We start from the raw sequence: 56,733 nt of genomic DNA, 5'->3' as shown, positions 1-56,733 counted from the left end.
CCTCGCCTTCTCCTATGACGAGGAGGTGGGATGCCGCGGCGTGCCGCATTTGATCGCCCGCCTTCCCGAGCTTTGCGCCAAGCCGCTCGGCGTGATCGTCGGCGAGCCGAGCGGCCTGCGCGCCGTGCGCGGCCACAAGGGCAAGGCAGCCGCCCGCGTGATCATCAACGGGCGCTCCGGCCATTCCTCGAGGCCCGATCTCGGGCTCAACGCCATCCATGCCATGGTCGCGGCGCTGAGCGCGGCAGTGAACGAGGCCGAACGGCTGACGCACGGTCCGTTCGACGCCGCCTTCGAGCCGCCCTACTCCTCGCTGCAAGCGGGCGTCGTGGCCGGCGGACATCAGGTCAACATCATCCCCGACACCTGCACGCTGGACCTGGAGGCGCGCGCCATACCCGGCGTCGACCCGGCCAGCCTGCTGGCGCCGGTCAAGGCGCGGGCCGAGGCTCTCGCGGCCGATGGCTTTCGCATCGAGTGGACACCGATAAGCGCCTATCCGGCGATGTCGCTGCCGCCAGACGCACCGCTAGCGGGACTGCTGCATGCCTTGACCGGCGAGGTGCCGCTTGCCGCCGTCAGCTACGGTACGGAGGCCGGGCTTTACCAGGCCGCCGGGCTCGATGCGATCATCTGCGGCCCTGGCGACATCGACCGCGCCCACAAGCCGGACGAGTACATCCTTGCCAGCGAGCTCACGGCCTGCCAGCGATTGATCGAGGCCTTGGGCGCCCGCTGCGCGGCTTGACGAGGAACCGGAATGACATTTCTGTTCAACTCCGATGCGCGCCGCGGGGCGGTCTTCGCCGATGCCTTCGCGAGAGAGCTGCCGGACGTCCCCTTCACGATGGATGCCGCAACGGCCGATCCCGACACCGTGCGTTACCTGATCAGCTGGACCGTGCCGGATAATCTCGGCCGCTACAGGAACCTGGAAATCCTGTTTTCCATCGGCGCCGGCGTCGACCAGTTTCGCCTCGATACGGTGCCTGCGAACGTGAAGATCGTGCGCATGATCGAGGACGGCATCGTGCGCATGATGCAGGAATATGTGACGCTTGCCGTGCTCGCGCTCCACCGCAACCTGCCTGGATATCTGGCGCAGCAGCGCGCCGGCGAATGGGCAGATATCGCGCAGCCGCAGGCCCGGTCGCGCCGGGTCGGCGTGCTCGGCCTGGGGCAGCTTGGCCAAGCGGTCCTCGACCGCCTGAAGCCCTTCGGCTTCCCGCTTGCCGGATGGAGCCGCTCGCCGCGGCTGATCGAGGGCGTGACCTGTCATCATGGCGAGCCCGGGCTGAACGAGATGCTCGCGGCCAGCGACATTTTGATCTGCCTGCTGCCGCTGACCGAGGAGACGCGCGGTTTCCTCGACGCCGAGCTGTTTGCAAAACTGCCCAAGGGCGCGGCGCTCGTTCACACCGGCCGGGGGCCGCAGCTTGACCAGGAAGCCCTTGTCGCCGCGCTCGACAGCGACCAACTTTCGGCGGCGATGATCGACGTCACCGATCCCGAACCACTGCCGGCCGGCCATCCGTTCTGGTCGCATCAAAAGGTCATTTTGACCCCGCATGTCGCCAGCGTCACCCAGCCCGCCAGCGCCGCACAGGCCGTTGTCGAAAACATCAGGCGTTACCGCGCCGGCCTTGATCCCATCGGGCTCGTCGACCGGTCGCGCGGCTATTGAAACTCAACATGAAAGGCCATCCCTTGTCCCTGCTCAAGACCGTCGATACCAGCCCTGCCTTCCCACCGCGCGAATCCGGGGCGCTGCCCGAACGGCTGATTTCCGGCAACCCCGCCTTCAAGACCTGGGCGCAGGATGTCGCCAAGGACGACCTCGTCCATACCGGCGTCTGGGAGGCGACGCCTGGCGAAACGCGCTCGATCAAGGGCGAGACTTTCGAGTTCTGCCACATCCTCTCCGGCGTGATCGAAATCACGCCCGACGGCGGCAGACCTGTGACCTACCGCGCCGGCGACAGCTTCGTGATGAAACCTGGCTTCACCGGTGTTTGGAAGACCATCGAAACGGTACGCAAGATCTACGTAACCGTGGGGTGACGGGAGCGTGCGAGGCGCAGGCCTCCGCAACAGATTTTGCCGTCTGTCATCGCCGGCACACAACAATCATCCGCGACCGATCGCCGAACGGTGCATGCTGCGCCAGAGCCCGCGTTAGGCTCCGGCAGAATACTCCAGAGTGGGTGCCATGGGCTTGAGCTTCGACCCGGATACTGTCTCCCTCCCCGTCGGCCATTTCATCGGCGGCGAGCTGATCGCGGCCGAGGGTGCGATCGAGATGCACCGACCGTCGGACGGCGAGCCATACGCCACCTGCCCGGTGGCCGGCGCCGATATGGTCGACCGTGCCGTGGAAAGCGCCAAGGCGGCGCTGAAGTCCAGCAACTGGGGTGGTGTTCGGCCGCGCGAACGAACGAAGGCGCTCCAGGCCTGGGCCGACCTGATCGAGGCGGAGGCCGAAACGCTGGCCAGGATCGAGGCGCTGTGCTCGACCCGGCCCGTCGGCCAGCTCGTTGCCGGCGACATCGCCATCACCGCCGAGCAGATCCGCTTCTTTGCCGAATTCGCCGACAAGGAAGGCAGCGAGCTCGTGCCGACCGACGACGCCACTCTCGGCATGATCATGAGCGAGCCTTATGGCGTGGTCGGCGCGATCACGCCCTGGAATTTTCCCGTCTCGATGGCCGGATGGAAGCTTGGCCCGGCATTGGCCGCGGGCAATGCGGTGGTGCTGAAGCCGTCCGAAATGACGCCCTTTTCGGCAGTCTATATGGCGCAACTCGCCGTAAAAGCTGGCCTGCCGGCAGGACTCATAAACGTGGTGCTGGGAGACGGTCCGACGACCGGCACGGCGCTGACCGGCCATGCCGAGATCGCCAAGGTCAGCTTCACCGGCTCGACCCGCGCCGGATCGGCGATCATGGAGAACGTCGCCCGCACCGGCGTCAAGCCGATGACGCTGGAACTTGGCGGCAAGAGCCCGCAGATCGTCTTTGCCGATGCCGATCTGGACAAGGCGGCGACGGCCATCGCCGGCAGCGTCACCTTCAATGCCGGCCAGGCCTGCGTGGCCGGCACGCGCCTGATCGTCGAGAACAGCGTAGCCGACAGGCTCACGGCTGCCATACTGGAGAGGATGCACGTGGTGCGGCCCGGCCCGACCTGGGACGAGGCGACGCAGTATTCGCCTGTTATCTCGGAGCGGCAGCGGGCGCGTGTCGACAGCATCGTCCGGGCCGCGATCGCGGCCGGCGGCGAATGCCTGACCGGTGGCAGCGTCATTGACAGCCCCGGCTATTTCTACCAGCCCACGCTGATCGCAGATGTCGACCAGGCCAATCCGGCGATCGTCGAGGAAATCTTCGGCCCGGTCCTGACCATCCAGACCTTCGAGACCGAGGAAGAGGCGCTGGCGCTGTCCAGCCATCCAACCTACGGACTGGCTTCCGGCCTGTTCACCGCCGACCTGTCCCGTACCATCCGCTTCGCACGCAAGCTCGAAGCCGGCACCGTCTGGGTCAACCGCTACAGCCGCTCGCGCGACCATATCCTGCCAACCGGCGGCTACAAGCGCTCCGGCATCGGCAAGGATCTCGGCCGCGAGGCCTATCTCGCCAACCGCAGGACCAAGAGTGTCCTGATCAGCCTCTAGAGAGATGCCGATGAAGTCCTATTCGATCGCCCTGATCCCCGGTGACGGCATCGGCCGCGATGTGACCACCGCCGCCTGGTCGGTGCTCGAGACCGCGGCCAGCCACGCGGGCTTTGCCTTGACCGGAACCGAGTTCCCGTGGTCCTGCAAATTCTACAAGGAGACAGGCCGCATGATGCCTGAAGACGGCATCGAGACCTTGCGCGGCTTTGACGCCATCCTTCTCGGCGCCGTCGGCTGGCCGGCGGAGGTGCCGGATTCCGTTTCGCTGCATGGGCTGCTGCTGCCGATCCGCAAGGCGTTCGTGCAATATGCCAACATCCGGCCTCACCGCCTGCTGCCGGGCGTGACCGGCCCGCTGCGGGCGGAAAATTTCGACATATTGTGCATCCGCGAAAACACCGAAGGCGAATATTCCGGCGCCGGCGGGCGCGTGCATCAAGGCACGCTGGACGAGGTCGCGGTGGAGACCTCGATCTTCACCCGCGCCGGCGTCGAGCGCATCTTGCGTTTCGGCTTCGAGCAGGCGCGGACACGGCGCGGCAAGCTCGCCTCCGTCACCAAATCCAACGCACAGAAATACTCGATGGTGTTCTGGGACGAGATCACGCGAAAGCTGGCCGCGGAGTACTCTGACGTCGCCGTGACCAGCTATCATGTCGATGCGCTCGCCGCGCGCATGATCATGGCGCCGGAGAGCCTCGACGTGGTCGTCGCCTCCAACCTGTTCGGCGACATCCTCACCGACATCGGCGCGGCGATTCAGGGCGGGCTCGGCTACGCCGCCTCGGCCAACATCAATCCCGGCCGCTCGGCGCCATCCATGTTCGAGCCGGTGCACGGCTCCGCGCCCGACATCGCCCATCTCGGCATCGCCAATCCGATCGCCGCCATCTGGTCCGGCGCCATGATGCTCGATCATCTCGGCGAAAAGGCCGCGGCCGACCGCGTTATGCAGGCGGTCGAGGCCGCAACCGCCAGAGGCATAGGCACCATTCCCGGCAAGGACCGGACGGAGGCCATCACCGCCGCTGTCGTCGCGGCACTCACCTGATTGCAAGGTCGTTTTCGATGAAAAACCTCAGAGACAAAAGCCTCCTCCGCCAAGCCGGCCTGATCGGCGGCAAATGGGTCGCTGCCGGCTCCGGCAGGACGGTCGACGTCATCGATCCGGCAACCCAGGCGGCGATCGGCACGGTGCCCGACATGGCCGGTCCGGAGACCCGTGCGGCCATAGAGGCGGCGGCTTCCGCCTATGGGGGCTGGAAGAAGAAGACCAACGCCGAACGCGCCGCCCTGCTGGAAGCCTGGCACAGCCTGATGTTGGCGCATCTGGATGATCTGGCGCTGATCCTGACGACCGAGCAGGGCAAGCCGCTGGACGAGGCCAAAGGCGAGATCCGCTACGGCGCATCCTTCGTCAAATGGTTCGCCGAGGAAGCGCGCCGCATCAATGGCCACACCATCCCCTCGCCCACCTCCGACCGCCGCATCATCGTGCTGAAGGAACCGGTAGGCGTGTGCGGCATCATCACGCCGTGGAATTTCCCCAATGCGATGATCACCCGCAAGGTCGCGCCGGCATTGGCCGCCGGCTGCACCGTGGTGATCAAGCCGTCCGAGTTCACCCCCTATTCGGCGCTGGCGCTCGGCGTGCTTGCCGAGCGCGCCGGCATCCCCGCCGGCGTCATTAACATCGTCACCGGCATGCCCACGGAGATCGGCAACGAGATCATGGCGAACGAGGCCGTCCGCAAAATCTCCTTCACCGGCTCGACGCGGGTCGGTTCGCTGCTGATGCGCGGGGCGGCCGACAGCGTGAAGCGGCTCAGCCTCGAACTCGGCGGCAACGCGCCCTTCATCGTCTTCGACGACGCCGATCTCGATCTCGCGATCGAGGGTGCGCTGGTCTCTAAGTTCCGCAATGGCGGCCAAACCTGCGTCTGCGCCAACCGCATCCTCGTCCAGGCCGGTGTCTACGAAACCTTCGCCGCCAAGCTTAGCGCACGCGTCAACGCCATGACGGTGGGGCCGGGCACGCAGCCCGGCGTCGCCATCGGGCCGATGATCAACATGGCAGCGGTCGAGAAGATCAACCGCCACGTCGAGGACGCGCTCGCCAAGGGTGCTGCGATCATCACCGAGAAGCCGGCTCTGCCGGACGGCCCTCAGTATGTCGCGCCGCTGGTGCTGACTGGCGCCACGAAAGAGATGCAGCTTGCCGGAGAGGAAACCTTCGGCCCGGTCGCACCACTTTTCCGTTTCGAGACGGAAGAGGAAGCGATCGCGCTGGCCAATGGCACGCCGTACGGGCTTGCCTCCTACTTCTACACCGAGAATTTGAAACGCGCCTGGCGCGTCGGTGAGGCGCTGGAGTTCGGCATGGTGGGCTTGAACACCGGCTCGGTCTCGATTGAGGTCGCCCCCTTCGGCGGCGTCAAGCTGTCCGGCCTCGGCCGCGAGGGCGCGCAGGCCGGCATCGAGGAGTATCTAGAGATGAAGAGCTTCCACATCGGCGGGCTGGGCTGAAGCCCCGATCGGGCCGGATCGGCGATCACTGAATACGGTCGAGCGCCTTGTAGTAGAGGCCGACCATCGGCAGGAACCAGGGTTTGCCGGAGTATCCGGGAATGGACGGCCATTCGAGCCCCTTCATCGGATTGCGATCTTCGCGGCCGAGCATGGCATCGGCGAGGATGATGCCGAGTTGGGTGGAGAGCTGCGCGCCGTGGCCGGAATAGCCCATCGCGAACCAGACACCGTCATGGTAACCGGCGCGCGGGAAGCGATCCTTGGTCATATCGACCAGCCCGCCCCAGCAATAGTCGATCTCGACCTTGGCGAGTTGCGGAAAGATGGCCGCGAGGCCTGCCTGCAATATCTCTCCGCTCCTGGCGTCGGAGCGCTGGTCGGATGTCGCCGAAAAGCGTGCGCGGCCGCCGAAGATCAGGCGCCTGTCTGGCGACAGCCGGAAGTAGTTGCCGATGTTCATCGAGGTCACGCAGGTTCGGTTGCCCGGCATGGTGGCAGTGATCTCGGCGTCACTCAACGGCCGCGTGGCGATGATGAAGCTGCCGACGGAGATGATCCTGCGGCGGAAGTAGCCGAAGTCAGGCGTCGTGTAGGCGCCGGTCGCCACCAGCACATTGTCGGCGCTGATCCGGCCACGCGAGGTGGTCAGCTCATGCCTGCCGCCGGCCTGCGTGTGGTTGGTAACCGCCGCGTTCTCGTGGATCACGGCTCCATAGCGGGCGGCTGAAGTGGCGAGACCCGCCACATAGCGGCCCATATGCATCATGGCGCTCTTCTTCGACAGCATCGCGCCGTGGAATGGCGAGCCGATCTCGGACTTGAGATCCGCCGCCGACAGCAGCGCCGTATCGGGATCCACTTCGGCATGGAGGGCTTCGAAGTTGCGGGCGATCGCATCAAAATGCTGCGGCTTGGAGGCGAGCTTCAGCTTGCCGGCGCGGCGGAAATTGCAGTCGATGCCTTCCTCCGCGACCAGCGCCTCGATGGTGTCGACGGAGTCGTCGAGCGCCCGGTAGAGCGCGATGGCGCGTTCCTTGCCGAGCTCCGCCTTGGCGGAGAGATAGCCGTGGGCGAGGCCATTGTTTAGGTGTCCGCCATTACGTCCAGATGCGCCCCAACCCACACGTTCCGCCTCCAGCACGGCCACCTTGGCTCCGGCCTTCGCCAATTGGCGTGCGGCGGCGAGACCGGTGAAGCCGCCGCCGATGATGGCGGCATCGTAGTGCCCCTCGACCGGGCCTTGCGCCCCGCCGGAAAAGACAGGGGCCGTGTCGTGCCAGTAGGAGACGAACTTCATCGGCAATCCGCCTGTTTCAGAGCCCAACGACGCCTGGAAGACCGGAAATGTCTGATATCTCGACATAGCCGTAGTACGGGTTGGCCGGTTCATGGCCGCGATTGACCCAGACCTTGTTCTTGATGCCGAGATCGTGTGCCGACATCAGGTCGTAGCGGAACGAAGACGAGCAGTGAAGAATATCTTCCGGGCCGCAGCCCAGCCTGTCGAACATGTATTCGAAGGCCTTGAAGCGGGGCTTGTAGGCCTGCGCCTGCTCGGCGGTGTAGACGGCATGAAACGGCGCGCCGAGCTTTTCAACATTGGACATGATCTGCGCGTTCATGGCGTTGGACAGGATGACCAGCGGAATTTCCTTGGCGACCTTCGCCAGCCCGGCCGGAACGTCGGCGTGCGGCCCCCAGGTCGGGACGCGCTCGTAGACCATTCGGGCATCGTCGGCGCTGAAGGCGACGCCGTTACGCTTGCAGGTGCGCTCGAGCGCATTGTGGACGACGTCGGCATAGGGCTTCCAGTCGCCCATGATCTCGTCGAGCCGATACGCCGCGAAGTTCTTGATGAATTCCTGCATGCGCGGCTCGTCGAGCCGGCTGCCGTAGAGGTCGCGCGCCGCTTCCGCCATCTGGAAAAAGGTCAACGTGCCGTAGCAGTCGAAGGTGATGTATTTGGGCCTGAAGGAAGCCATGTCCGTCGATCTCCGGTGGAAGCACATCCGCGCTGGGATGTATTTCATCATAGGACGGCAGGTGGCGACCCACCTGACCGAAATCGCCCTCCCGAAAGCAGAAAGTTCCGTATCCGCCATCCGGTTTGGCACGCTGTAGCATCTGGCGTGCCGATCGCGGCGCCGCGATCGGCGTGAAACGCATCCGCCGCGGACGATGCCAGCACAAGATGCGGCGCACCGCTTGCGCTACGGCGAAAGATACCGCCGAGGCCAATGCCTTCAGATGATCTGCGGCGCGCCGATGGCCGAGACTTGGGCACTAGACGGAAGGATGCCTCATGCAGCAGGGCGAGATCGAACTCCAGGCCTTCGGGCCGGACCATATTGAGGGAGCGGTGGTGCTTTCTCGCCAGGAGAATTGGCCGCATCGGCCGCAGGACTGGCAGATGGCGCTGCAGCTCTCGAACGGTGCGGTCGCGCTCGACGATCAGGGCCGTGTCACCGGAACCATCCTGGTGACGCCCTATGGCATGGATTGCGCCATGATCAACATGGTGATCGTCGACAGGAATGTGCGGGGCAAGGGGCTTGGGCGCCGGCTGATGGATCAGGCCTTCGCACTTGCCGGCGACCGTCCGCTGCGGCTCGTCGCGACAGCGGACGGCATGCCGCTCTATGAAAAACTCGGCTTCGTGCCGTCCGGTACGATCCGGCAACATCAGGGCAGCGTTGCCGAGCTTGGTGCGCCCGGCGGCGTGGAAGCCGCGGGCACCGCCGACCTCGCGGAGATCAAGGCGCTGGACCGCGATGCCTACGGCGCCGACCGTGAAGCTCTGATCGATGCGCTGGCGGAGCGCGGCCAATTCGCGGTCATCCGCCGTAACGGCGCCATCGAGGCCTATGCCGCGATCCGCCCGTTCGGACGCGGCGAGGTGATCGGTCCGGTCATCGCGGGAAGCACCGACGAGGCTAAGGCCCTGATCGGCTTCTTCGCCGCGCCGCGTCCCGGAGCCTTCCTGCGCGTCGATACCGGCAGCGGGACCGGCATCGCCGGCTGGCTCGAGGAAATCGGCCTCGCCCATGTCGGCGGCGGCGTGGCCATGGACCGTCCACCCAAGACGAACATGGAACAGGCCAGACCGAAAGTTTACGCCCTCGCCAACCAGGCGCTGGGCTAGTCCGGAGGACAACAATGCTCGCCAATTCCCTGATCGAACTCGATCGCGCCCATCTCATCCACCCGGTCTCTTCATACCGTGGTCATGAGGCGCAAGGCGTGCGCGTCTTGAAATCGGCGAAGGGGGCGACCGTGACCGATGCGTCCGGCCGGCAACTTCTTGACGGCTTCGCGGGGTTGTGGTGCGTCAACGCCGGCTACGGCCATGACAGCATCGTCGAGGCGGCGGCCCGGCAGATGCGCGAGCTTCCCTACGCCACCGCCTATTTCGACCTCGGCTCTGAGCCGGCCATCCGCCTCGCCTCGGAACTGGCTGAGCGCGCGCCCGGAGATCTCAATCATGTCTTCTTCACGCTTGGCGGGTCGGACGCGGTCGACAGCACGATCCGTTTCGTCCGCTATTACTGGAATGCCAGGGGCGAGCCAAAGCGCGACCAGTTCATTTCCATCGAGCAGGGCTATCACGGGTCGTCGGTGGTCGGCGCGGGCCTGACCGCCCTGCCCGCCTTTCACGCAGGCTTTGGCATTCCCTTCGAATGGCAGCACAAGATCCCCTCCCCCTATCCCTATCGCAACCCGGTGGGCGAGGACGGCAACGCGATCATCGCCGCATCGCGCGCCGCGCTGAAGGCCAAGATCGAGGAGATCGGACCGGAGCGGGTCGCTGCCTTCTATGCCGAGCCGATCCAGGGCTCGGGCGGCGTCATCGTGCCACCGAAAGGCTGGATCAAGGCTATGCGCGAGCTCTGCCGGGAGCACGGCATCCTGTTCATCGCCGACGAGGTCATCACCGGCTTCGGCCGCACGGGCCCTTTGTTCGCCTGCACCGATGAGGACATCGTTCCCGATTTCATGACGACCGCGAAGGGGCTGACCTCGGGCTATGTTCCCATGGGCGCCGTGTTCATGGCCGATCATGTCTACGACGTCATCGCCGATGGCGCAGGCGCCTCGGCCGTCGGCCACGGCTACACCTATTCCGCCCATCCCGTCAGCGCCGCCGTCGCGCTCGAAGTTTTGAAGCTCTACGAAGACGGCCTTCTCGAGAACGGCATCAAGGCCGGCGCCCGCCTGATGGCTGGCCTGGAGGGCCTGAGGGACCACCCGCTCGTCGGCGACGTGCGCGGCCGCGGCATGCTTGCCGCCGTCGAACTGGTGGTCGACAAACAGAAGAAGGCGCCGCTTCCGGCGTCGGCCATGCCGGCGCGGCGCGTCTTCGACAGGGCGTGGGACAATGGCCTGATCATCCGTGCCTTTGCCACCGGGGTTATCGGCTACGCACCGCCGCTCTGCTGCACCGACAGCGACATCGACGCGATCATCGAACGCACGCGCCGGACGCTCGACCAGACGCTGGCCGATCCCGATGTCCGCCAGGCTCTGGCATGACGGCGGCGAAATATGTCGTGTCTCGAAATATCGCCGGGGCAGACGATTTCGCAATTTTGTGCCGCCCCCTCACGCCTTTTCGGCGAATCCAGCGCGGGGGAAGTGCCAGACTGTTGATACGACAAGGCCAGAAAGCCCGGATATCCGGGCCTTCGAAAAAGGCCTACGCCCCGGACAGCACGGAATTTTGTTCTGTTCAACACATGCAATTCGGCCGCGCGCAGAGGAGACCCAGTCTTGGCCAGGGGCTTTAGCGAATTCAAATACATGACCTTCGATGTCGTCGGCACGCTGATCGACTTCGAAGGCGGCATCACGACTTGCCTGGCCGGGATTGCCGCCGAGGCCGGCGTTTCGCTCGATGGCGAGGAAGCGCTGAGCCTTTACCGGCAGGCCCGCTACATGCCCGATGCAAGCCTGTTTCCCGACGATCTCGTGCGTGTCTACACAGTCATCGCGCCGCGGCTCGGCCTGCCGCCCGAGGAGAGATACGGCGTCCGCCTGCGGGATTCCGCCAGCCTCTGGCAAGGCTTCCCCGACAGCGCGGCGGCATTGGCGGACCTTGCGAAGTCGCACAGGCTGATTGCCATGACCAATGCCCGGCGCTGGGCGCTCGATCATTTCGAGAAGCAACTCGGATCACCCTTCTTCGCCACATTTACAGCCGACGATACAGGCACGGAGAAACCGGACCCGGCCTTCTTCCAGAAGGTCTTCGATTTCGTGGCTTCCCGGGGCGACAGCAAGGACGACATCCTGCACGTGGCGCAAAGCCAGTACCACGACATCGGCATATCCCGGGCGCTTGGCATGACCAATTGCTGGATCGAGCGCCGGCACGCCCAGAAGGGCTATGGCGGCACGATCGAGCCCGAGCGTTTCACCACGCCGGACTACCACTTCACGTCAATGGCGGCCCTTGCCGCCGCCGTGCGGGAAAGCCTGAAGCAACGAACCTGAGCCCAAGCCCGGAAAGCCGCAGGAAGACGAGCAACCCGGAAAACAAACGAAAGGGGAATGATATGACCGACAAGATCACGAACTGGACCAGCGCAGACGATGCCATGGTCGAAAATGCCATTCGGCGGGGCGCGAGCCGCCGTGAACTCCTCAAGATGCTGTTGGCCGGCGGCGCCGCGATTGCCGCGGGCAGCATGGTGCTTGGCCGCGCCACCAATGCCGTCGCCGCCACGCCGGTTTCCGGCGGGAGCTTCAAGGCCGCCGGCTGGTCGTCCTCGACCGCCGACACGCTCGATCCGGCAAAGGCGTCGCTGTCGACCGACTATGTCCGCTGCTGCTCGCTCTACAACCGCCTGACTTTCCTCGACAAGGATGGCGTCACGCAGATGGAGCTGGCCGAAAGCTTCGACAGCAAGGACGCCAAGACCTGGACCGTAAAGCTGCGCAAGGGCGTCACCTTCCACGACGGCAAGGCCCTCACCGCCGACGACGTCGTCTTCTCGATGAAGCGCCATCTCGATCCGGCGGTCGGTTCCAAAGTCGCCAAGATCGCGGCCCAGATGACCGGCTTCAAGGCCGTCGACAAGTCCACGGTCGAAATCACGCTCGCCGATCCGAATGCCGACCTCCCGACCATCCTGGCGCTGCATCACTTCATGATCGTCGCCGATGGCACCACCGACTTCTCCAAGGGCAACGGCACCGGTGCCTTCGTGCTGCAGACGTTCGAACCGGGCGTGCGGTCGGTCGTCACCAAGAACAAGAACTACTGGAAATCGGGCCAGCCCTATCTCGACTCGTTCGAATTCATCGCCATCAGCGACGACAGCGCCCGCGTCAACGCCCTGCTTTCCGGTGACATCAACTTCGCCGCCTCGATCAATCCGCGCGCGATGAAGCTCATCGGCGGCCAGCAGGGCTTCGAATTGTCGAAGACGACCTCGGGCAACTACACCGACCTCAACATCCGGCTCGACATGGATCCGGGCAACAAGGCCGACTTCGTGGCCGGCATGAAATACCTCGTCAACCGCGAGCAGATCGTCAAATCGGCATTGCGCGGCCTTGGCGAAGTCGGCAACGACCAGCCCGTCTCGCCGGCGAACATCTTCCACAATGCCGACCTCAAGCCGAAGGCCTTCGACCCCGACAAGGCCAAGTTCCACTTCCAGAAGTCGGGCTTGCTCGGCCAGTCCATCCCGGTGATCGCCTCCGATGCCGCGACCTCGTCGATCGACATGGCGGTGATCATCCAGGCCGCCGGAGCCGACATCGGCATGAAGCTCGACGTCCAGCGCGTCCCGTCCGACGGCTATTGGGACAATTACTGGCTCAAGGCGCCGATCCATTTCGGCAACATCAATCCACGCCCGACGCCGGACATCCTGTTCTCGCTGCTCTACGCCTCCAACGCGCCCTGGAACGAAAGCCAGTACAAGTCGGAGAAGTTCGACAAGCTGATGATCGAGGCGCGCGGCTCGCTCGACCAGGCCAAGCGCAAGGAAATCTATGGCCAGATGCAGACCATGATCTCCGAGGAGGCCGGCACCATCATCCCGGCCTACATTTCCAACGTGGATGCCCTCTCCAGCAAGGTGAAGGGTTTGGAGGCGAACCCGCTCGGTGGCATGATGGGCTACGCAATGGCGGAATATCTCTGGCTCGAAGCCTGAGAGGCGCCTGCCGGGGGCCGGATAGCCGGTCCCCGGTACAATTGCGCAACATGGCTTGGCCGAACGCAACCGCAGGAGCGCTTCCATGACGTCTGGGGTTTTAAACCTCGTGTTGAAGCGGCTGGCGATCGCGGTCGTTACACTTCTGATCGTCCTGTTCGCCGTGTTTTTCGCCACCAGCATGCTGCCCGGCGACACCGCGTCGATCCTGCTCGGCCAGGCGGCTACGCCTGAAGCCGTTGCCGGCTTGCGCGAGGCCATGCATCTCAACGATCCGGCAATCCTGCGCTTCCTGCGCTGGCTTCTCGGCCTGCTCCACGGCGACCTCGGCACCTCCTATGCCAATGAGATGCCGGTCGCGGCGCTGATCGGCGGGCGCTTCGTCAACACCATGGAGCTCGCCGGCATCACCACGCTGCTTTCGGTGCCGCTGGCGCTGACGCTGGGCATCACCGCCGCGATGCTGCGCGGCTCCTTCTACGACCGCACCGTCACCATTCTTGCGATCGGCGTCATCTCGGTGCCGGAGTTCATGGTCGCGACGCTGGCGGTCCTGCTTTTCGCTGTCTATCTCAAATGGCTGCCGGCGCTGTCCTCGGTCAATGAGGCGCATACGCTGACCGACCTCGTGCGCATCTATGCGATGCCGGTGATCACACTCACCTTCGTCATCTCCGCCCAGATGATCCGCATGACACGCGCCGCGGTGATCGAAACGCTTTCCACGCCCTATGTCGAGATGGCGCTTCTCAAAGGCGCCTCACGCGGCCGCATGGTGCTCAAGCACGCGCTTCCCAATGCGCTCGGGCCGATCGTCAACGCGGTTGCGCTGTCGCTGTCCTACCTGGTCGGCGGCGTGATCATCGTGGAGACGATCTTCAACTATCCCGGCATCGCCAAGCTGATGGTCGATGCGGTCGCGACCCGCGACCTGCCGCTGATCCAGAGCTGCGCAATGATCTTCTGCCTCGGCTATCTCTTGCTCATCACGATCGCCGACATCATCGCCATCATGTCCAACCCGAGGCTCAGGTGACGATGGCGCGCGTGGCAACTTCCCGACGGTCCTTCCTGGGTCACAGCTACAATCTCGTGGGCGTCGTGGCCGCGCTGGTCATCCTGGCGTGGACGCTGATCGCCATCTTCGCGCCCTATATCATTCCCCATTCGATCGGCGACATCGTCGACGACGATTATTTCGGCCCGATGCGTCAAGGCCTATGGCTCGGCTCGGACTATCTGGGGCGCGACATGCTCTCGCGGGTGCTGATGGGCGCGCGCTACACCGTCGGCATATCGCTCGCCGCCGTCGTCATCGCCTGCGTCTCGGGCGTCGTGCTGGGGATGATCGCGGCCGTCACCGGCGGCTGGCTCGACAGCTGCCTCAGCCGCTTCCTCGATGCGATGAACTCCATCCCCAGCAAGCTGTTCGGCCTTGTGGTCGTCGCCGCGGTCGGCTCGTCGATCCCGGCGCTGATCCTGACGCTCGCCGTCATCTATATCCCCGGCGCCTACCGTTTCGCGCGGGCGCTCGCCGTCAACATCAACAGCATGGACTTCATGACCGTCGCTCGGGTCCGCGGCGAAAGCACCGCCTATCTCATCGGATCCGAAATACTGCCCAATATCATGCGCCCGGTGCTGGCCGACTTCGGCCTGCGCTTCGTCTTCATCGTGCTCTTGCTCTCCGGCCTGTCCTTCCTCGGGCTCGGCCTGCAGCCGCCCCTCGCCGACTGGGGCGCGCTGGTGCGCGAGAACATTGGCGGCCTGCCCTTCGCGGCGCCCGCCGTCATCATTCCGTCGCTGGCGATCGCCAGCCTCACCATCAGCGTCAACCTGCTGATCGACAACCTGCCGCAGAAGATCAGGGACAGGGACGCATGAGCAATCTCGTCGAGGTCAGGAACCTGAGGATCGAGGCGACGACCGACGCCGGTCGCGTCGTCGAGATCATCAAGGGCGTCAGCCTCGACATCGCCGATGGCGAGATCGTCGCCCTGATCGGCGAAAGCGGTTCCGGCAAGACGACGATCGCGCTCTCGCTGATGGGCTATGCGCGTCCTGGCTGCCGGATCACCGGCGGCGAGATCAATGTCAACGGCAAGAACATGGCGGCACTTTCCGAAAAGCAACGCGCAAGGTTGCGCGGCACCGACATTGCCTATGTTCCGCAAAGTGCCGCCGCCTCCTTCAACCCCTCGTCCACCATCATGGAGCAGGTGATCGAGGTGACGCGCATCCACGGGCTGATGCCGCCCGAGCAAGCGCGAAAGCGAGCGGTCGAGCTGTTCCGGGCCTTGTCGCTGCCGGATCCGGAAGGGATCGGCGCGCGTTATCCGCACCAGGTTTCGGGCGGGCAATTGCAGCGGCTGTCGGCGGCCATGGCGCTCATCGGCGATCCCAAGCTGATGATCTTCGACGAACCGACGACGGCACTCGACGTGACGACGCAGATCGACGTGCTGAAGGCATTCAAATCGGTCATGCGGGCTGGCGGGATAGCGGGTGTTTACGTTTCCCATGATCTCGCGGTCGTCGCCCAGATCGCCGATCGCATCGTGGTGCTGAAGGGCGGCGAAGTGCAGGAGACCGGCACCACGGCTCAGATTCTTTCGGCTGCCCAGCACCCCTATACGCGCGAACTGCTGGCCGCCTTCGAGCCGAAACCGCGGCAAGCACATGCGGACGCGGATGCCGGGACGAAAGAGCTGCTGCGTATCGACAATGTGACCGCCGGCTATGGCGCGGTGCGGGGTGACGGACTGCCGCTTGTCCGCGCTGTCAATTCCGTCAGCCTGGTCGTCGAGAAGGGGCGCAATCTCGGCGTCATCGGCGAATCCGGCTGCGGAAAATCGACGCTGGCGCGCGTCATCGCCGGCATCCATCCGGCGGCGGCCGGCGACATCATATTCGACGGCAAGGAATTGCAGCGCGCCGCAGGGAAACGCAGCCAGGACCAGCTGCGCGAGATGCAGATCGTGTTCCAATATGCCGATACCGCGCTCAATCCGGCCAAGCCGGTGGAGGACATCATCTCCCGGCCGCTAGCCTTCTATCACGGGCTCGACAGACAGGCGCGCTCGAAGCGCGTCGACGAACTGCTCGACATGGTTCGCCTGCCGAGGACACTGCGCTACCGTCGCCCGTCGGAGCTTTCTGGCGGCCAGAAGCAGCGCGTGAACTTCGCGCGCGCCCTGGCGGCCGGACCCAAGCTCATCATCTGCGACGAAATCACCTCGGCACTCGACACGGTGGTGGCGGCCGCGGTGATCGAACTGCTCAAGGAGCTACAGCGCGAGTTGGGCCTTTCCTACATTTTCATCAGCCACGACCTCTCCGTCGTCGAAGCGATCTGCGACGAAATCATGGTCATGTATAATGGGCAGCGGGTGGAGCAGATCACGCCCGACAGACTGCAGGCGCCCACCCACCCCTATTCCAAGCTTCTGTTCTCCTCCGTGCCGAAGCTCGATCCGACATGGCTCGATGGCCTCGTCCGCGATCCTGAGCTCGTCAGCCAGTATGGCCATCGATAGGGCGGTTAGCCGTTTCATGGAAACAGCTAACCGCCTATCTATTTGTTTTTAAAGCAATTCCCTAGGGAAAGCGCTACGCGCTTTTCCCGGGGAAATCCGCTTCACACTTTTCCTGGAATTGCTCTGACTACATCGGAAACAGGCTGGGCAGCGGCATGTGCGCCTTGAGGATGGGAGATTTCAGCACCACGAAGCTGAAATACTTGTCGATGCCGATATCCATGTCGCTCAGCCGCTCCATGATCTCCTGGTACTCGCCGATGCCGGCGGCGACGAATTTCATCAAATAGTCGTAACGGGCGGAAACTCGGTGGCATTCGACGGCCGCATCAACCTTGTCGACGGCGGCAAGGAAACGCGCGAAGTCGATCTGACGATGGTTCTTGAGCGTAATTTCGGTGAAGACGGTGAGCGTCCGCCCCAGCTTTGCGATGTCGATCTGCGCCGAATAACGCACGATATAGCCTTCGGCATGCAGCTTCTTGACCCGCATCAGGCATGGGCTGGGGGAGAGATTGACCCGTTCCGCCAGCTCCACATTTGTGATGCGGCCGTTCTTCTGCAGCTCGTACAGAATCTTGATGTCGATCCGATCGAGTTTCATGGGCTAGCGTGCTTCCTGTCAGGGCAAATCAGCCTGCCGCAGTCGGCTTTCACCCTGTCTACAATTGCGAGCAGAGCCGGTAGGCCTCATAGATCGACGAGTAGATGTCCCGGCTGGCAACTGCGTCTCCAATGCGGTGCAAGACGAACGATCCGGCAGCTTGGGGACCATTGTCCCGCTTCGTTTCCGTTCCCGTCATCAGTGCTATGTCGGTGACGCCGTTGTTGGCTGAGCGCGCCCGCAATTCCTGGTAGGTATCCTCCATGGGGACCGTGCCGCGCTCGACAATGAGTTGGGCCGCCATCATTTCCGTTTCCGCACCGGTGAGCTCATGCCGGAACGTGGCGGCGATGCCGTTGCCCTGGCGCGCTGCCTTGACCAAGCGCACATCGCTGACGACGCGGATGCCGCGTTCCGCAGCGCGTTTGCGGAAACTCACCCGGTCCGGATAGGGCGTCTCGATCGCCAGCGTGTCGTCCGCTATAGCCAGGCTGACCACGCGCCCGGGACGGGCAAGATGCAGGGCGCAGGAAATTGCGGCCTGGCGTCCGGTCTCGTCGTAGATCAGCACGTCGTCCTTCGCCGGCACGACCCCGGTCAGGACGTCCCAGACGCTGTCGCAATGTTCGGCGCCCTCCAGCCTTTCCATATCGGGAACGCCGCCGGTGGCGACGATGACCGCGTCCGGTTGCTCGGCGAGGACGATCTCTGCGTCCGCATAGGTGTTGATACGGACTTCCACGCCCAGGCGAGCGAGTTCGTCGACGCGCCAGTCGACTATGCCGATGAGATCCTTGCGGTCGGACGCCGATGCCGCGACGAGCACCTGTCCACCAAGTCGCGCCCCGGCTTCGAGCAAGCTCACTCTGTGGCCGCGCTCGGCGGCGACCCTTGCCGCTTCCATCCCGCCCGGACCACCGCCGACCACGACCACACGTTTCGGCGTCTCAGCCCGCACGATGGTATGGCTGATGATCGTTTCATGGCCGCTGGCCGGGTTGTGAATGCACTGCACCTTCTTGTACAGGCAGTAGGATGCTCCGACACACGGACGAATGCGTTCTTCTTCGCCGCGCATCACCTTGTTGATGATGTGCGGGTCGGCAATATGCGCCCGGGTCATGCCGATCAGGTCGACAAGGTTCTCGCGGATCGCATGCCGCGCCGTCGCTATGTCCCGAATGCCCGCGGCGTGGATCACGGGCAGCCTGGTTTCCTGTTTGAACTGTCCGACCAGCGGCAAGAACGGCGCGCTCTGGCTGAACATGCCGGGCATGTTCTGCTCAGCCAGCGACAGGTCGGTATCCATGCGGCCAAAGATGCAATTGAAGAAGTCGATATGACCTTCCCGCTCGAACAGCCTGGCGAAGGCAAGGCATTCCTCGAAATCCGACCCGTCCTCGACGGCCTCGTCGATCACGAACCGGATGCCGACAGCGAAATCGCCGCCCACCGCGCGGCGGATCGCCTCGTGAACCATCAGGCCGAAGCGCGCGCGGTTTTCCAGCGAGCCGCCGAAGCCATCCGTGCGTCTGTTGGTTCGGAGCGAGAGAAATTGACCAATCAGATGCCCGCCTGTGACGGTTTCGACGCCATCAAGACCGCCGTCCACGCAGCGCCTGGCGGCACTGGCATAGTCCTTGATGATCCTGTCGATGTCCGCGGCGTCCATCTCCTTGGGAAAATTCCGGTTTCGCGTCTCGCGAATGCGTGACGGCGCCACCGGCGGCAGCCAGTTCCCGGCATAGGCAGTGGCGCGCCGGCCAAGGTGCGAGACCTGGCACATGACGGCAGCGCCGTGGCGATGCACCCGCTGCGACAGCGACTGGAGATGAGGCACGATGCGATCGGTCGAAAGGTCCAGCTGACCGCCGCCCCAACTCGAGTCGGGCGACGTCATCGCCGAGCCGCCCACCATGGTCATCGCCAGGCCGCCGCGCGCTTTCTCCTCATGGTAGCGCTGGTAGCGCTCGAGCGGCAGGCCGCCATCGTCCAACATCGAAGCATGACTGGTGCTGACGACACGGTTGCGCAGCGTCAGACCCTTGAGCCGAAACGGCTGCAGCAGAGGATCGCTGGATGTGCTGCCCGCTTGAGATCCCGCTATCTTCACGTCCCGCTCCGCCCCATTCATGAGGGTTATAGTTCGCCATTTCCGGGACCATAGAAAGCTTGTAAATTGTTGGGGTGTCTATACGCTGGGCGTATGGCTGGTTTTGCTAAACTCGTTCCCTCCGCGCGCGGACTGCTTGTCTTCGAAGCGGCTGTCCGGTCGGGTAGCTTCACAGCCGCGGCGCGCGAGTTCAACGTCACGCAACCATCGATCAGCCGCAGCATTGCCCAGCTCGAGGCCGATTTTGGCGTTCCTCTTTTCACACGAGACCCAACGGGGTTGACCCCAACCCCGGACGGACGCGCCCTCTATTCGGCCGTGCGGGAGGGATTTGACGGCATCGCGGAGATGATCCGGAGAATCAAGCAGAACAGCGCTGCAAAGCCGGTGGTGACCCTTTCCCTTTCGAGCTCTCTGGCAACCTATTGGTTCGTTCCGAGGTTAGGGGCATTCAACACCAGGTTTCCCGACGTCGACCTGAGATTCGAACTGATCGCAGGCGTCCTGCGAGGACCCGCCGAGAATGTCGACCTTGCCACGAGAATCCTGGCCGATGACGACACCCACTATCACCACTGGGCATTCTCGCCTGAGATCATCGTTCCGGTTTGCAGCCCATCCTATTTGTCGGCCCACGGTCGGTTGATCCATGCCGGAACCGGGGAAGGTCATGCCCTGCTTCACCTGACCGACGCCAAGGAGCAATGGCTGGACGCCTGGGGCAGTGTGGCGGACCGCAAGACCAGCAGGGCAAAGTGGCTCGAATTCTCGGACTACGCCGTCGTGCTTCAAGCCGCGATGAACGGGGAAGGCGTGGCGCTCGGCTGGCTCAGCAACGTTTCAAGGGCATTGCTTCAGGGAACCCTTGTCCCGGCCTCGGACAGGCAGATCAAGACAGGCCGGATCCATCAGCTGATTGCTCCGCGCTCGAGGCCGGTACGGCCTGTCGTCTCCGATATCCGCGCCTGGATGATCGCCGAGATGCAAGCCGAATTGGAAGCACTGCACCCGATCTTGCGGCCGGACACCTGGTAGCGGCTACAGGCGCAGCGCGCAGCGCGGCAATTGCCGACTACCTCGGAAACAGGCTGGGCAGCGGCATGTGCGCCTTGACGATGGGCGACTTCAGCACGACGAAGCTGAAATACTTGTCGATGCCGATATCCATGTCGGTCAGCCGTTCCATGATCGTCTGGTACTCGGCGATGCCGGCGGTCACGAACTTCATCAGATAGTCGTAGCCACCCGACACGAGGTGGCATTCGATGACCTGGTCGATTTTCTCCACGACGGCGAGAAAGCGGGCGAAGTCCACCTGGCGATGGTTCTTCAAGGTGATTTCTGTGAACACGGTCAGCGTCTGGCCGAGCTTGCCGATATTGATCTGCGCGGAATAGCCCTCGATGTAGCCCTCCGATTGCAGTCTCTTGACCCGCATCAGGCACGGGCTTGGCGACAGGTGCACCAGATCAGCCAGTTCCACGTTGGTGATGCGGCCGTTCTTCTGCAACTCGTACAGAATCTTGATATCGATCCGATCCAGTTTCACGGTCGTCTCCGCAGAACACGCCGCAGCACAAAATGCTGCCTTGCTCATAGACATTGACACTACCACAGCCCGTTGGCCTGTCCATCCAAGCGGACAGCGCTTTGAAACGCAGCGGCTCCCGATTTTGACCAGGCTGCCGGAATAAAATTCTGCTTCGGCCGCAACTGCGGCAGCGGCTGCCTGCGCAACGCGTTAAATTGGCGCTTCAAGGCAGAGAGACCATGCGCGCACCCCTACAGAAAATCGAGACATCCGGCGAACTGCCGCAGACTGCGGACGCGGTGGTGATCGGCGGCGGTATCGTCGGCATCTTCGCGGCCTACTATCTGGCCAGGCGCGGCCTGAAGGTCGCGCTTGTCGAAAAGGGCCGCATCGGCGCCGAGCAGTCCTCCAGGAACTGGGGGTGGTGCCGCCAGCAGAACCGCGACGCGCGCGAGTTGCCGATGGCAACGAAGAGCATCGACCTGTGGGGCAGCTTTGCGGCAGAGACTGGCGAAGACACCGGCTTTCGCCGCTGCGGCCTGCTCTATCTCAGCAATGACGAGGCGGAACTGGCTGGCTGGGTGCGTTGGCGTGACTTCGCCAGGACGGCCGGCGTCACCACGCATATGCTCGACGGCGCCGAGGCCAGCGAGCGGGGCCGCGCCACGGGCCGGACATGGAAGGGCGGCGTCTTCTCGCCGACCGACGGCACCGCCGATCCGTCGCGGGCAGCACCCGCGGTCGCCCGCGCCATCCTCAAGCTTGGCGGCTCCGTGCACCAGAATTGCGCCGCGCGCGGTATCGAGACCGAAGGCGGACGCCTGAGCGGTGTAGTCACAGAAAGCGGAACGATCCGGACCAAGGTGGCGGTGCTGGCCGGCGGCGCCTGGGCCTCCTCCTTTTGCCGGCAGTTCGGTTTCCGTTTTCCGCAAGCGTCGATCCGCTCCTCAATCCTGTCCGTTTCGCCCGGCGCCGAGGGTCTGCCGGACGCGCTGCATACGGCAGGGGTCTCGGTCACGCGGCGCGGCGACGGCGGCTACACGCTCGCTATAAGCGGACGCGGGCGCGTGGACGTGACACCGCAGCAGTTGCGCTTCTCCTCGCAGTTCCTGCCCATGTTCCTGAAGCGGTGGCGCAGCCTTGCGCCCGGCGGGCTGCAGGGCGTGCGCTCGGGCCACGAAACGCTCCGGCACTGGCGGCTCGACCAGCCGACACCGATGGAGCGGATGCGCATCCTCGATCCGGTTCCGAACCAGGCGACCATCAGCCTGACCCACGCGCGGGCGCTCGAATTGCTGCCGGCACTGCGCCAGACCAGGATCAGCGCGGCCTGGGCCGGCTACATCGACAGCACGCCGGATGGCGTGCCTGCCATCGGCGAGATCAATACCGTTCCGGGTTTCTTCCTGGCTGCCGGGTTCTCGGGACACGGCTTCGGCATCGGGCCCGGCGCCGGGCACCTCGTCGCCGATCTGATGACTGGCTCGCAACCGATCGTCGATCCGCAATCCTATGATCCCAGGCGCTTCGACACTTCGTCCTGGGGGAAGGTTGCCGACTTCTGAGGCGCGATACATTCCGACATCTAGACATGGTCTCCGGAACGCCATCAATCTTGCTGGAGAAAAGCGCTGATAGGCGCCGGGCGGACAGGCGCTTGCCCGCGGAACCGGCCGACAGCGCCAGGCGTGCAGCCGGTCTGCGCGGCTATAAGTTCGACGGCGGCCAGCTGACAATAGCGCCCCTGGCATCGCCCCATGCCGACGCGCGACAGCGATTTCACCCTGTTGGCCTCGCCGCCGCCGAAATCAACACTCTGACGTACGTCTCCGGCAGTCACGTTCTCGCAGCGGCAGACGACCGCATCGTCGGGGAGCGCCCGCGCCATCGCCGCCGGCCAGGGAAAGGCGCTAGCCAGACCGCGGGCAAAGCGTTCGAGCCGCGCGAGCTTGCGCAGATCGGCACTGACGGAGGGCGTCGGCAATCCGAGATCGGCAAGGCACGCCACCGCGGCAAGACGCCCCCCGATCTCCGCGCCGTCCGCTCCCAGAAGACGAACCCCATCGCCCGCAAGATAGACTCCGTTGCCGGCGCGCCCCATCTTGTCGGTCTTCGGCAGCCATTGCTGCCACTGCTCGTCATAAATGAAGGCGCATCCCGCCAGGTCGGCCAGATGGGTCTCCGCCCGCAGGTGCCAGCCCATGCCTATTGTGTCGCACGGCGTGAGGTGCTGCCTTCCGCCGGCGTCGCGCCAGCGCATCGTTGACATCCTCTTCCCGTCGGCCTCGATCGCTTCAAGCGTCACGCCCGCATGGTACCGGCCGACGAGCCTCGCCCGCAGGGCCAGACCGCGCAGCGCGCCCAACGGCCGGGCGGCAAGGTCCCAGAGCCCCCGCATCTGCTGTTGCCAGGTGGAGGTATCCAACACCGCCGCCACATCAGCTCCAGCCTTGACGAGCTGGGCGCCGACCAGCGTCAGCAAAGGCCCCGATCCGATCAGCACGATCCGCTGCCCCAGCGCCACGCCCTGCGCCTTGAGCGCGATCTGCGCCGCGCCAAGGCTGTAGACGCCGGCACTCTGCCAGCCCGAGACCGGAGCGACACGGTCGGATGCGCCGGTCGCAAGGATCAGGCGATCATAGCTGACTAGCTGCACGCCGCCCTCCCCCAACACGTGCAGCCGCCCCTCCTGCACGGCGATGACCGAGCTGCCCGCGCAATGGGTAAGGCGCCCCTCTTCGACCAGCCGGTCGAAGAGGGCATGCAATGCGCCCGCTTTCGCCGCCTCCGATCCGTAGAGTTGCTTGGCGGTGCGGGTGAACCCGGCAGGCGGGCGGCGATAGATCTGCCCGCCCGCGCGCTGGCCTTCGTCGATCACCACTGCGTGGAGCCCGGCCTCGACCAGCATGGCCGCGGCCCTTATGCCGGCGGGACCGGCACCGACGATCACGATCCGCGGCAAGCTCTCGCTCACGGCCAGCCCTCCGGCTCCGTTGTGCGCAACCGCATGCCTTCGGTGATCTGGGTCGAGCACGCCCGGATGCGCGGTCCCTCGTCCTGCCATATCCAGCAATCCTGGCAGGCTCCCATCAGGCAGAACCCGGCGCGCCACTCGGGTCCGAACTCAGACTTCCATAGGCCGTGCCCCGATGCCAGCATGGCGGTCAGCACGGTATCGCCCGCCAATGCACTGCACATCTGCCCGTCGAGAAAGAAATGCAGCTGCGCCCGGTCGAACTCGGCCAGCCGGACGATGCGGCCGGCGGTAATCATTCCGCCGCCTCTCGCACCGTGCCAGGACGAGGCAGTTCGGGGAAGCGTTCACAGACCGCATCGAAGGCCGCCTGGACGCCCTCCGGTCCCGAGCGCCCTTTCATGCGGCGGAAGATCTCCGTCTTGGTGAAGAACCGCCAGTGGATCGGCAAATCCCCCAGTATGGCAGTGAGCCGGTCATAGGCGGCCGGGGTCCACTGCGCTTCGTAGCCGTCGCGCTCCGGACCGAAATGGAAATGGCCGGCAGCCGACTCCTGCCGCGCACGCAGTTGCCCCGTTGCCTGCTCATCGACGTCGCCGCCGCGGATGACGACGCCATAGTCGCGTTCAGCCGCCGCCAGCGAGACATAGCCACGCCGCACATCCTGCGCGACCCGCCAGGGTTCGCGTTGATGCGGATCGCCGCGCCCGCCACCTCCGGCGGAGCGGATCTCGAGCACATCGCCGGGCTGCAGCACAGTGGTGTCGATGTTGCCCAGCCGCCGCTCGTGCTCGGTCGCCGGATTGACGACCATGTCCGACAGGCCGGCCGCCTTGCCGCCCAGCACGCCCCAGGGACGAAAGAAGCTGCGGTCGCGGTTGCGCGCCGTGATCCTGGAATCGGGGGCAAAGACACGGAAGGCCATTTCGGTCGCCAGGCCGCCGCGCCAACGCCCCGCCCCGCCGCTGTCCCTGGCGAGCCCGTATTTCACGAATTCGACCGGGGTCTCGGTCTCGGTGATCTCGATCGGCGTGTTCTTGAGATAGGCGGCATCTGCGCCCGATCCGTTGGTTCCGTCGCGATGCGGCATCGCCCCTCCGCCGCCGACCACCGGGTTCACCGCCGTGATGACGGTCCGGTAGGTCCGCTCGTCCGTGGTCATGACATTGACGATACAGTTGTTGCCGGCCGGAGCTGCTGGCAGGCGCTCCGGCACTACCTGCGAGAAGGCGCCGAAGATGACCGACCGCAGCCGGGCACAGGTGAGCGAGCGCATGCCGACGGCGGCGGGGTGTACCGGGTTCAGCACCGAACCCGTGGGTGCGATGCAGGTGAACGGCCGGGTCAGGCCGGTGTTGAGCAGGAGCTTCGGGTTGAGCGTGTAGAGCACGTAGTAGACGCCAACCAGCAGCATGGTGTGTCGCGGGTCGCCGCCCGAAGGCACGTTGAGCGAGGAGCCGAGCTGCGGATCGGAGCCGGTGAAGTCGAGCACCGCCGCGTCGCCCTTGATCGTCAGCGTCAGCTTCAGCCGGCACGGATTGGCCTCGACGGAATCCTCGTCGGCATAGTCGCAGAATTCCCATGTGCCGTCGGGCATGGAGCGCAGCACGTCGCGCGCCTGCGCTTCCGCCTGGTCGAGAAGTGCTGCAACGCCTTCGATGAAGCCGGCCTTGCCGAACTTCCTCACCATTGCCTGGATCTTGCGCTCGCCGGTGTTGAGCGCCCCGACCAGCGCCTTGATGTCGCCGATGTTGAGGTCGGGCTTGCGCACATTCGTGCTCATGATCCGCAGGATCGTCTCGTCGAAGACGCCTTCCCTCACCAGCTTCATCGGCGGAAAGCGAATACCTTCCTGATGGATTTCGGTCAGCGCCCGGCTGAGCGAAGCCGGCACCGCCCCGCCCATGTCGGTGTTGTGGATATGCCCGCCGGTCCAGGCGACGATCTCGTCGTCGACGAAGACCGGCTTCCACAAATGCGTGTCGGGTGCGTGCGTGGCGACGTAGCCGGAATAGGGATCGTTGGTGAAGGCAACGTCTCCCGGCCGGTAGTCGTCGACCATGGCGATCGCGCGGTGATAGGACAGCCCCGGATACCACGTGGCGCCGAGCTCCATCGGCACGGCGAAGGTCGCGCCTGAACGGTCCATCAGCATCACGGTAAAGTCCTGCGTCTCTTTGACGAAGGCGGAATGCGCGGTGCGGTGCAGCGTGTGGGCCATGTTCTCGGCGGCCGCGCGGGCGTGGTTCGCCAGAACCTGCAGGTTTGTCCGGTCAAACATGGCGTCACTCCGGGAAGGTCAGCAAAAGGTTGAGATGGCGGTCGACCCTTGCCTGCGCTCCGGCGGGAATGGCGAAGGTGGTGTCTTCCTGAACGACCACGGCAGGCCCGTGGAACGTGCTGCCCGGCACGAGAGCTTGCCGGTCGTGGAGGTCGACGATCTCGACGCTCGTGCCCGTGTAGACCGGAAGCCGGCGCGCCGGAATGGCTGGAGCATCGACCTCGCCGATCTCCGGGAAGGAGAGTTTCGGTCCTGCGCCTATGGCCGATAGCCGGACATTCACAAGTTCGATCTCGCCCTCGGGGTCGTGGAAATCGTAGAGCCGCTCATGGGTGAGATGGAAGGCCTGCTCGATGGCGGCCACATTGCCGTCCGCCAGCCATTCCGGCAGAAGGACGACCTCGATTTCATAACTCTGCCCGACATAGCGCATGTCGCAGGTGAGATTAAGCTCGGCCGCCGCATCGTGCCCCTGCGCCGCAAGCCAGTCGCGGCCCTCCCTCGCCAAGGCCTCGAAGGACACGTGAATTCCAGCAAGCGCCACGCCCGACAGCGGGCTGAAGATGGTGCGGATGAAGTCGCCGCGCAGGTCCGCCACCAGCCCGCCCAGCGCCGACACCACGCCGGGCCGGCGGGGCGCCATGACACGCTTTATCCCGAGTTCGCGGGCAAGGAAGGCGCCTAGCATCGGCCCGCCGCCGCCGAAGGGCATCAGCGTGAAGTCGCGCAAGTCGACGCCGGCGCGCGAGGCGAGCTTCTCGACCTCGACGAACATCTCCGACACCGCGATATCGAGGATCGCCTGCGCCGTCTGCTCGACCGGGCGGCCGAGCCGGGTGGCAAGCTCGCCGACCGCGCGACGCGCCAGGCCGGTATCGATGCGGAGCTGGCCATAGGCCATCTCGCTGTGACCGAGCCATCCGCACACCACCATGGCGTCCGTCACCGTCGGCCTCTCGCCGCCACGGCCGTAGCAGGCCGGTCCTGGTGTCGAACCGGCCGATTCCGGTCCGACCCGCAGCACACCCTGCGCATCGACACTGGCGATCGAGCCACCGCCGACACCGATCGAGCTTACCGACACGGAAGGGATATAGAGCGGAAATTCGCCGATCAGTTCGCCGGTGCCGAACTGCGCCTCACCGCCAATGATAAGCGCGAAGTCGGCCGAGGTGCCGCCGATGTCTAGGGTAAGAACCTTGTCTTCGCCGGCCTGCCGCGCCAGCCACGAGGCGCCGATGACGCCGGAGGCCGTTCCCGACAAAAGCATGCTGACGCAGGCGCGCTTGCCCTCGGCGGCGTTCATCAGCCCGCCGTTCGACTTCGTCAGCATCGGGCGGGCCGGCACGCCGTGCTCCTTCAGCCGCTCTTCCAGCGCCGTCAGATAGCCCGAGACGCGCGGATGGACATAGCCGTTGAGGATGGCGGTCGAGCTGCGCTCGTATTCGCGAATGACCGGCCATACCTCGGCCGAGGAGAAGACGAACAGGTCGGGCGCAAGACGCGCGATCGTCGCCTTCACTGAAGCTTCCTGAGCGGCATTGCGCCAGGCATGCAGGAAGGAGACGATGATGCCTTGCGCCCCGTTGGCTTTCGCCACTGCCACCGCGCTTTCCACCGCCGCCATGTCAGGCGCCCGGGATTCGCTGCCATCGGCACGCATGCGGGCCGGAATGCCGAAAACCATGTCGCGCGAGATCAGCGGGTCCGGCCGCGAGCAGAACAGCGAATACATGTCCGGCATGCGAAGCCGCGCCAGTTCGATGACGTCCTCGAAGCCGGCATTGGTGAACAGCGCAAGCGGCGCGCCCTTGCGCTGGATGATGGTGTTGATGCCGACGGTCGTACCATGCACGAAGCGCGTCATGCGTTTGGGATCAAAGCCTTCGCGTTCGGCCAAAAGCGTCAGGCCCGTCATCAGCTCGGCACCCGGATCTTCCGGCGTCGTCAGCACTTTCAGCGAGGCGACACGCCCCGAATTGGCTTCCAGCGCGCAGAAATCGATGAATGTGCCGCCGATATCGACGCCGACCTTCCAGTCGGCTTCGTTGTGCGCCTCGTCCGCCGCAATGGCACCATCCATGATGCGTCCCTTCCTGTCTGCCAATCAAAGCTGACACGACAGGATGGCCAGGGTCCAAGATGGATGACGAGCAGGGCTATAAGTCGTGCTTATGCTCTTGCTCTGTCACCGCCCAGCACGGCGGAACAGGCCGCGCGGATCTGGTCGCGCATCATCTCATCGGCCCGCGAAAGAGCCCGTGTGCGCGATGTGAGCAGCGCGATCGGAAATTCCGGCCCATTCGTCAGCGGCCGGACGGCAAGCCCGGCAAACTGATGCCAGGGCAGCAGCGCGTCGACCAGCGCGACACCCAGGCCGGCCTGGACGAAGCCAACCGCCGAGATGGAGACATCGATCTCGAGCGACGGCGAAAGGACCACGCCCTGCGCGCGGGCAGCGTGGGCCAACTCGTCGGCGGGACGGGTGTTTGCGCGATAGGATATCAAGGCCTCGCCGGCGAGATCGGCGAGGCTCAACTCAGTTTTCCCGGCCAATGCATGCCCGGCAGGCAACAGGCAGGAGAAGCCGACGCTGCCGATCACTTCCGCCTCGATGTCGGGAGGCAGGCGGTCGTCCATGGCCACGCCGAGGCTGGCATCGCCGGCGCGCAGCATGTCGACGATCGCGGCGATCGGCGCCATGTGGGAGCGCAGCAAAATATCGGGATGCTGCGCCCGGAAGCTGGTGAAAGCGCGCGGCAAGATGGCCATGGCCGGAGGCGGCGAAGCCGCGACCCGCACAAGCCCGGTTCGGCCGAGACGCAGGTCTGTGGTCTTGCGGCGCAAGCCCTCCAGCCCCGCCGACACCCTCTCGGCATCGGCGAAGATCTCGAGCGCTTCCGGCGTCGGCCGCAGCCGGCCCTTGACGCGCTCGAACAGCGTGAAGCCGAGTTCGTCCTCGGTGTGGATCACGATCTGGCTCAAAGCGGGCTGGGAGATGTTCAGCATCCGCGCCGCGGCGGTCACGGTGCCCGCGCGCATAACGGCGATGAACACTTCGAGCTGACGGGCCCGCATTGCCACTCCATAGGTTAAGCTTATGGCTGTTGTCCAAACCCATCTTTGACGCAATGCAGCGGTGCCGACAAGATGGGCGCATCCAAGGATCAGCCGCTCTGCGCTAGGGAACGACTATGGATGTGATCGTGCTGGGCGGCGGACTGATGGGGACGGCTTCGGCCTATTTCCTCGCCAGGCGCGGCGCGCGCGTGACACTGATCGAGCGCAACCGGATCGGCACCGGGGCAACCGTCGCCTCCTTCGGCAATATCCGGCGCACGGGACGTCATCTGTCCCAGCTTCCGTTGGCCCACCGTTCGCTTCGGCTGTGGGGCGAGGCCGAAAGAATGCTTGGGCGCGACGTGGAATTCCGCGCCACCGGCCATGTCAGGCTGATCTTCGATGAAGGAAGCCTTGCCGACATGCGGGCCTATGCCCAAGCCGCGCGGCCGTGGGGGCTCGAGCTGGAAGAACTCGGCCCACGCGAGATCCGTTCCCGGTTTCCCGGCCTCGGCCCTGACGCGATCGCGGCGTCGTTCTCTCCGCAAGATGGCAGCGGCAATCCACGGCTGATCGCCCCCGCCTTTGCCGAGGCTGCCCGCAGACTGGGGGCACAAATCATCGAGGAAGCCGAGGTCGAGAAGATCACCCATACGGGCTCCGGTTTCCTTGTCGCCAGTTTAAAAGGTGCCTTCGCCGCCGACTGCTTGCTCAACACAGCCGGCGCCTGGGGCGCGCGCATTGCCGTACAGTTCGGCGAAGAGGTCCCGCTCGACGCCCGCGGTCCGCAGATGGGTGTGACCGAGCCGCTGCCGCATCGGATCCTGCCGGTGGTCGGCATCTGGACGCGCGACAAGGACCATGGCGCCTATCTGCGTCAGGTCGAGCGCGGCAACATCGTCTTCGGCGGCGCCGCCGAAAGGGTATCGGTGAACCTCGATCCAGGCCATGCGGTCGCCGATCCCATGCGTCTTCCCCTGCAATTGCGCGCGGTCACTCGGCTGCTGCCGGCAATCGCAAAGGTCGCGGTCATCCGCACCTGGTCTGGCTGCGAGGGCTATATCAGGGACATGCTGCCGGTCATGGGACGCTCGGCGACAACGCCAGGCCTGTTCCACGCCTTCGGCTTCAGCGGACATGGCTTCCAGCTCGGCCCCGGCGTCGGCGATGCCATGGCCGAGCTCATCGCGACCGACCGGTGCGAAACACCGCTCGACGATTTCAGGATCGATCGCTTCGGCCGCGCCGCCTGAACAGATTCAGCTGACGGGTGTGTGACAAGGTCCTGCTGGATGCTCCGGAATATACCGTCAGATTTCCTCTCGCTGCCTTCCAGCCAGCCCGCCCAACGGAGTTCTTGAAAATCAATAGCTCGGGGGTGGAGCGCCTCGTGTGCTCTTCATCATTCCATTCCTTCCCTGTGTGGCGGTGGCGCCCAACCGGCCAACGCCGCAAGGCTGGGCACCCTCTGCGCGTGATGATCGCGCTGACGACGCATGATGTCGATTAACATCCTTACGATCGGACAAGCTCGACCGCTGTACCTGCCTTGCTCCCAACCTCACTGGAGGATGGAGATGATCAAGAAGCGCTCTTCCCCCAGGAGAATAGGCCATTGACATTCCAAAAAGTTTTTGGATACTTTTTGGCATCTGAATGAGTTCCCAAGCTTTGGATTCTGTCCTTTCAGGCCCAGGCCGGACCGGATCCAGAGACCTTAATCGACGCTCATTTGGGAGGATATCTTGGCTTTCCCGCACGGCCTCTGACCGCGGGAGGGCGGGCGGCCTAGTTCTCAATTGAAATTGTCGAGGCCTACGGCGGTGTCCCGGCAGCCAAGTGACACGAAAGACAAGTGGAGGAACCGACATGGCAATGACGAATGAGGCACCGAAGAGCCTCGAGAGCATCCTGGAAGCAGCGGGAGGACCGGTAAACCTGCTGCGCGGCTCCAACCTTGGGCCGTACCGCTTTCCAGTCATTCCGCCGGAGTTCACGAACTGGCGCGATGAAGTGCGTGCGTGGAAGGACAGCTGCGCGCTGCTCGAGCAGTCCTACCACATGACCGAACTGCATCTGCGCGGGTCGCAGGTCATCCCCTTCCTCTCGGAGATCGCGGTCAACAAGTTCGACCCGTTCCCGGTCCTGCGCGCCAAACAGCTCGTACTGGCGGGCCATGACGGATACTACATCGCCGACGCCATCATCTTCCGGGAGGCCGAGGACTTCTTCCGCATCGTCGGCGCTCCTTTCGCCAGCGACTGGGTGCTCTACAATGCGCAGAAGAGCGACTACGACGTCGAGGCCAAGAAGGACGACAATTTCTCGATCCGCTCCGGCACACGCGAGGTGTTCCGCGTCCAGATCCAGGGGCCGAACGCCCTTGCGCTGATGCGCGACGTGACGGGCGGCAGCCTGCCGGAGATCAAGTTCTTCAACATCGGTGAGTTCAAGATTGCGGGAAAACCCGTCCGCGCCCTGCGGCACGGCATGGCCGGCGAACCCGGCTTCGAGATCTACGGAGCCTGGGACGACCAGCAGGCGGTGCGCGAGGCGCTGGAGACGACCGGCGAGAAATACGGGATGCGCAAGATCGGCGCGCTCGCCTACTCGACAACCGCGCAGGAGTCCGGCTGGGTGCCGATGCCGTTGCCGGCCATCTATCACGGTGAGGAGATGAAGCCGTACCGCGATTGGCTGAACAGCTACTTCCTGGAGTCGGTCGCCTCACTCGGCGGCAGCTTCGTGTCGGACGACATCACGGATTACTACGTCGATCCGATCGAACTCGGCTACAGGAACGTCATCGACTTCGACCGCGACTTCATCGGCCGCGACGCCTTGCTCGAGAGGGCGAACAATCAGCGCCGCACGAAGGTGACGCTTGAGTGGAACGATGAGGACGCAACCGCCGTGATGCGGGACTCCATCTTCCCGGCCAACGGGACGCCCGCCAAGTTTCTCAGCATGCCGATGCCCATGTACGCGACATTCCAGGTCGATGCCGTCATGAGGAAGGGCAAAGTTGCGGGCATCTCCACCTGGCCGGCCTTCACGGCGAACGCCAACCGCTTCATCTCGCTGGGACTTGTGGACCTCGAGCATGCACAAGCGGGGACTGAGGTCACACTAATGTGGGGCGAGCCGGAGTCGCGCCGCAATACGGTGGAGACGCATCAGGTCCGCGAGATCAAGGCAAGGGTCGCGCCGGCACCCTATTTCGACAAGGTCATCAAGACCGGCAAGCACTGACGCCTGGGCATCGTCGCCTGACGGCTGGCCGCGCACGGATCGAAGATTCGCCGGGCACTGCTGATCAGGCGACGTCCTCCAGATAGCGCCTATCGAAGACGCCTTCGGCCACGTCGTGCTTGGACGTGTCGAGAAGGTTCGCCCTGACCATCATGTCGATAGTCGTCTTGAGCGCCTTGTCCGGCACGGCAAGGCCTCGCGGCCACATGCCCATGCCGCGCATGTATTCCAGCCCCCGCCGCGCCAGGGATTCACTGTCGGGCGTGGTGATACGCTGGAAGATCGGCAGGGTGATACCTTGGTTGGCCGCATCATTGGTGACCGCATGCGCTTCGATCAGCGCCTTGAGGAAGCTGGTTACCACATCGCGGTTCGCGCCAAGCCAGGAAGCCTTTCCGACAACAGCGGTGAAAAGGATCTCAGGGATTGCGGCGCAGACTTCTCCAAGCAGGTTGTAGCCCTTGTCCTGCGCAAGGAAATTCCATGGCGCGGGCTGCGGAGCGCAGTCGATCTCGCCCGCCTGCAGCGCCTCCCAGCGCTTGGTGTGAATGCCGGCCAGGGCAAACTCATAGTCCCCGGGATAGTGCAGCCCTGCCGCGGCCAGCATGATCTGCGTGTAGATCGCAGGGCCCTCCGTCAGCGAGGAGGTGCCGACCCGCTTGCCCCTGAGTTCGGCGAGCGAGTTGATACCCGGGCGCGCCACGATGGACATTGGCAAGCGCACGGCGTTGGCGGCGACGATGCGCAGTTCCCCTCCCCTGACGAAGTCAGCGACGGCGCCTTCCGGTGGCGTGATCGCCAGGTCCGCTTCACCCTCGAGAACGGCCGCGGTCGCCTTGTCGACGCTGCCCATGCGCTTGTAGACGATGCGGATACCGTGCTTTTCAAAAAGGCCCTGTTCGTCGGCGACGAAGACAGGAAGCCAATTGAACCCCTGCGCGCCGCCCGCAAGCCTAAGATCGGCGAGGCCGACAGGTTTCTGGTCAGTCATGACGATATCCTCCCTTGAAACTTCCGGCGCAGGCGCCGGCCTGCTCATCTGTCTGGCGAAATTCGGTTCGGCCCTGCGACCGTGGCGCCGCACACATTGACAGATACGATGATTTTAGATACCATATGGTATCTGAAGAATAGTCGGTATGTCAATATATCGGATGGAGAATCGGCTGATGCAACATCGCGCCGAGAGGGGGAGACGTATGCACACCGCCATGGGAGTGGCCAACACTGCTGACGACCGGCAGTTCGAAACGCTGCGAGATTGCTGACATGAGTGGTCTGGCTCGATCGCCACAGGAAGCGATGATCCTCGGCATGATTACGGCTGGTTTGCTGGCGCTCGTCGCTGCCGGGTTGCTGCGCTGGCTCCGCGCGGGACGGGTCTGGACAGATCTCCTGGTGCCCGTTTCCTTCCTCGTCGCTTACTGGCTCGCCTACAACAAGGTACCGTCTTTCCCGCCAGTGGGCGCGGTCAACAAGGTCTTCTTCGTGGCCGTGATCGGAACGGCGCTTGGTATCCTGGCCGAGACCCTGGGACGGAGCGGGTTCGGTCGCGCGCTTGTCCTTGCCCAGCCGATTGCCTCCGCCGCCTATATCGGAACGGCTCGGCTGCCCGATGCGCTTCCGGAAGTGGCAGTGGCAGCCCTATGGGGCCTGCTGGCGATGTATGGCCTTTCCGGCGGAACAGACCGGGCCGACGGCGAATCCAGCGCAAGACGAGGCGCCTTGCTCGGCACCGCATGCGCCGGATTCGCGCCGATCGCGCTATTGGGGGCATCGTCTTCGAGCTTCCAGCTCAGCCTGCTTTTTGCAGCCGCCCTGGCGGCCATTGTCGCCGCCAATATCTCAAATCCGAATTTCGGATTCCGCTCCGCGTCCCTCTTGGGAGGAGCAGGAGGCATGATAGCAGTCGCGCAGACCGTCACGCTGATCACGCGCAAGACCGACATGCTGGCACTGGCCGTGCTGTCATTGGTCTTTGTCGCGCCGGTTGTCGTCGATCCGGTTTTGCGCCGGATCCACGCCATGAATGAAGCCGTCCGCCTCGCTGCATTTGTCGGGATGTGCCTGCTGCCCGTGGGAGCATCCGTGGCGACCGTGATTGCGCGGTACGGCTCAAGCTTCCCGGTGTGACCCGGGGGAGAACTGTCGGAAACTATCAACAGGGAGGAATACCTATGTCGAAACTACTGCGCACCACCTTGCTTGCAGCCACGATCGCCTGGTTGCCGCTGTCCGCCGAAACGGCCGCGGCCGGGACATTCGATATTGATCCCGTCCATTCAGGGATCGCTTTCTTTATCGATCATCTTGGCTTCTCGCAGGTGATCGGAATCGCCAAGGAATTCTCGGGCTCGTTCCAGTTCGACGCGACGAAGCCGGCGGAAAGCAGCCTCGATGTCGCGGTGAAAGTTGCCGGCATCTCGACGAACAACAGCCAGCGAGACAGCGACATCCAGGGCGCCGACTGGTTCAATGCAACGGAGTTCCCGCAGATCACCTTTGTCGGGCGGGAATTCAAGGCGGTCGACGCCAAATCCGGCACGATCTCGGGCGATCTCACGATCGCCGGTGTCACGAAACCCGTCACGCTGGACGTCACCTTCAACAAGGAAGGTCAGAACCCGTGGGACAAGAGCCACGTCGTCGGCTTCAGCGCGCGCACGTCGATCAAACGCAGCGATTTCGGCATGAAGGCCGCGCTTGGAATGATCGGCGACGAGGTGAGCCTCGTGATTCAGGTCGAAGGACGTGCCCACTCGTAATCCGCGGTGACTTTCCCGGCAGGCGACGAGCCTGCCGGACACCTCTGCCTGCGCGCGATGGCAACAAGCGGATCCTATCGGATGGCGAGTGAGACTTGCCGTGGCCTATTCCGCTGCCACGGGATCCGAACGCTTGAAAGGATCGCCTGACCCACCTTGCGCGAAAAGGTGGCTTGCATGGGCAATGACGTTCTCGGTCGTCTCGCGGATATGCCGGTCGACCAGATCCTGCGCCGTGGCCGTGTCGCGGGCGATGACCCGATCCATGATCATCTTGTGCTCGACGTCCTTTGCGCGCCATTGCGGGCGAAACTGCGAGGACATCCTGCGATAGCGGTGGGCGCGCTCGAAGAGCTTCTGCCGTATCTCGAGCAGATTGGGCGAGCCGCATGCCGCGACCAGCGACAGGTGGAACGCACTGTGCAACGTGGCCCATTCATCGGAGAGATAGTAGCTCGCACCAAGCCGGCTTTGCAGGCGATCCATCCGATGGAACGCAGCCATGATGTCCGCTTCCCAGCGATCGTCGCCACGCTCTATCGCCAGCTTGATGCACTGCCGTTCGACAAGCACGCGGACATCCGTCAGATCTTTGAGATCGAAGAGCGAGACCGGCGCGACGAGGAAACCACGCTGCCCCTCCGCCACCACCAGGCCTTCGGCCACCAGCCGCGAGAGAGCCTCGCGCAGAGTGGAGAAGCTTACTTCATACAGCTCCCGCAGCGTTTCGAAGCGCAGCTTGGTTCCCGGCTTCAAGGTGCAGCTGATGATGTCGCTGCGCATGCGCGCCAGCACATCCCCGGCGCGTGTCTCACCGGCAGGCCTGAGAGTGGTGCTCATGCATACGACTCCGCATTGAATTAGCGCGGAGATTACTGCGGATTTTCGAAATAATCAAACTTGTGGGTGTAGGCTGGGATGGGCTTGCTCCCGCGGCGTTGGCGTCCACCGCACACGGCGCGGAGCCGACAGCTACGCGCTGGTGCGCAAGGAATGGGGCGACGCCTTGTCTGCCGCCGCCAGCGGCTCGACGTCGCGCTCGGTCTTCTCGGCTCCATTGAAGCCAGCCTCACCGCGACGCGGCCGAAAGGCGGCGACGGGCGAGCCGCCACCTAAAGCAATTCCAGGGAAAGCACCAAAACAAAGGGATAGAGCGGGTTCTGCGTTTCCGTGAAACGCTGAACCACTTCAGTAAACGACGACGCTTCGGATCGACTTGCCCTCATGCATGAGGGCGAACCCTTTGTTGATGTCTTCCAGCTTCAGCAAATGGGTGATCATCGGATCGATCTGGATCTTGCCGTCCATGTACCAGTCGACGATTTTCGGCACGTCGGTGCGGCCACGCGCGCCGCCGAAGGCGGTGCCCATCCAGGTGCGTCCGGTGACCAGCTGGAATGGCCGCGTCGAGATCTCCTGACCGGCACCGGCGACGCCGATGACGACCGACTTCCCCCAGCCACGATGCGAGGCTTCCAATGCCTGGCGCATCACCTTGGTGCTGCCGGTGCAGTCGAATGTGTAGTCGGCGCCGCCGATCTGGTCGGCGCCGCGCTTGGTCATGTTGACGAGGTGCGGGACGATGTCGCCGTCGATCTCCTTCGGATTGACGAAATGCGTCATGCCGAACCGCTCGCCCCATTCCTTCTTGTCGTTGTTGAGATCGACGCCGATGATCATGTCGGCGCCGGCCAGCTTCAGGCCCTGGATGACATTCAAGCCGATGCCACCGAGGCCGAAGACGACAGCCGTGGCGCCTTGCTCGACCTTGGCGGTGTTGATGACCGCACCGATGCCGGTGGTGACGCCGCAGCCGATGTAGCAGATCTTGTCGAAGGGTGCGTCCGGGTTGACCTTGGCCAGCGCGATCTCGGGCAGCACGGTGAAGTTCGAGAAGGTCGAGCAGCCCATATAGTGGAAGATCTTGTCCTTGCCGATCGAGAAGCGCGACGAGCCGTCAGGCATCAACCCTTGCCCCTGCGTGGCACGGATGGCGGTGCACAGATTGGTTTTTCTCGACAGGCAGGACGGGCACTGTCGGCATTCCGGCGTGTAGAGCGGGATGACATGGTCACCCTTCTTGACCGAGGTGACGCCCTTGCCGACATCGACGACGATGCCGGCGCCTTCATGGCCGAGGATGGCCGGGAACAGGCCTTCCGGATCGGCACCCGACAAAGTGAACTCGTCGGTGTGGCAGATACCGGTCGCCTTGATCTCGACCAGCACCTCGCCCTCGCGCGGACCGTCGAGGTCGACCTCCATGATCTCCAACGGCTTTCCGGCGGCGACAGCGACAGCGGCGCGGGTTTTCATCAGGCGTCCTCCAATGCGAATTTTTTTCCAAGGTTTCAGGTTTTATCGACACGATCAACTGGAAGCTGGTGCCGACACTGGGCCACAGCGAAGAATTGGAATCGCAAATCGATTGAACGGCAGTGATTTGCATGGTCGGCTTGACCCCGCAAGCACAGGCCATAAAAGGAACGACCGACCGGAGGGGAATGACCTCAGCATGTTCACGAAAATCTTGATCGCCAATCGTGGCGAGATCGCCTGTCGCGTCATCAAGACGGCGCGCAAGATGGGGATTGCCACGGTCGCGGTCTATTCCGATGCCGATCGCGATGCCGTGCATGTCGAAATGGCCGACGAGGCGGTGCATATCGGGCCTTCGCCCGCCGCGCAGAGTTATTTGCTGCCCGAAAAGATCATCGCCGCCTGCAAGGAAACCGGCGCGCAGGCGGTGCATCCCGGTTATGGCTTCCTGTCCGAGCGCGCCGCCTTCTGCGAGGCGCTGGAAGCGGAAGGCATCGTCTTCATCGGTCCAAAGCCCAAGGCCATCAAGGCGATGGGCGACAAGATCGAATCGAAGAAGTTCGCCAACGCCGCCAAGGTTTCGACCGTGCCCGGCTGGCTCGGCGTCATCGAGAATGCCGACCATGCCGAAAAGATCGCCGGCGAGATCGGCTATCCCGTGATGATCAAGGCCTCGGCTGGCGGCGGCGGCAAGGGCATGCGCATCGCCTGGAATCAGTCGGAAGTGCGTGACGGCTTCGATCGCGCGCGTTCGGAGGCCAAGAGTTCGTTCGGCGACGACCGCGTGTTCATCGAAAAGTTCGTCGTCGATCCGCGCCATATCGAGATCCAGGTGCTGGCCGACGCGCATGGCAACGCGCTCTATCTCGGCGAGCGTGAATGCTCGATCCAGCGCCGCAACCAGAAGGTCGCGGAAGAGGCGCCGTCGCCGTTCCTCGAAGCCAAGACGCGCAAGGCCATGGGCGAGCAGTCGGTGGCGCTGGCGAGGGCTGTCGACTACCAGAGCGCCGGCACGGTCGAGTTCATCGTCGACAAGGACAAGAACTTCTATTTCCTTGAAATGAATACACGATTGCAGGTTGAACATCCGGTGACCGAGCTCGTCACCGGCATCGATCTGGTCGAACAGATGATCCGCGTCGCCGCCGGCGAAAAGCTTGGCCTGAAGCAAAGCGATATCAAGCTGAATGGCTGGGCGGTGGAAAGCCGGCTTTATGCAGAGGATCCATACAGGAACTTCCTGCCGTCGATCGGCCGGCTGACGCGCTACCGGCCGCCGGAGGAAGGGACATTCGGCGATGTCGTCATCCGCAACGACACCGGCGTCACCGAAGGCTCCGAGATTTCGATGTTCTATGACCCGATGCTCGCCAAGCTGTGCACCTGGGCGCCGACGCGCATCGAGGCGATCGATGCCATGTCGGAAGCGCTCGACAGTTTTGTCGTCGACGGTATCGAGCACAACATCCCGTTTCTGGCGGCGCTGATGCAGCATCCACGCTGGCGGGAAGGACAGATATCGACGGCATTCATCGCCGAGGAGTATCCCGACGGTTTTGCGCCGATCGTACCCAACAGCGAGGAAAAGGCTGTTCTGGCGTCAATCGCCACAGCGGTGGAGCTGCTGCGCCGCGATAGGCTCGACCGGCTGGGCGGGCGGCTGGCCCCGCATTCGGGTGCGCTCAAGCGCGACTGGGTGGTGAAGATCGGCGAAGAGTATCTCCAGGCGTCCATCCTCGAAGGCATGATTTCGATCCCGATGGAGATCGACCTGTCGATCGACGGCGGCAAGGCGCTGACCGTCTCATCCGACTGGCGGCCGGGCGACCTGATCTGGCGTGGCACGGTCGGCAAGCGCAGGGTTGCCGCTCAAATCCGGCCAGTCGCCAACGGTCTTCGCATCGCCTGGAAGGGCATGTCGGTGGCCGCGCGCGCCATGCTGCCGCGCACCGCCGAGCTGGAACGGCTGATGCCGGAGAAGGTGGCGCCGGACACGTCGAACCTGCTGCTCTGCCCGATGCCCGGCCTCGTCGTGTCGATCGCCGTTACCGAAGGCCAGGAGGTCAAGGCCGGCGAGACTTTGGCGGTGGTCGAGGCGATGAAGATGGAAAACGTGCTGCGCGCCGAGCGCGATCTCGTCGTATCAAAACTCAACGCCAAGCCCGGCGACAGTCTTGCGGTGGACGCGGTGATCATGGAATTCGCCTGAGCAGCTGGGAAGCCTGTGGTTGACGGGTCGTTTGTGCTGGACTGGCATCGCGCCGTCCCGGACAATACATCTCCATCGACTCAAGACCTTAGGCAGCGCGAGAAACCATGGCGGATGACAGACTTCCACGCGATCCCCTGAAGCGCGAAGCCGCGATTGCGGCGGCGCGGCCGGAGGTACCGGCGCGGCCGTTCGTCCATCTGCGCGTGCATTCGGCCTATTCGCTGCTCGAGGGCGCGCTTCAGCTCGGCAAGGTCGTCGGCCACGCGGTCAAGGACGAAGCACCGGCGATCGCCGTCACCGACACCAACAATCTGTTCGGCGCGCTCGAATTCGCGCAGAAGGCGGTCAAGGACGGCATCCAGCCGATCATAGGCTGCCAGATCGCGCTCGCCTTTTCCGGCGAAAACAGCGACGGCCAGCGCGACCGCCGGCGGCAAGGCCCGGAGATGCGGCCGGTCGTCCTGCTCGCCGCGACGGAAGCCGGCTATTCCAATCTGGTTCGGCTTGTCAGCGGCGTCTATCTGGAAACACCCCCCGGTGAGGCAGTGCACCTGACCACCGAGACGCTGACTGGACAGAGCGATGGGCTGATCTGCCTCAGCGGCGGACCGCGCGGCCCGATCGGCAACGCCTTGAAGGAGGATCGCCGCGATCTGGCCGAGGTGCGGCTTCTGACGCTCAAGGCGCTGTTCGGCGACCGGCTTTATGTCGAACTGGATCGCGTTGCGGGCTACGACCGGGTCATCGAACATCAGACAATCGATCTCGCCTACGCGCACGAACTTCCGCTGGTTGCCACCAATGAGGCTTTTTTCTCCTCGCGTGACGACTATGAGGCGCATGACGCGCTGATCGCCATTGCCGAGGGCACCGTCGTTGCCGTCGACAACAGACGTCGGCTGTCGCCGGACAATTTCCTGCGCAGCCAGGCCGATATGGCAAAGCTGTTCGCTGACCTGCCGGAAGCGATCGACAACACCGTCGAGATCGCACTGCGCTGCTCCTACTATCCAAAGACCCGCAGCCCGATCCTGCCGCGCTTCACCGGCGGTGATGCCTCCGACAAGGACGCAGCCGAAAAGGCCGAGGCCGCGGAACTCGCCCGCCAGGCGCGCGAGGGGCTCGATGCCCGGCTCGCGCTGCACGGACCGACGCCGGGCTACACGATCGAGCAATATCGCGAACGGCTCGAATTCGAGCTCGGCATCATCGAGAAGATGAAATTCCCGGGTTACTTCCTGATCGTTGCCGACTTCATCAAATGGGCCAAGGCGCAAGGCATTCCGGTCGGGCCGGGCCGTGGTTCGGGCGCCGGGTCGCTGGTCGCCTATTCGACGACCATCACCGACATCGATCCGCTGCGTTTCTCGCTGCTGTTCGAGCGCTTCCTCAACCCCGACCGCGTGTCGATGCCCGACTTCGACATCGACTTCTGCCAGGATCGCCGCGAAGAGGTGATCCGCTACGTCCAGCAGAAATACGGCCGCGACCAGGTCGGACAGATCATCACCTTCGGTACGCTGCAGGCCCGCGCCGTGCTGCGTGACGTCGGCCGCGTGCTGCAGATGCCCTATGGCCAGGTCGACAAGCTGTCGAAAATGGTGCCGCAGAACCCGGCCAATCCGGTCAAGCTGGCGGATGCCATCGCCAATGAGCCGCGCTTTGCCGAAGAGGCCGAGAAGGAGCCGATCGTCCAGACGCTGCTCGACATGGCGCAGAAGCTCGAAGGCCTCTACCGCCACGCCTCGACACACGCCGCCGGCATCGTAATCGGCGACAGGCCGCTGTCGGAGCTGGTGCCGATGTACCGCGATCCGCGCTCGGACATGCCGGTCACCCAGTTCAACATGAAATATGTCGAGCAGGCCGGGCTGGTGAAGTTCGACTTCCTCGGCCTGAAGACGCTGACCGTGCTGGAGACGGCGGTGAAACTGATCCGCCGCCGCGGCATCGACATCGATCTGGCGACGATCCCGCTCGACGACCCCGACACCTACGCCATGCTGTCGCGCGGCGAAGTGGTCGGCGTGTTCCAGGTCGAAAGTGCCGGCATGCGCAAAGCGCTGATCGGCATGCGGCCTGACTGCATCGAAGACATCATCGCGCTGGTCGCGCTCTACCGCCCGGGCCCGATGGAGAACATTCCGACCTACAACGCCAGAAAGCATGGCGAGGAGGAGATGGCGTCGATCCATCCCAAGATCGACCATCTGGTGAAGGAGACACAAGGCGTCATCGTCTACCAGGAACAGGTGATGCAGATCGCGCAGGAGCTGTCCGGCTATTCGCTCGGCGAAGCCGACCTTCTGCGCCGCGCCATGGGCAAGAAGATCCGCGCCGAGATGGACAAGCAGCGCGAGCGCTTCGTCACCGGCGCTGTCGAGCGCGGCGTCAACAAGCCGCAAGCCGACTTCATTTTCGACCTGCTGGCCAAGTTCGCCGACTATGGTTTCAACAAGTCGCATGCCGCGGCTTACGCCGTGGTTTCCTACCAGACCGCCTATCTCAAGGCGCATTATCCGGTCGAGTTCCTGGCGGCGTCGATGACGCTCGACATGGGCAACACCGACAAGCTGGCCGACTTCCGCCAGGATGCGCTACGCCTTGGCATCGAGGTTCTGGCGCCGTCGGTGATGACGAGTTTTCGGCCTTTCGAGGTCGGCGAGAACCGCATCTATTATTCGATGGCGGCGCTCAAAGGCGTCGGCGACGCGGCGGTCGAGCATATTGTTGCCGTGCGCGGCGAAAAGCCGTTCAAGAACCTCGCCGATTTCTGCGAGCGGGTTGACCCGAAGGTCGTCGGCAAGCGTGTCTTCGAAAGCCTGATCATGGCCGGCGCGCTTGACTGTTTCGGCCACGACCGCGCCCAGATGCTGGCCGGCGTCGAACGGATGATGGGCCTGGCGTCGCTCGCCCAGCAGAATGCCGTTTCCGGCCAGGCCGATATTTTCGGCGCCTCGCTGGGCGCACAGTCGCAGGCGCTCAATCTGCCGGCGACGGATCCCTGGCTCGCCGCCGACCGGCTGCACCGCGAATTCCAGGTCGTAGGCTTCTATCTCTCGGCCCATCCGCTCGACGAATACAAGGCGGCGTTGCAGAAGATGCGGGTGCAGAACTGGGCGGAGTTCTCCGCCGCCGTCAAGCGCGGCGCTGCCGCCGGCCGCCTGGCCGGCACGGTGACCAGCAAGCAGGAGCGCAAGACGCGCACCGGTAACAAGATGGGCGTGGTGGCCTTTTCCGACACCTCCGGCCAGTACGAGGCCGTGCTGTTTTCTGAAGCATTGGCCCAGTACCGTGATCTCCTCGAAGCCGGCCGCTCCGTCGTCATCACCGTCGCGGCTGAGGACAGGCCCGAGGGCGTCAATTTGCGCATCAACTCGGTGCATTCGCTGGAAGACGAGGCAAGCCGCATCCAGAAGGCGCTGCGCATCTTCGTCAGGAACGATGGGCCTGCCTCGATCATCCAATCCCAGCTTACCCAGCGCGGCGAAAGCCAGGTGAGCATCATCGTCATCAAGGAAGAGGCGCAAGGCGAGGTCGAGATCGCCTTGCAGGGCGGCTACCGCGTCTCGCCGCAGATCGCCTCGGCGATGCGCGCGGTGCCCGGCGTGGTCGAAGTGGAATTGGTGTGACCGCGGCCCCTGGCACGCTTCTGCATCTGCCGCCCATGTCATCGCGATCGGCATGAAGGCCGCGGACAAGCGCGCATCACAGGATCGTTCCGCGCTGGCGCGGCTGCGCCATAGGCTGCGAAAGCTCTATCATGGGCGCACGCCGGCCGCCTTCCAGTTTCAACTGGTGGCAATCGTCATCGATTTGGCCATCATCGCCTTTTTCATCGCGACGCCCGTCATCCAGCAATCGGCCTCGTTCCTGTGGCTGGACTATGCGGTGGCGGCCCTTGTCGGCGCCGATCTGATCGCCAGGCTGCTGGCGTCCAACGATATGCTGCGCCTGATGAAGCAGCCGACCTCCTGGGTGGATGTCTTCATCCTGCTGACGCTGCTGATGCCGACGGCGCTCGCCAATCTCGGTTTTCTGCGCATCCTGCGGCTGTGGTCGCTGTCGCGCAGCGGTTCGATCTGGCGGCATTTTGAAATGCGTGGCCTGCGGCCCTGGCGCGAGGCGAGCCACGCGGTCATCAACCTGTTGACGTTTCTCTTCGTCATCACCGGCTTCGTCTACACCTTCTTCTTCCGGACCGGTGCAGGGCTCGAAAACTACATCGACGCGCTTTATTTCACCGTCGCGACGGTAACGACGACCGGCTTCGGCGACATCGTGCTGCCAGGCATGGCCGGCAAGCTGACGGCGATCGTCACCATGATCATCGGCATATCGCTGTTCGTCAGGCTGGCGCAGGCGATCTTCCGGCCGGCCAAGGTATTCTTTCCCTGTCCGCAATGCGGGCTGCAGAGGCATGAGCCGGATGCGGTGCACTGCAAGGCCTGCGGGCATGTTATCAACATACCCGACGATGGGATCTGACGGCTAAGACGCCGCCACTTCAGCCGCTTGCACCGGCTTGCGCTGCAGATTGAGCAGGTTGCCCATCAGGATGAGCAGCGCGCCACCGGCGGTGAAGGCGTCGATCTGTTCCTGGTAAAGCAGCCAGCCGACCAGAGCGGACAAGGGTACGCGCAGGAAATCCATCGGTGAGATGACGGTCGCGTCGGCATAGGTGAGGGCGCGGGCCATGCAGAAATGCGACGACATGCCGGTGAAGGCGATGAGCAGGATCCATGGCCAGAGCTCGAGCGATGGAGTGCGCCATTCATAGAGCGCCGGGATGAGGCCGACGGCCGACTGGATGACCAGCATCCAGAAGATGATGCGCACGACGCTATCCGTGCGCGTCAACGACTTTACCAGCACCAACGAGATGCCAAAGCAGACGGCGGCGCCCAGCACGACGAGGTGTCCCGGATCGACGGCGCCGACGCCGGGACGAACGATGACCACCACGCCGATCAGGCCGAGCACGACTGACGCCAGTTTCGGCCGGCTCAGCCTTTCGCCGAGAAACGTCACCGCCAGGATCGCCGTCCAGATCGGCGTGGTGAATTCGATCGAGATCAGCACCGCCAGCGGGATCAACGTCAAGGCGTAGAGCCACGCCGCCTGGCCGGTGTAGTGGACGACGTTGCGGGCGATATGGGCGAGGGGACGCTGCGTGCGCATCGCCGCAAAGCCGCCGCTCGTCAGCACCAGCGGCAAGAGGATGAAGAAGCCGATCACCGAGCGCAGTTCCAGAACCTGGAAGACGTTGAGTTCGGCCGTCGTGGCGCGGCCGGCGATCGACATCCCCAGGAACGAGGTAATCGACAGCGCCATCCAGAACGCGGCCTTGGGGATCGAGGGGGTGGGTGCCATGGCAGCTATCTCGCAGGCCGCGGCTTTTGCCGCAATCGCTAGCTGATGCATTCTTCTGGGCCAGTTGCGGTGAAACCGTCATGCTGTTGGCGGAACCTGAGACGGCCCGGGGGCGTTGAGTCGCGATATTTTGTGCGTGCTTTGCAAACCTGCCTTTCAATATCGACAAGGAGAGTCTCATGAGACCATTCGCGCAAGTCGCGCTCGCTGGCTGCCTGGTGATCGCCGCCGGTGCTGCTCATGCCGACGAGACCAAGTTTCTCCAGTCGTTCAAGGGTAATTTCGCCGGCAAGGGCACTGTCCAGGTGACCACGGACGTGCCGAACGTCAGTGTCTCCTGCAGCTTCAAGTCAAATGCGACCGCAACCTCGCTCTCGCTGGATGGCAATTGTCGCGGTCTCGTGGTGGTGTCGCGCGCCATCAGCGCCAATCTCAAGGTCACGGGCGCGAAATACAGCGGCATCTATGTCGGGTCCCGCACCGGACCGGCACAGCTAAACGGCAGCCGTTCAGGCAACGCGATCAATCTTGGCATCCGCTGGGCGCAGGAGGTCAACGGCGATCGCAAGGCCCGGATGACGGTCGAGAAGCGAGGCGAGAATGGCATCCGGCTGACGGTCATCGACACCGATCCGAAAACCGGCAAGAGCGTGGTGACGAGCCGGATCGATTTGACGAGAGTCTAGCGTCCCGGAAGGTTCAGTCTTCCAGCGGTTCCGGCGGGTGGGCATCGCGGCCCCTGCCGAATGTATAGCCGGTTTCCACCGCCTTGCGGCCGAACTTGTCGCGCAGCGCATCGATGGCGCCTTCGGCCATGGCGCGCTTGCGCGACTGCACGTCGACCAGATCCGGCGGATCCGCCTTGTTGTCATCGGACAGGTCGCTGACGCCGATGCCGAGCAATCGAAATTTCGTTCCGTCCGTTTCCTTGCGAAGCAGCTCGACTCCGGTCTGAAAGATGCGGTCCGCGAGCCGGGTCGGGTCGCCGAGCTGGCGGTTGCGCGTGCGCAGCTTGAAATCCTGGGTCTTCAGCTTCAGCACCACCGTGCGTCCGGCAATGCCCGACTTTTTCAGCCGCGCCGAGACCTTTTCCGAAAGGCCCCTCAGCACCGCGACCAGTTCATCCAGCGATGCGATATCAGTGTCGAATGTGGTTTCGGCCGATACGCTTTTGGCGTCCTGGTCAGGGTCGACGCGGCGGACGTCCTCACCGCGCGAAAGCCGGTAGAGCCGGTCGCCCATCGTGCCGTAGCGGCGCATCAGGTCGCCACGCTCCATCTTCTGAAGCTGGCCGATGGTGCGGATGCCGTCGCGCTCAAGCGTGGCGTTGAAAGCCTTGCCGACGCCCCAGATCATGGTCACCGGCTGCACCGCCAGGAAGCCGACCGCCTCGGCCTCGCCGATGACGGAAAAACCGCGCGGCTTGCGGAAGTCCGAAGCGATCTTGGCGAGGAATTTGCAATAGGAGAGGCCGGCGGAAACGGTGATGCCGACCTCCTTCTCGACGGCCAGCGCAAAGCGCGCCAGCACCACCGCCGGTGGCAGGCCGTGCAGCCGCTCGGTGCCGGCGAGGTCGAGAAACGCCTCGTCGATCGACAGCGGCTCGACCAGCGGCGTCAGCGCTTGCATCATGGCGCGCACCTCGCGGCCGACACGTACGTATTTGTCCATGTTGGGTGGGATCACGACCGCCTCGGGGCAGGCCTCGAGTGCCTTGAACATCGGCATGGCCGAGCGCACGCCCCGGATGCGGGCGATGTAGCATGCGGTGGAGACAACCCCGCGCTTGCCGCCGCCGATGATCAGCGGCTTGTCCTTGAGCGCCGGATTGTCGCGCTTTTCGATCGCGGCGTAGAAGGCGTCGCAGTCGATGTGGGCCAGATGCAGCCGGTAAAGCTCTGGATGGCGGGCAAGGCGAGGGCTGCCGCAGCGCTCACAGCGGCGCGTTTCACTGCGCTGAAACGTCAGGCAGTCACGGCAAAAACCGTGATCGGGATTGTTGACAGGGGCCGCCATCGCTGCGAACATAAAGAGAACAGAGGCAATGGTACGACAGTGCAGGGTCAGCGACAAGCTTGGCCTGGGGAGAACCGTATGAGCACGACCATAGTGCCGCTGGCGCCTGAGCTTTGGCCCGATTTCGAGGACCTTTTCGGCAAGCAGGGCGCTTGCTATGGCTGCTGGTGCACGCATTTCCGGTTGGCGCCGGTGGCGCGGCGCGAGAGCAGCCGCGAACGCAACAAGGACCACATCAAGGCGCGCATCGAAGCCGGCCCGCCGCCCGGTCTGCTGGCCTTCGAGGACGGTAAGGCGGTTGGCTGGATGCAGATCGGACCACGCGCCGACGTGCCCGAATGGAACAACAAGGGCAGGGGTTCGGCGCCGATCGATCCCGGCGACGCTTCCGATCCGGCCGTATGGGCGATCTCCTGCTTTTTCATCCGCGCCAAAGCGCGCGGCCAGGGCATCACCCATCGCCTCGTCGAGGGCGGCGTCGATTTCGCCCGCAGCAACGGGGCACGGCTTGTCGAGGCCTGTCCGATCGACCTGTCCCGGGACTCACGTTCGATCGGCCTGTTCGTCGGCTCGTCGGGGGTGTTCGAGAAGGCCGGTTTCGAGCGGCTCGTCGAGCGCAAGGCCGGCCGGCCGCTGATGCGGCTGGTGCTCAAACCGGCAGCTTGACTGTCATCATCTTGCAGTTGTGATGGTATTTCCCTACCAGAAGTACGAAACGTTTTTTGCCTTTTCGATCCAACGGAGAATTGCTGTGAACCGTATGTTGCCAACTGCCTTTACCGCGCTGCTGTTCTGCGCGCCCGCTTTCGGCCAGACCGTCGACAGCCAGGGGGCGAAGCAATTGTCCGATGACCTGTCGCGCTATGTCGGCAAGCAGGCGCTCGACAAGGGCATTCTGAAGGTCTCGGTCGAAGGCGCCGCTTACAAGATCGTGTTCGATTTCAAGGCGTTGGCGGCGAGCTTTCCAGACCAGAAGCTGGGGAAATTCGACTTTGCCCCTTACGCCTTGATGGTCAAGCCGCGCAGCGACGGCACCTGGGATGTCTCGATAGACTTTTCGCAGAGCGCGTCCTTCGAGTTCAACGGGCCCGAGGGGCTGCAAAGCACGCAGTTTTCGATCAAGGACGGCAAGGGTTCCGGCGTCTACGATTCCAAGCTGGCGGCCTTCATCAGCGGCGCCAGCTCGATGGCTGGCATGACGATCACTTCGAAGGATGGCAAGGAGCAGGTGGATGCCAGTGCCGGCGCGGCCACCGCGACCATCGCCGCCACCAAGGCCGCCAATGGCGGCGTTGATTTCACGACGTCGCAGAAAGTTTCGAATTTCGTCGAAGCGATCAAATTCAATGATCCCGAGAGCGGGCTGAATTTTCCGGTCACGGTGAAGTCGCCGGAATTGTCGGTGGAAGCCAGCGGCAAGGGCGTGCAGACCAGGCCGCTGCTCGACCTCCTGGCATTTGCCGTGGCCAATGAGGACGAGAAGACGCTGAAGGCAAACCAGGCGCAGCTGAAGTCGCTTCTGCTCGCCGCGCTTCCGGTGTGGGAGCGCATCGACGGCACCTATGGCTTCAAGGATTTCGCGGTCGACAGCCCGATCGGCACGTTTGGGGCGACCCAGCTCAGCACCGCGTTCGGCAGCGACGGCGTTTCCCAGAGCGGCAAGATCACCTATGGCATCAAGGCATCGGGGCTGACCGTGCCGCAGCAGCTTTTGCCGAGCTGGAGCGTGGCGCTGCTGCCCACCGATATCGATCTCAACTTCGGCGGCGCCAATATCGATCTCGACAGCATGGCGAAGAAGGCGATCGAAGCCTTTGATCTCAATCAGGATCCGCCGCTGTCGCCCGAGTTCGGCGACCAGCTCAAAGCCGACTTCCTGGCCAAGGCGCCGAAGGTCGTCATCGGCCACAGCACCGTGAAGAACAAGGATATGGAAATCGCGCTGGAAGGCGAGATGACAAGCTTCGGTGAGAAGCCCGACGCCAATCTTACGGTCGATGTCGCCGGCTTCGACAAGATCATGGAGCATCTGCAGGAAGCGGCGAAGGCTGAGCCGGAGCTGGGGCAGTACGTTCCCGTCGCTCTCATGGCCAAGGGTTTTGCCAAGACGCTGCCGGACGGCCGTCTGGAATGGGCTGTCAGCACAAAGGCCGACGGCTCGGTCACCGTCAACGGCGTCATGCTGAAGCCCGCCGATCCGGCGGTGGACGACAGCGTCGACGACAGTGACGGCGCCGACGACAGCAGTGGTGGCGACAATGGTGGTGGCGCCAATAGCGGCGGCAGCGATAATGGCGGAGCCGGTGCGAAACTGAGTCCTTGAGAGTTCGGCTCTAGACTCCTGTTTGACGCAATTCCCAAGGGAAAAGCGCTACGCGCTTTTTTCCCGGGAAAACCGTTTCACACTTTTCCTGGAATTGCTCTAGAGCCCCAGCGCGCCCACGATCTTCGGCGCGGCTTCATGCCAGTCCTGGACGACGATCACATCGTCCGGGACCGCCGGCAGGAACGCGCGTAGCGAATTGTCGGCCATCAGATGGAAAAGATTGGCGTCGGTGACCGATTCTCGCACCGACGCCAGATTGTGCGGCTGATCGTCGACGAACACCACCGGCCGGCCAGCCTTGCCGCGCAGCCTTGCCACGGCCGGTCCCTTGGCCATTTCGGTGGTCAGCAGCGGATAGTTCAGACCCAAGGCATCGAGATGGGCGCGGCGCACGGCACGATGCCTGTGCGGCATGGCCGTCAGCAATATGATTTCCGCGCGGTCACCGAGCCCTGCCAAGGCTTCCGCGGCGCCGTCGGTGATGCTCTGCCAATCGGCTTGCGCGTCGAAGAAATCGCCCAGGAGCGTCGTGACTTCGGGCTGTTCGATCAGGCGACCGCTGGCCGTTTCGGCAATGTTGCCGGTCAGCCGGAAGGACGCCAGCGTCAGGCCATAGCCGCGCGACTTGAGGAAATGCGGGAAGGGGCGGATGAATTCGAGCACGACGTCGTCGACGTCGAGCACAAGCAACGGCCGGTCGTCGTCGGCCAGTTCCTCGATCTGGCGCGCGGTCTCTGGATCATCGCTCATATGGAATGCTCATGGTTGTCGTCGCCGAGCGGCAGGGCGCGCAACGCCTTGCCGACGGCGGCCGGCGGCGTGCCGGTCTCCTCGGCAAAGCGCATCAGGGTCGGCTCGTGGGCGAGAATGAACTGCAGCACGCCGGCCAAAAAGCCAGACTCGCCGGCGGCCCTGCGGATCGAATGCGCCTCTATTCCGGTGATCGCCAGAAAGCGCGGCAACAGCTCCGGATCGGAGGCGACGAAGCCCAGCGCCTTGACGGCAAGGGTTTCCGCCTCTTCGCGCATTGACGCCGCGTTTGCCATCACTACCTTCGGTATGTGGAATGAGTCTCTTCCGCAGTAATGGCAAGAATTGCTTGCGGCAAGCCTTTACAGCGCGGCGCGCCGTTTGGACGCGCAGGAAGGCGAGGTGGAATTTGTGCTGCCTTGCAGCCCGAGGGTTTCCGTTTCGTCAATCATATTGCCGTATAGTGAAGCAGGGTTTGGTGCGTTCAACCAGGGGCGCATGACGGCCACCTTCGATCGGAAGGACGGCCGGGACGGGATGTCGATGCCTAAGAAGGTCATGATCGTCGAGGACAATGAGCTCAATATGAAGCTCTTTCGGGACCTCATAGAAGCGAGCGGCTACGAAACGGTGCGCACCCGTAATGGTCTGGAAGCGCTCGATCTGGCGCGTCAGCACCGGCCCGATCTCATCTTGATGGACATCCAGCTGCCCGAAGTGTCGGGGCTGGAAGTGACCAAATGGCTGAAGGAAGATGACGATCTGCACGTCATTCCGGTCATCGCGGTGACCGCCTTCGCCATGAAGGGCGACGAGGAACGCATCCGCCAGGGCGGCTGCGAGGCTTATATTTCAAAGCCGATCTCGGTGCCGCGTTTCATCGAAACCATCAAATCCTATCTGGGCGATGCCTGATGTGCCATTCCAGCCGAGCCGGAGCCTTGTGAAATGACCGCGCGGATCCTCGTCGTCGACGACATCCCTGCCAATGTGAGGCTGTTGGAGGTCCGGCTGCTGGCCGAATATTTCGAGGTGCTGACCGCCACCAACGGGCCAGACGCGATCGAGACCTGCGAGAACGGCAAGGTCGATGTCGTGCTGCTCGACGTGATGATGCCCGATATGGACGGGTTCGAGGTTTGCCGCAGGCTGAAGAGCGATCCGGCGACGTCGCACATCCCGGTGGTGATGATCACCGCGCTCGACCAGGTGTCCGACCGTGTGCGAGGGCTCGAGGCCGGCGCCGACGATTTCCTGACCAAGCCGGTCAACGACCTTCAGCTGATGACGCGCGTCAAGAGCCTGGTCCGGTTGAAGTCGCTGACCGATGAACTCAGGCTGCGTGCCTCGACGACGCGCAACATCGGCATCGAAGAGCTGCTGAGCCGCAATTTCGCGTCGGAAGACACGACGCCGAAAGTGCTTTTGATCGACGAGCGCAAATCGTCGGTCGAGCGCATGCAGAAGATGTTGCGTGATCGCGCCGATCTTGACGTCAACAGCGATCCGCATGCCGGGTTCTTCCAGGCCGCCGAGACGTCCTATGAATGCGTGATGATTTCGACGGCCTTCGCCGATTTCGATCCGCTCAGGCTCTGCTCGCAGCTGCGCTCGCTCGACCGCACCCGTTTCGTGCCGATCATCCTTTTGGCGGATGAGGGCGAGGAGGAGCGCATCATCCGCGGCCTCGAACTCGGCATCAACGACTATCTGATGCGGCCGATCGACCAGCAGGAGCTGACGGCGCGGCTGCGCACCCAGGTGCGCCGCAAGCGCTACAACGACCAATTGCGTGCCAGCGTCACCCAGACCATCGAGATGGCGGTGACGGACGGCCTGACCGGGCTGCACAATCGCCGCTATCTTGACAGCCATCTGCAGACGCTTTTCGACCGCGCCGTGGCGCGGCGGCGGCCGCTGTCGGTAATGATCACCGATCTCGACCGCTTCAAGTCGATCAACGACGCGCACGGCCATGATGGCGGCGACGAGGTGCTGCGGGAATTTGCCCGGCGGCTGCGCAAGAATGTCCGGGGTATCGATCTTGCCTGCCGGTTCGGCGGCGAGGAGTTCGTGGTGGTGATGCCGGACACCGATGGCGCAGTGGCTGAAAAAGTGGCCGAACGCATCCGCGCCGAAATCGCCCAGATGCCGTTCGCCATCGGTACCGATGGCAAGACGATCGAGGTCACCGTCAGCGTTGGCGTGTCGTCGGTGCTGAAGGGCGTGGATACGGTGGCGGCGCTGATGAAGCGCGCCGATCTCGCGCTTTACGAAGCCAAGAGCGGCGGCCGCAACCGCGTGGTTGCCAAGGCGGCGTAGTCCTCCGCGCCTGATTGTCCGGTCAATCCAACAAGGTTAGCCATTTACCTTAATCCAAGCGATTCGCGAGCCTTGGTTAAGAAACTGTTGATTTTCATAAGCTCTTGCGCAAATGTGCAGTGCAAGACGAAGCCGGCACGAGGATAGATAGCCGGCTCGATCCCTAGAAATACCCCATGATGCTCAGGTCCGCCGCATCTCCTGGGTCCGTGGGGTCGGCCGGCCGGCGCTGGCACATAGTGGCCTCCTCGTACCGCTGCCAAACGCCGACCGGCCCCCTTTGTTTCAAGCCTGCGTAAAAGCCCCGAAAGGGGCTTTTTTCTTGCGCGGAAGAATCTGAATAACGTTTGCTGGGCAGTGGCGGCTTCAGCTGCGGCGGCGCGACTGCGAACTGCCGTTTTGGGCTGTCGTTCATCCAGGGCAAGGAGAGGACCTCTCTCCACTTTGTACATATGGCGCACAAGGGGCTTGCGGCAAGACCCACCTGTTCCCGTAAAACCGCGGCCCCAGCCAGCGGAAACGGGAGATGAGAATGGGTGTTGTGTCGCCAGCAGACGGATTGCATCGGGATCATGCTGTGGTCATCGTCGGGGCTGGTCCGACCGGGTTGATGCTGGCCGGCGAACTCGCTTTGGCCGGCATCGATGTCGCCATCGTCGAGCGCCGCCCGAACCAACAGCTGATCGGCTTGCGTGCGGGTGGCCTGCACGCACGCACCATCGAGGTGCTTGATCAACGCGGAATTGCCGACCGGTTCCTCTCTCAGGGGCAGCGCTTCCCGACCGTTGGCTTCCACATGATCCGGTTGGACATCGGCGATTTTCCCACGCGGCATAACTATCTGCTGGCGCTGCGGCAAAACCATATCGAGCGGATATTGGCCGACTGGATCAGCGAATTGGAGGTGCCGATCTACCGCGGACAGGACGTCACTGACTTCGCGCAGGACGATGACGGCGTCGATGTGGAGCTGTCCGATGGCCAGCGGTTGAGGGCGCAATACCTCGTCGGCTGCGACGGAGGACGCAGCACGATCCGCAAGGCGGCGGGCATTGAGTTCGCCGGACAGGATCCGACGATGAGCTGGATGATCGCCGAGGTCGAAATGTCTGGGGAACCGGCATTGGGCTTTCGCAGCGACGCCTACGGAATTCACGCGATAGGCAAGGTCGAGGAAGGCGGCCGGGTGGGTGTCGTGCTGACCGAGCGGCAACTGACGATCAGCGGCGAACCGACGCTGGGCGATCTCAGCGAGGCGCTCGTCGCGGTCTACGGTACCGATTTCGGGGTCCACAGCCCGACTTGGCTCTCCCGGTTCACAGATACGACACGCCAGGCCTCCGCCTACCGCGACAGACGCGTCCTGTTGGCCGGCGACGCCGCGCATATCCATCCGCCGATGGGCGGGCAGGGGCTCAACATCGGTGTGCAGGACGCGGTCAATCTTGGATGGAAATTGGCCCAGGTGGTCAAGCGGATCTCACCGGAAAGCCTGCTCGACAGCTACCATGCCGAACGCCATCCGGTCGCCGCGCGCGTCTTGCGCAACACGATGGCGCAGGTTGCGCTTCGTCGTACGGATGCCAGCACCAAGGCATTGAACGACATCTTTGCCGAACTGCTCGGCATGGAAGAGCCGCGCAAACGGATCGCCGCGGAGATGTCCGGCCTGGATATCCACTACGATCTCGGCGTGGGACATCCGCTGCTTGGGCGGCGATTGCCCGACCTCGACCTGGTCACCGCCGGCGGTCCGGTGCGGGTCTTCAGCTTGCTGCTCGATGCCCGGCCGGTGCTTCTCAACCTCGGTGAACCAGGCAGGCTGGACATTGCGCCCTGGGCGGATCGGGTTCGGCGGATCGACGCGTCATATGCCGGTGCCTGGGAGCTTCCGGTGCTCGGGACGGTCGCCGCGCCCGACGCCGTCTTGATCCGGCCGGATGGCTATGTGGCCTGGGTTGGGATTGGAACCCGAGAGGGGCTGGCTGAGGAGCTGACCACCTGGTTCGGACCGTCCGCCGCACGTTAGCGACACGCCTTAGAGTAGAGCAGTTCACCGTTTCACGGAAACGGCGAACCGCTCTAACCCCTTGTTTTGACGCAATTCCGGACGGAAAACCGTTTTACACTTTTCTTGGAATTGCTCTAGGAATGGTGCCGCAGGCCTTTGGGTCAGAAGCGTTCGCGATAATCGCGCGGGTTTGTGCCGAGGACGCGTAGAAAGCCGCGCCGCATCGTTTCTTCCGACCCGAAGCCGCAGCGGCGGGCCGTCCGGTTGACGGCCTGGCCCTGTTCCAGCATCCGTCGCGCCGCCTCGATCCGGATCTCCTCGATCGCGCGTGCAGGTGTGCGGCCCGTTGCCTCCCGATAGTGCCTGGAGAAACTGCGCGGGCTCATATTGGCGCGCTCGGCCAGGTCCGGCAGCGAAAGGTCGCCGTCCAGATTGTCCTGAATCCAGCCATGCAGCCGGTCGAAGCGTTCGTCGCCTTGCTGCAGCTTGAGCGTCTGGCTGAACTGCGCCTGGCCACCGGGTCGTTTCAGGAAGACCACCAACTCGCGTGCCACCGCAAGCGCCACGCGCCGGCCAAGGTCGGCCTCGACGAAGGAAAGGGCGAGATCTATGCCCGCCGTGACGCCTGCCGACGTCCAGACATTGCCGTCACGGATGAAGATCGGATCGGGTTCGAGGCGGACCGCTGGAAAGCGCCGCGCGAACTCGGCGCAGCGTCCCCAGTGGGTAACCGCACGCCGGCCGTCGAGCAGTCCTGCCGTCGCCAGAAGCATGGCGCCACTGCACACGGAAGCTGTTCGCGTGGCGTCGTGCGAGCGGCCGATGATCCATTGGACGAGTTGGGGATCCTCGCAGGCTGCGTTGACGCCCCATCCGCCAGGCACGATCAGCGTGTCGATCTCCAGCCCGTGCACCGGCAGCGCCGCTGCCTCCAGCACGAGACCGGCCGATGTCCTGATCTGCGGCGAGGCGGCGACGACCGCGACCTCGTAGGGAACTGGTTCGCCGGCCTGCGTCCTGAAGTCGTTGGCGCTGGCGAAAACCTGCAGCGGCCCGCTGACATCGAGGAGCTGGATGTCGGGATAGGCAAGAATTTCGATACGGCGCATGGCGATTTGGCTTGAAACGAGGGATGATTGGCGATCGTGCCAAAGCATGATGCCTTAGGTTGACCGGAGTCAACCTATGGAGAGTTCCATGAGCCTTCGTTTCGGCATCCTCGTCTTCCCCAATGTCCAGCAGCTCGACCTCACCGGCCCTTATGAAGTCCTGGCATCGGCAAAGGGCGCCGAGGTCGAATTGATCTGGAAGGATCGCAATCCGGTGATGTCGTCGACGCGGCTGTCGCTCAACCCAACGGCGACCTTCGACGATTGTCGGCCTCTCGATGTGCTGTGCATTCCAGGTGGCGGCGGCGTCAATCCGCTGCTGGAGGACCAGGCCGTCCTCGATTTCGTGCGGGAGCGTGCTGCGCAGGCACGCCATGTCACCTCGGTATGCAGCGGCGCCCTGGTGCTTGGTGCCGCCGGCCTGCTCAAAGGCAAGCGGGCGACGACGCATTGGTACGCGCATGATTTCCTCGCCGAGTTCGGCGCCATTCCAGTCGACGAGCGAATTGTCGAGGACGGAAACCTGATAACCGCCGGCGGCGTCACCTCGGGGATCGATTTCGGTCTCGCTTTGGTCGCCAGGCTTCTCGGTCAGGCCGAGGCCGAAACGGTGCAGCTCTCGCTCGAATATGCCCCGGCTCCTCCGTTCCAATCGGGCACGCCCGCACAGGCTTCGCCTGCCGTGCTGGCGGAGGCAAAGAAGCGGCTCGCTGGCTCGAGGCGGGTTCGCGAGGACATGTTCGCGCGCTGGCGCGCCACGCGCGCAGCCGTCACGCCGGCGTAAAGCCAAGCATGAACTGACGGGCCGAAC

At 63.9% G+C, this 56,733-nt stretch carries 49 protein-coding genes (1 of these 49 only partly in view); 31 read left to right on the top strand and 18 right to left on the bottom strand.

Annotation, left to right across the window (positions count from 1 at the left end; translation table 11 throughout):
* From argE to AC1DX0_RS02420, 6 genes are all read left to right on the top strand, one after another.
* A protein-coding gene (gene argE / locus AC1DX0_RS02445) for an acetylornithine deacetylase (RefSeq protein ID WP_477220730.1) crosses the window boundary here: on the top strand, positions 1-748 show its 3' portion. The gene continues 377 nt to the left of window position 1, outside the view; the window shows 748 of its 1,125 coding nt (coding positions 378-1,125); the start codon falls outside the window, past its left edge; the stop codon is at positions 746-748.
* A 12-nt stretch (positions 749-760) separates the two neighbouring features.
* Positions 761-1,684 carry a 2-hydroxyacid dehydrogenase gene (locus tag AC1DX0_RS02440; RefSeq protein WP_477220729.1) on the top strand — a complete coding sequence of 308 codons (924 nt, stop codon included), beginning with the start codon at positions 761-763 and terminating at the stop codon, positions 1,682-1,684.
* A 23-nt stretch (positions 1,685-1,707) separates the two neighbouring features.
* Entirely contained in the window at positions 1,708-2,061 is a 354-nt protein-coding gene (locus AC1DX0_RS02435) for a cupin domain-containing protein (protein WP_477221086.1), read from the top strand.
* A gap of 148 nt (positions 2,062-2,209) precedes the next feature.
* Positions 2,210-3,673, top strand: a complete 1,464-nt coding sequence (locus AC1DX0_RS02430) for an aldehyde dehydrogenase family protein (RefSeq protein ID WP_477220728.1) — start codon at positions 2,210-2,212, stop codon at positions 3,671-3,673.
* 10 nt (positions 3,674-3,683) lie between these two features.
* Positions 3,684-4,727: a tartrate dehydrogenase gene (locus tag AC1DX0_RS02425; RefSeq protein ID WP_477220727.1), complete on the top strand. Its 1,044-nt coding sequence runs from the start codon at positions 3,684-3,686 to the stop codon at positions 4,725-4,727.
* Positions 4,728-4,744: 17 nt separating this feature from the next.
* Positions 4,745-6,202: an NAD-dependent succinate-semialdehyde dehydrogenase gene (locus AC1DX0_RS02420; protein ID WP_477220726.1), complete on the top strand. Its 1,458-nt coding sequence runs from the start codon at positions 4,745-4,747 to the stop codon at positions 6,200-6,202.
* Positions 6,203-6,227: 25 nt separating this feature from the next.
* Here AC1DX0_RS02420 and AC1DX0_RS02415 read toward each other — a convergent pair whose 3' ends face one another.
* Positions 6,228-7,502 carry an NAD(P)/FAD-dependent oxidoreductase gene (locus AC1DX0_RS02415; protein WP_477220725.1) on the bottom strand — a complete coding sequence of 425 codons (1,275 nt, stop codon included), beginning with the start codon at positions 7,500-7,502 and terminating at the stop codon, positions 6,228-6,230.
* 16 nt (positions 7,503-7,518) lie between these two features.
* Positions 7,519-8,187, bottom strand: coding sequence for a haloacid dehalogenase type II (locus AC1DX0_RS02410; RefSeq protein ID WP_477220724.1), 669 nt, complete (start codon positions 8,185-8,187; stop codon positions 7,519-7,521).
* On the opposite strand from AC1DX0_RS02410, the gene AC1DX0_RS02405 reads away from it, so the two are divergent.
* The 8 genes from AC1DX0_RS02405 to AC1DX0_RS02370 all read left to right on the top strand — a co-directional run bounded on the left by AC1DX0_RS02405 (position 8,186) and on the right by AC1DX0_RS02370 (position 16,904).
* The gene (locus AC1DX0_RS02405; protein ID WP_164762593.1) at positions 8,186-8,326 is read left to right on the top strand and encodes a hypothetical protein; all 141 of its coding nucleotides are present in this window, start codon (positions 8,186-8,188) and stop codon (positions 8,324-8,326) included. The genes AC1DX0_RS02410 and AC1DX0_RS02405 overlap by 2 nt on opposite strands.
* Before the next feature lie 181 nt (positions 8,327-8,507).
* Positions 8,508-9,347 (top strand): GNAT family N-acetyltransferase, encoded by an 840-nt coding sequence (locus AC1DX0_RS02400; protein ID WP_127327812.1) that lies wholly within the window; start codon positions 8,508-8,510, stop codon positions 9,345-9,347.
* Between the two features lie 14 nt (positions 9,348-9,361).
* Positions 9,362-10,735, top strand: a complete 1,374-nt coding sequence (locus tag AC1DX0_RS02395) for an aminotransferase class III-fold pyridoxal phosphate-dependent enzyme (protein WP_477220723.1) — start codon at positions 9,362-9,364, stop codon at positions 10,733-10,735.
* 267 nt (positions 10,736-11,002) lie between these two features.
* The gene (locus AC1DX0_RS02390; RefSeq protein WP_477221085.1) at positions 11,003-11,695 is read left to right on the top strand and encodes an HAD-IA family hydrolase; all 693 of its coding nucleotides are present in this window, start codon (positions 11,003-11,005) and stop codon (positions 11,693-11,695) included.
* A gap of 62 nt (positions 11,696-11,757) precedes the next feature.
* On the top strand, positions 11,758-13,368 hold the full coding sequence (locus AC1DX0_RS02385) for an ABC transporter substrate-binding protein (protein WP_477220722.1): 1,611 nt from the start codon (positions 11,758-11,760) through the stop codon (positions 13,366-13,368).
* A gap of 85 nt (positions 13,369-13,453) precedes the next feature.
* The gene (locus AC1DX0_RS02380) at positions 13,454-14,404 is read left to right on the top strand and encodes an ABC transporter permease (RefSeq protein ID WP_127327816.1); all 951 of its coding nucleotides are present in this window, start codon (positions 13,454-13,456) and stop codon (positions 14,402-14,404) included.
* 2 nt (positions 14,405-14,406) lie between these two features.
* Positions 14,407-15,252 carry an ABC transporter permease gene (locus tag AC1DX0_RS02375; protein WP_477221084.1) on the top strand — a complete coding sequence of 282 codons (846 nt, stop codon included), beginning with the start codon at positions 14,407-14,409 and terminating at the stop codon, positions 15,250-15,252.
* Positions 15,249-16,904 (top strand): ABC transporter ATP-binding protein, encoded by a 1,656-nt coding sequence (locus AC1DX0_RS02370; RefSeq protein WP_477220721.1) that lies wholly within the window; start codon positions 15,249-15,251, stop codon positions 16,902-16,904. The genes AC1DX0_RS02375 and AC1DX0_RS02370 overlap by 4 nt, the downstream gene beginning before the upstream one ends.
* Before the next feature lie 127 nt (positions 16,905-17,031).
* Here AC1DX0_RS02370 and AC1DX0_RS02365 read toward each other — a convergent pair whose 3' ends face one another.
* Together AC1DX0_RS02365 and AC1DX0_RS02360 are read right to left on the bottom strand one after the other, a co-directional pair.
* Positions 17,032-17,508, bottom strand: coding sequence for an Lrp/AsnC family transcriptional regulator (locus tag AC1DX0_RS02365; protein ID WP_477220720.1), 477 nt, complete (start codon positions 17,506-17,508; stop codon positions 17,032-17,034).
* 58 nt (positions 17,509-17,566) lie between these two features.
* Positions 17,567-19,642, bottom strand: coding sequence for an oxidoreductase (locus AC1DX0_RS02360; RefSeq protein ID WP_477220719.1), 2,076 nt, complete (start codon positions 19,640-19,642; stop codon positions 17,567-17,569).
* 72 nt (positions 19,643-19,714) lie between these two features.
* Here AC1DX0_RS02360 and AC1DX0_RS02355 point away from each other — a divergent pair, with 72 nt between their 5' ends.
* Positions 19,715-20,656, top strand: coding sequence for a LysR substrate-binding domain-containing protein (locus tag AC1DX0_RS02355; protein WP_477220718.1), 942 nt, complete (start codon positions 19,715-19,717; stop codon positions 20,654-20,656).
* Between the two features lie 37 nt (positions 20,657-20,693).
* Here the strand turns inward: AC1DX0_RS02355 and AC1DX0_RS02350 are convergent, their stop codons facing one another.
* A complete protein-coding gene (locus tag AC1DX0_RS02350) occupies positions 20,694-21,170 on the bottom strand; it encodes an Lrp/AsnC family transcriptional regulator (protein WP_127327820.1) in 477 nt (158 codons plus the stop codon).
* Between the two features lie 221 nt (positions 21,171-21,391).
* Here AC1DX0_RS02350 and AC1DX0_RS02345 point away from each other — a divergent pair, with 221 nt between their 5' ends.
* Positions 21,392-22,717, top strand: a complete 1,326-nt coding sequence (locus tag AC1DX0_RS02345; protein WP_477220717.1) for an NAD(P)/FAD-dependent oxidoreductase — start codon at positions 21,392-21,394, stop codon at positions 22,715-22,717.
* A gap of 44 nt (positions 22,718-22,761) precedes the next feature.
* On the opposite strand, the gene AC1DX0_RS02340 is transcribed toward AC1DX0_RS02345, so the two are convergent.
* From AC1DX0_RS02340 to AC1DX0_RS02320, 5 genes are all read right to left on the bottom strand, one after another.
* Positions 22,762-24,126 carry an FAD/NAD(P)-dependent oxidoreductase gene (locus tag AC1DX0_RS02340; protein WP_477220716.1) on the bottom strand — a complete coding sequence of 455 codons (1,365 nt, stop codon included), beginning with the start codon at positions 24,124-24,126 and terminating at the stop codon, positions 22,762-22,764.
* Positions 24,123-24,425: a (2Fe-2S)-binding protein gene (locus AC1DX0_RS02335; protein WP_477220715.1), complete on the bottom strand. Its 303-nt coding sequence runs from the start codon at positions 24,423-24,425 to the stop codon at positions 24,123-24,125. Before AC1DX0_RS02335 ends, AC1DX0_RS02340 begins: the two co-directional genes overlap by 4 nt.
* Positions 24,422-26,407 (bottom strand): hydantoinase B/oxoprolinase family protein, encoded by a 1,986-nt coding sequence (locus AC1DX0_RS02330; RefSeq protein ID WP_477220714.1) that lies wholly within the window; start codon positions 26,405-26,407, stop codon positions 24,422-24,424. Before AC1DX0_RS02330 ends, AC1DX0_RS02335 begins: the two co-directional genes overlap by 4 nt.
* A gap of 4 nt (positions 26,408-26,411) precedes the next feature.
* A complete protein-coding gene (locus AC1DX0_RS02325; protein WP_477220713.1) occupies positions 26,412-28,490 on the bottom strand; it encodes a hydantoinase/oxoprolinase family protein in 2,079 nt (692 codons plus the stop codon).
* A gap of 89 nt (positions 28,491-28,579) precedes the next feature.
* The gene (locus AC1DX0_RS02320) at positions 28,580-29,485 is read right to left on the bottom strand and encodes a LysR family transcriptional regulator (protein WP_477220712.1); all 906 of its coding nucleotides are present in this window, start codon (positions 29,483-29,485) and stop codon (positions 28,580-28,582) included.
* 116 nt (positions 29,486-29,601) lie between these two features.
* Here AC1DX0_RS02320 and AC1DX0_RS02315 point away from each other — a divergent pair, with 116 nt between their 5' ends.
* Together AC1DX0_RS02315 and AC1DX0_RS02310 are read left to right on the top strand one after the other, a co-directional pair.
* Positions 29,602-30,720 carry an NAD(P)/FAD-dependent oxidoreductase gene (locus tag AC1DX0_RS02315; protein WP_477220711.1) on the top strand — a complete coding sequence of 373 codons (1,119 nt, stop codon included), beginning with the start codon at positions 29,602-29,604 and terminating at the stop codon, positions 30,718-30,720.
* 616 nt (positions 30,721-31,336) lie between these two features.
* A complete protein-coding gene (locus AC1DX0_RS02310; protein WP_477220710.1) occupies positions 31,337-32,719 on the top strand; it encodes an aminomethyl transferase family protein in 1,383 nt (460 codons plus the stop codon).
* A 64-nt stretch (positions 32,720-32,783) separates the two neighbouring features.
* Here the strand turns inward: AC1DX0_RS02310 and AC1DX0_RS02305 are convergent, their stop codons facing one another.
* A complete protein-coding gene (locus AC1DX0_RS02305; RefSeq protein ID WP_477354171.1) occupies positions 32,784-33,710 on the bottom strand; it encodes an ABC transporter substrate-binding protein in 927 nt (308 codons plus the stop codon).
* A gap of 278 nt (positions 33,711-33,988) precedes the next feature.
* Here AC1DX0_RS02305 and AC1DX0_RS02300 point away from each other — a divergent pair, with 278 nt between their 5' ends.
* Together AC1DX0_RS02300 and AC1DX0_RS02295 are read left to right on the top strand one after the other, a co-directional pair.
* Positions 33,989-34,852, top strand: coding sequence for a hypothetical protein (locus AC1DX0_RS02300; RefSeq protein ID WP_477220708.1), 864 nt, complete (start codon positions 33,989-33,991; stop codon positions 34,850-34,852).
* Positions 34,783-35,484 (top strand): YceI family protein, encoded by a 702-nt coding sequence (locus AC1DX0_RS02295; RefSeq protein WP_477354168.1) that lies wholly within the window; start codon positions 34,783-34,785, stop codon positions 35,482-35,484. The genes AC1DX0_RS02300 and AC1DX0_RS02295 overlap by 70 nt, the downstream gene beginning before the upstream one ends.
* A 105-nt stretch (positions 35,485-35,589) precedes the next feature.
* Here the strand turns inward: AC1DX0_RS02295 and AC1DX0_RS02290 are convergent, their stop codons facing one another.
* Positions 35,590-36,324, bottom strand: coding sequence for an FCD domain-containing protein (locus AC1DX0_RS02290; RefSeq protein WP_477220706.1), 735 nt, complete (start codon positions 36,322-36,324; stop codon positions 35,590-35,592).
* Between the two features lie 153 nt (positions 36,325-36,477).
* Here AC1DX0_RS02290 and AC1DX0_RS02285 point away from each other — a divergent pair, with 153 nt between their 5' ends.
* Positions 36,478-36,600 (top strand): hypothetical protein, encoded by a 123-nt coding sequence (locus AC1DX0_RS02285; RefSeq protein WP_477220705.1) that lies wholly within the window; start codon positions 36,478-36,480, stop codon positions 36,598-36,600.
* 72 nt (positions 36,601-36,672) lie between these two features.
* On the opposite strand, the gene AC1DX0_RS02280 is transcribed toward AC1DX0_RS02285, so the two are convergent.
* Positions 36,673-37,800, bottom strand: coding sequence for an S-(hydroxymethyl)glutathione dehydrogenase/class III alcohol dehydrogenase (locus AC1DX0_RS02280; RefSeq protein ID WP_477354165.1), 1,128 nt, complete (start codon positions 37,798-37,800; stop codon positions 36,673-36,675).
* Positions 37,801-37,999: 199 nt separating this feature from the next.
* On the opposite strand from AC1DX0_RS02280, the gene AC1DX0_RS02275 reads away from it, so the two are divergent.
* The 3 genes from AC1DX0_RS02275 (at position 38,000) to AC1DX0_RS02265 (ending at position 44,503) form a co-directional block, all read left to right on the top strand.
* Positions 38,000-40,012, top strand: a complete 2,013-nt coding sequence (locus AC1DX0_RS02275) for an acetyl-CoA carboxylase biotin carboxylase subunit (RefSeq protein WP_477220295.1) — start codon at positions 38,000-38,002, stop codon at positions 40,010-40,012.
* Between the two features lie 107 nt (positions 40,013-40,119).
* Positions 40,120-43,647, top strand: coding sequence for a DNA polymerase III subunit alpha (gene dnaE, locus AC1DX0_RS02270; RefSeq protein ID WP_477220296.1), 3,528 nt, complete (start codon positions 40,120-40,122; stop codon positions 43,645-43,647).
* Between the two features lie 52 nt (positions 43,648-43,699).
* The gene (locus AC1DX0_RS02265) at positions 43,700-44,503 is read left to right on the top strand and encodes an ion channel (protein ID WP_477220297.1); all 804 of its coding nucleotides are present in this window, start codon (positions 43,700-43,702) and stop codon (positions 44,501-44,503) included.
* A 3-nt stretch (positions 44,504-44,506) separates the two neighbouring features.
* Here AC1DX0_RS02265 and AC1DX0_RS02260 read toward each other — a convergent pair whose 3' ends face one another.
* Positions 44,507-45,388: a DMT family transporter gene (locus AC1DX0_RS02260; protein ID WP_477220298.1), complete on the bottom strand. Its 882-nt coding sequence runs from the start codon at positions 45,386-45,388 to the stop codon at positions 44,507-44,509.
* 179 nt (positions 45,389-45,567) lie between these two features.
* On the opposite strand from AC1DX0_RS02260, the gene AC1DX0_RS02255 reads away from it, so the two are divergent.
* The gene (locus AC1DX0_RS02255; RefSeq protein WP_477220299.1) at positions 45,568-46,074 is read left to right on the top strand and encodes a hypothetical protein; all 507 of its coding nucleotides are present in this window, start codon (positions 45,568-45,570) and stop codon (positions 46,072-46,074) included.
* A 13-nt stretch (positions 46,075-46,087) separates the two neighbouring features.
* On the opposite strand, the gene AC1DX0_RS02250 is transcribed toward AC1DX0_RS02255, so the two are convergent.
* Positions 46,088-47,416, bottom strand: a complete 1,329-nt coding sequence (locus AC1DX0_RS02250; protein WP_477220300.1) for a DNA polymerase IV — start codon at positions 47,414-47,416, stop codon at positions 46,088-46,090.
* Positions 47,417-47,482: 66 nt separating this feature from the next.
* Here AC1DX0_RS02250 and AC1DX0_RS02245 point away from each other — a divergent pair, with 66 nt between their 5' ends.
* Positions 47,483-48,070 (top strand): GNAT family N-acetyltransferase, encoded by a 588-nt coding sequence (locus tag AC1DX0_RS02245; RefSeq protein WP_477220301.1) that lies wholly within the window; start codon positions 47,483-47,485, stop codon positions 48,068-48,070.
* A 94-nt stretch (positions 48,071-48,164) separates the two neighbouring features.
* Complete coding sequence (locus AC1DX0_RS02240) at positions 48,165-49,727, top strand: hypothetical protein (RefSeq protein WP_477220691.1); 1,563 nt, start codon at positions 48,165-48,167, stop codon at positions 49,725-49,727.
* A gap of 99 nt (positions 49,728-49,826) precedes the next feature.
* Here AC1DX0_RS02240 and AC1DX0_RS02235 read toward each other — a convergent pair whose 3' ends face one another.
* Both AC1DX0_RS02235 and AC1DX0_RS02230 read right to left on the bottom strand, forming a co-directional pair.
* Positions 49,827-50,480, bottom strand: coding sequence for a hypothetical protein (locus AC1DX0_RS02235; RefSeq protein ID WP_477220302.1), 654 nt, complete (start codon positions 50,478-50,480; stop codon positions 49,827-49,829).
* Complete coding sequence (locus AC1DX0_RS02230) at positions 50,477-50,776, bottom strand: DUF3572 domain-containing protein (protein ID WP_477220303.1); 300 nt, start codon at positions 50,774-50,776, stop codon at positions 50,477-50,479. Before AC1DX0_RS02230 ends, AC1DX0_RS02235 begins: the two co-directional genes overlap by 4 nt.
* A gap of 247 nt (positions 50,777-51,023) precedes the next feature.
* Here AC1DX0_RS02230 and AC1DX0_RS02225 point away from each other — a divergent pair, with 247 nt between their 5' ends.
* The 3 genes from AC1DX0_RS02225 to AC1DX0_RS02215 all read left to right on the top strand — a co-directional run bounded on the left by AC1DX0_RS02225 (position 51,024) and on the right by AC1DX0_RS02215 (position 54,831).
* Positions 51,024-51,395, top strand: coding sequence for a response regulator (locus AC1DX0_RS02225; RefSeq protein ID WP_006334976.1), 372 nt, complete (start codon positions 51,024-51,026; stop codon positions 51,393-51,395).
* 33 nt (positions 51,396-51,428) lie between these two features.
* Entirely contained in the window at positions 51,429-52,802 is a 1,374-nt protein-coding gene (locus AC1DX0_RS02220) for a PleD family two-component system response regulator (RefSeq protein WP_477220304.1), read from the top strand.
* Between the two features lie 532 nt (positions 52,803-53,334).
* Positions 53,335-54,831, top strand: coding sequence for an FAD-dependent monooxygenase (locus tag AC1DX0_RS02215; RefSeq protein WP_477220305.1), 1,497 nt, complete (start codon positions 53,335-53,337; stop codon positions 54,829-54,831).
* Positions 54,832-54,974: 143 nt separating this feature from the next.
* Here the strand turns inward: AC1DX0_RS02215 and AC1DX0_RS02210 are convergent, their stop codons facing one another.
* On the bottom strand, positions 54,975-55,922 hold the full coding sequence (locus AC1DX0_RS02210; protein ID WP_477220306.1) for a GlxA family transcriptional regulator: 948 nt from the start codon (positions 55,920-55,922) through the stop codon (positions 54,975-54,977).
* A gap of 88 nt (positions 55,923-56,010) precedes the next feature.
* On the opposite strand from AC1DX0_RS02210, the gene AC1DX0_RS02205 reads away from it, so the two are divergent.
* Complete coding sequence (locus AC1DX0_RS02205) at positions 56,011-56,706, top strand: DJ-1/PfpI family protein (RefSeq protein WP_477220307.1); 696 nt, start codon at positions 56,011-56,013, stop codon at positions 56,704-56,706.
* The last annotated feature ends 27 nt before the right edge of the window (positions 56,707-56,733 follow it).

It is taken from the genome of Mesorhizobium sp. P3_A9, assembly GCF_056402975.1.
Note: the sequence above shows the minus strand (reverse complement) of the source record. Positions and strands in the feature narration are given on the sequence as shown.

Bases quoted from the DNA above. Each gene is read 5' to 3' on its own strand.
- AC1DX0_RS02390 (WP_477221085.1), top strand. From the start codon at position 11,003: ATGACCTTCGATGTCGTCGGCACGCTGATCGACTTCGAAGGCGGCATC.
- AC1DX0_RS02235 (WP_477220302.1), bottom strand. From the start codon at position 50,480: ATGAGCGATGATCCAGAGACCGCGCGCCAGATCGAGGAACTGGCCGAC.
- AC1DX0_RS02410 (WP_477220724.1), bottom strand. From the start codon at position 8,187: ATGGCTTCCTTCAGGCCCAAATACATCACCTTCGACTGCTACGGCACG.
- AC1DX0_RS02230 (WP_477220303.1), bottom strand. From the start codon at position 50,776: ATGGCAAACGCGGCGTCAATGCGCGAAGAGGCGGAAACCCTTGCCGTC.
- AC1DX0_RS02380 (WP_127327816.1), top strand. From the start codon at position 13,454: ATGACGTCTGGGGTTTTAAACCTCGTGTTGAAGCGGCTGGCGATCGCG.
- AC1DX0_RS02285 (WP_477220705.1), top strand. From the start codon at position 36,478: ATGGGGCGACGCCTTGTCTGCCGCCGCCAGCGGCTCGACGTCGCGCTC.
- AC1DX0_RS02310 (WP_477220710.1), top strand. From the start codon at position 31,337: ATGGCAATGACGAATGAGGCACCGAAGAGCCTCGAGAGCATCCTGGAA.
- dnaE (WP_477220296.1), top strand. From the start codon at position 40,120: ATGGCGGATGACAGACTTCCACGCGATCCCCTGAAGCGCGAAGCCGCG.
- AC1DX0_RS02300 (WP_477220708.1), top strand. From the start codon at position 33,989: ATGAGTGGTCTGGCTCGATCGCCACAGGAAGCGATGATCCTCGGCATG.
- AC1DX0_RS02245 (WP_477220301.1), top strand. From the start codon at position 47,483: ATGAGCACGACCATAGTGCCGCTGGCGCCTGAGCTTTGGCCCGATTTC.
- AC1DX0_RS02260 (WP_477220298.1), bottom strand. From the start codon at position 45,388: ATGGCACCCACCCCCTCGATCCCCAAGGCCGCGTTCTGGATGGCGCTG.
- AC1DX0_RS02315 (WP_477220711.1), top strand. From the start codon at position 29,602: ATGGATGTGATCGTGCTGGGCGGCGGACTGATGGGGACGGCTTCGGCC.
- AC1DX0_RS02305 (WP_477354171.1), bottom strand. From the start codon at position 33,710: ATGACTGACCAGAAACCTGTCGGCCTCGCCGATCTTAGGCTTGCGGGC.
- AC1DX0_RS02210 (WP_477220306.1), bottom strand. From the start codon at position 55,922: ATGCGCCGTATCGAAATTCTTGCCTATCCCGACATCCAGCTCCTCGAT.
- AC1DX0_RS02205 (WP_477220307.1), top strand. From the start codon at position 56,011: ATGAGCCTTCGTTTCGGCATCCTCGTCTTCCCCAATGTCCAGCAGCTC.
- AC1DX0_RS02395 (WP_477220723.1), top strand. From the start codon at position 9,362: ATGCTCGCCAATTCCCTGATCGAACTCGATCGCGCCCATCTCATCCAC.
- AC1DX0_RS02325 (WP_477220713.1), bottom strand. From the start codon at position 28,490: ATGGATGGTGCCATTGCGGCGGACGAGGCGCACAACGAAGCCGACTGG.
- AC1DX0_RS02320 (WP_477220712.1), bottom strand. From the start codon at position 29,485: ATGCGGGCCCGTCAGCTCGAAGTGTTCATCGCCGTTATGCGCGCGGGC.
- AC1DX0_RS02440 (WP_477220729.1), top strand. From the start codon at position 761: ATGACATTTCTGTTCAACTCCGATGCGCGCCGCGGGGCGGTCTTCGCC.
- AC1DX0_RS02255 (WP_477220299.1), top strand. From the start codon at position 45,568: ATGAGACCATTCGCGCAAGTCGCGCTCGCTGGCTGCCTGGTGATCGCC.
- AC1DX0_RS02420 (WP_477220726.1), top strand. From the start codon at position 4,745: ATGAAAAACCTCAGAGACAAAAGCCTCCTCCGCCAAGCCGGCCTGATC.
- AC1DX0_RS02225 (WP_006334976.1), top strand. From the start codon at position 51,024: ATGCCTAAGAAGGTCATGATCGTCGAGGACAATGAGCTCAATATGAAG.
- AC1DX0_RS02250 (WP_477220300.1), bottom strand. From the start codon at position 47,416: ATGTTCGCAGCGATGGCGGCCCCTGTCAACAATCCCGATCACGGTTTT.
- AC1DX0_RS02290 (WP_477220706.1), bottom strand. From the start codon at position 36,324: ATGAGCACCACTCTCAGGCCTGCCGGTGAGACACGCGCCGGGGATGTG.
- AC1DX0_RS02345 (WP_477220717.1), top strand. From the start codon at position 21,392: ATGCGCGCACCCCTACAGAAAATCGAGACATCCGGCGAACTGCCGCAG.
- AC1DX0_RS02215 (WP_477220305.1), top strand. From the start codon at position 53,335: ATGGGTGTTGTGTCGCCAGCAGACGGATTGCATCGGGATCATGCTGTG.
- AC1DX0_RS02370 (WP_477220721.1), top strand. From the start codon at position 15,249: ATGAGCAATCTCGTCGAGGTCAGGAACCTGAGGATCGAGGCGACGACC.
- AC1DX0_RS02220 (WP_477220304.1), top strand. From the start codon at position 51,429: ATGACCGCGCGGATCCTCGTCGTCGACGACATCCCTGCCAATGTGAGG.
- AC1DX0_RS02360 (WP_477220719.1), bottom strand. From the start codon at position 19,642: ATGAATGGGGCGGAGCGGGACGTGAAGATAGCGGGATCTCAAGCGGGC.
- AC1DX0_RS02275 (WP_477220295.1), top strand. From the start codon at position 38,000: ATGTTCACGAAAATCTTGATCGCCAATCGTGGCGAGATCGCCTGTCGC.
- AC1DX0_RS02240 (WP_477220691.1), top strand. From the start codon at position 48,165: ATGTTGCCAACTGCCTTTACCGCGCTGCTGTTCTGCGCGCCCGCTTTC.
- AC1DX0_RS02385 (WP_477220722.1), top strand. From the start codon at position 11,758: ATGACCGACAAGATCACGAACTGGACCAGCGCAGACGATGCCATGGTC.
- AC1DX0_RS02425 (WP_477220727.1), top strand. From the start codon at position 3,684: ATGAAGTCCTATTCGATCGCCCTGATCCCCGGTGACGGCATCGGCCGC.
- AC1DX0_RS02365 (WP_477220720.1), bottom strand. From the start codon at position 17,508: ATGAAACTCGATCGGATCGACATCAAGATTCTGTACGAGCTGCAGAAG.
- AC1DX0_RS02430 (WP_477220728.1), top strand. From the start codon at position 2,210: ATGGGCTTGAGCTTCGACCCGGATACTGTCTCCCTCCCCGTCGGCCAT.
- AC1DX0_RS02355 (WP_477220718.1), top strand. From the start codon at position 19,715: ATGGCTGGTTTTGCTAAACTCGTTCCCTCCGCGCGCGGACTGCTTGTC.
- AC1DX0_RS02400 (WP_127327812.1), top strand. From the start codon at position 8,508: ATGCAGCAGGGCGAGATCGAACTCCAGGCCTTCGGGCCGGACCATATT.
- AC1DX0_RS02375 (WP_477221084.1), top strand. From the start codon at position 14,407: ATGGCGCGCGTGGCAACTTCCCGACGGTCCTTCCTGGGTCACAGCTAC.
- AC1DX0_RS02405 (WP_164762593.1), top strand. From the start codon at position 8,186: ATGTCCGTCGATCTCCGGTGGAAGCACATCCGCGCTGGGATGTATTTC.
- AC1DX0_RS02265 (WP_477220297.1), top strand. From the start codon at position 43,700: ATGAAGGCCGCGGACAAGCGCGCATCACAGGATCGTTCCGCGCTGGCG.
- AC1DX0_RS02330 (WP_477220714.1), bottom strand. From the start codon at position 26,407: ATGTTTGACCGGACAAACCTGCAGGTTCTGGCGAACCACGCCCGCGCG.
- AC1DX0_RS02415 (WP_477220725.1), bottom strand. From the start codon at position 7,502: ATGAAGTTCGTCTCCTACTGGCACGACACGGCCCCTGTCTTTTCCGGC.
- AC1DX0_RS02280 (WP_477354165.1), bottom strand. From the start codon at position 37,800: ATGAAAACCCGCGCCGCTGTCGCTGTCGCCGCCGGAAAGCCGTTGGAG.
- AC1DX0_RS02335 (WP_477220715.1), bottom strand. From the start codon at position 24,425: ATGATTACCGCCGGCCGCATCGTCCGGCTGGCCGAGTTCGACCGGGCG.